This is a genomic window from Nocardioides koreensis, from assembly GCF_039531775.1.
Lineage (GTDB): Bacteria > Actinomycetota > Actinomycetes > Propionibacteriales > Nocardioidaceae > Nocardioides > Nocardioides koreensis.
Map to the genome: position 1 here is coordinate 785547 of NZ_BAAAQR010000001.1, position 50036 is coordinate 835582.

Consider the following 50036-nt stretch of genomic DNA (forward strand, 5'->3'; position numbering starts at 1 on the left):
GCGGCACCGGGCCAACCTGCAGCTGATCGGGGTGAACGACCCCGACAAGCGGTGGGTGCTCAAGAACCCCTCCCACCTGGTCGCCCTGGACGCGCTGATGGCGGTCTACCCCGACGCGCTCGTCGTCTGCACCCACCGCGACCCGGTCGCCTCGGTCGCCTCGGCCTGCTCGCTCTCGGCCGAGGCGACGGCCGGGCACTCCACGACGTTCGTCGGCGAGACCATCGGCCGGACCCAGCTCGCCATGCTGTCGCGCTCGTGGCGCGCCTTCGCCGACGCGAGGCCGGCGTACGACCCATCACAGTTCGTCGACGTGGACTACGCCGCGTTCGTCGCCGACCCGGTCGGCACGACCCGTGGGATCTACGAGGCCTTCGGCCTGGGCTGGACGCCCGAGGCAGCCGCCGCGGTCGAGGCGATCGACCGCGAGTCACGACGCGGCGCGCGCCGGCCGGCGCACACCTACTCGCTCGAGGACTACGGGCTCACCGAGGCCGAGGTGCGCGCCGCGTTCTGACCGGGGCACTACCCGGTTGTGCGTATCTCCGCGGACATCGCGTGACTTCCCGGCCTCGTTCGGGTGGACTCGTGGCCGTCCCTCCGAGGGGCATCGGCCCGCCTGGGGACCTAGGGGCCTCAGGCCGGGTCGATGCTCTCCCCCGCGAGCTGCCGGGCCCGCCGCTCGGCCACCGCGTGCGCGTCGGTGCGGGCGTCGTACGACCAGAAGTCGCGCAGCGCGAGGGCGGTCGCCCCCACCCCGGCCACGCACGCGAAGCCGCCGCTCACGATCGCGCCGCGGACCGTCCAGAGGTCCGCGGTCACACCGGCCCGGACCTGGCCGCCCAGCGGGCCGAGGGAGTAGGACAGCATCTCGATGCCGGCCAGCCGGCCGCGCATGTTCTCGGGGATCGTCTGGTTCCAGACGGTGCCGCGGAAGACCGCGGACACCATGTCGGCGGCACCCGAGAGCATCAGGAAGACACCCACCAGCCAGATGCTCGGCATCAGGCCCGCCATCCCGACGCAGGCGCCGTACGCCGCCGCGGCGACCACGATCGCGCGTCCGTGGTGGTGCACCCGGGAGGTCCAGCCGCTGAGCGCGGTCGCCAGCAGCGCGCCCACCGTCTCGGCGGAGTAGAGCAGGCCCAGCACCTCGGGGCGGCTGAACACCTCCTCGGCCAGGGCCGGGAACAGCACCACCGGCAGCGCGAGCAGCATCGCGGTGATGTCGACGAGGTAGGTGCCGAGCAGGTCGCGGCGGGAGAACGCGTAGCGCAGGCCCTGCCCGATGCCCGCCAGGCTGGGCGGGGTCGTCTCCTCGCGGTGCGGGTAGGGGCGCATCGCGACGTAGAGCAGGCTGGCGACCGACAGGCCGCAGATGTCCACCACGAAGCACCAGCCGATGCCGACGTAGGCCACGAGCAGGCCACCGATCGCCGGCCCGACGAGGACGCCGATCTGCATCCCGAGGCTGGTGAGGTTGTTGGCCGCGGTGATCTGGTCGTGGCGCACGGTGCGCGGCATCAGCGCCTCCCGCGAGGGCCGCTGCAGCGACGAGGACGACGCGAGGAAGCCCGACACCACGAAGATCACCCACACGCTGGGGGCGTCGCGGAACGCGTTGACCGCCAGCACGGCGATGAACGACGCCTGGGCGACACCGGTCCAGATCAGCAACCTGCGCCGGTCCACGTGATCGGCCAGCGCACCGCCGTACAGCCCGAACACCACGAGCGGGACCAGCTCGACCAGGCCGATGGCACCGACGGCGAAGTTGGAGCCGGTCAGCGTGTAGATCTGGTACGGGATGGCGACGTACGACACCATCCCGCCGAGGTAGAAGACGGTCCCGGCGAGGAACAGCAGCCGGAAGTCGCGCGACTCCCGCAGCGGGGTCACGTCCATCCGGAGGGCACGCAGCCGCTCGCGCCAGCTCATGGGTGGATCACAAGCGCCCATCGTGGCAGCGGGCACCGGCGGCCCGCACCGGATTTTGTCGCGGCCACTTTCCCCGGGCGGCCGAGGAAAGTGCCGGCCCGACTACCTGGTCACGCGGATCCGGGCCCCGCGCCGCGGCACGCTGGTGATGTTGCGGACCCGGGGCCGGTCGTCGCCGACGGCGGTGACGCCGTACGCCGTGAGGACCTCGCGCAGCACGGCCACCCCCTCCATCAGGGAGAACCCCGCGCCGATGCAGCGACGCACGCCGCCGCCGAAGGGGATCCAGGTGTTGGTGGGCGGGTTCTGGCCGCAGAAGCGCTCCGGCCGGAAGACCTCGGGGTCGGGATGGTTGTCCTCGCGGCCGTGGCTGATGATGATCGACGGCCCGACGGTGGCGCCGGCCGGCAGGTCCCAGCCACCGACGGTCGCGGGCTTCATCAGCGTCCGCACCACCATCGGGATGACCGGGTGCAGCCGCATCGACTCCTTGAGCACCGCCTCCAACCAGGCGTCGTCGCCGGTCCGGGCCGCCTCCCGGGAGCGGGCGAGCAGGTCCGGGTGGCGGCCGAGCTCGTGCAGCGCCCAGGCCAGGGCCGTCGCGGTGGTCTCGTGCCCGGCCAGCAGCAGGGTGACCAGCTGGTCGCGCAGCTCGGTGTCGTCGAGCGCGTCGGTGCCGTCCGCCCCGTCGCGGACCAGGATCAGCCGGGAGAGCACGTCGGTCCGCTCGGCGAGGTCGGGGGCCCGGCGCCGCTCGCGGATCTCGGCGTAGATCAGCCGGTCGAGCTCGTGCTGGTTCTGCACGGTCCGCTTCCAGGGACCGAACCGCTGCAGCTTCGGGTAGCCCCAGCCCAGCAGCACGGCCGGGCTGATGTCGACGGTCGCGTTGACCCGCGGCCGGAGCTCGGCCAGCCGGGCCTCGTCGGTGACGCCGAAGACCACCCGCAGGATCACCTCCAGGGTCAGCGCGTTCATCCGGTCCAGGGCCCGGAACTCCCGGCTCGGTGACCAGCGGCCGACCTCGTCGCGCGCCAGCCCGGTGACCAGCTCCTCGTACCCCCGCAGCGCATGCCCGTTGAACGCCGGCATCAGCAGCTTGCGGGCCCGCTTGTGCTCACCGGAGTCCTGCAGCAGCAGCGAGTGCTCGCCCATGATCGGGCCGAGGATCGCGTTGGCCTTGCCGGCATGGAACACCTCCGGGTCGCCGGCGAAGATCTCCTTCGCGTGCTCGGGGCGGGTGAAGAACACCAGCGGCCGGCCACCGGGGACCAGCCGCACCGTGAAGACGTCGCCGTACCTGCGGTGCAGGTAGGGGTGGAACCAGTGCCGGAACCGCAGCAGTCCGGCGCTCTGCACGAGCACCGGCCACCTCGGACCGGGCGGCAGGCCGGCCGTGTCCACCGGCGGCAGGGACCCGCCCCCGAGGAAGCTCATCCGCCGGAAGCGTTGCGCGGTCAGCTGGTCGACGTCCTGCTCGATCGTGGCCATGCTCACATACTACGAGTACGTCAAGCCGTTCGTCCCCCGTCGTGACCGCCCGCTCCTGTAGCGTCCCCGGCCATGGGCAGCTCGGTGTCGCTGGCGTCGCAGCGACGCCGTTTCGCGTTCGCCGTCCCCCTCGCCCTCGCCCTCGCCGCGACGTTCGCGCTACTCCTCGAACCCACCTTCTCCCTGGCCGTGCGGCAGTCCGTCAGCGGCCTCGGGCTGCTCCTCGCCGGCGTCCTTGCTGCCGTCAGCTGCGCCGTCCGGGCCGCCCAGACCCGCGGTCGGCGGCAGCGCTCGTGGCGGCTGCTCATGGCGGCCGGCCTGGTCGCGGTGGCCGGCAACATCTGGGTCACGGTCTCCGGCGCCGACCCGGTGGCCTCGCCCAGCTCGATCGGCAACGGCAGCATCGCGCTGGCGCTGATGCTCTCCATCGCCGGCCTGCTCAGCTTCCCGAGCGTGCGCCGGCGTGGCATCGACCAGCTGCTGATGTCGCTCGACGGGCTCGTCGCCGGCAGCGCGGTCCTCGTGATCGCCTCGGTCCTCGTCTACTCCGAGCTGCTCGACTCGGTGACCGACGACCTCGCCTCCCGCTCCACGGCCCTGCTGTTCCCGGTGCTCGACGTCGTGCTCGCCACCGTGGCCATCCTCCTGATCCTGCGTACGTCGGGCCCCGACCGGCCGGCGCTCGGCCTCGTCACCGGCGGCTTCCTCATGTACGCCGTCGCGGACCTCGCGTTCGCGGTGCTGGCCGCCCAGGACCGGTTCCACTTCGGCACCACCCTCGACCTGGGGTGGATCGCGGGCTACCTCCTCATCGGCCTCGCCGCGTGGTACCCCAGCGACCAGGCCGACGGGGCCGCCCCGCATCCCGAGGGCGGCGCGTCGGACGCCCGCGGCACCATCGTGGTCTTCGGCGTGCTCCTGACGGCCGGCGTCGTCCAGGTCGTCTTCGGCCCCGGCGGCCACCTCCCCGGCACCCAGTCCGCGCTCTGGCTGGTGCTGATCCTCGCGGCCGGCACCCGGCAGATGCTGCTCGCCGCCGACAACGCCACGCTGCGCCGCGGGCTCGAACGCCGGGTCCGGGAGCAGACCGCCGACCTGAGCCGGCTGGCCCGCCAGAACGAGGTCCTGCTCACCTCCGTCGGCGACGGCATCTACGGCGTCGACCACGACGGCCGGGTCACGTTCATCAACCCGTCGGGGGCCTCGGCGCTGGGGTACGACCCCGCGCAGCTGCACGGCCGCCGCGCCCACGACGCGTTCCACGCCCCCGACGACGACGGCATGCCGTTCCCGTGGTCGGGCTGCTACATCACCGACGCGATCCTCAGCGGCATGGTGGCCAGCGCCGAGGAGGACGTCTACGTCCGGGCCGACGGCGAGACCTTCCCGGTCGAGATCACCGCCTCCCCGCTGGTCGACGACGACGAGGTCCGCGGCGCGGTCGTCGTGTTCCGCGACGTCACCCAGCGGCGCGAGGTGGAGCGGATGAAGAACGAGTTCCTCTCCGTGGTCAGCCACGAGCTGCGCACCCCGCTCACCTCGATCCGCGGGTCGCTGGGCCTGCTGGCCGGCGGCAAGCTGGGCGAGCTGCCGCCGCGCGCGGACTCGCTGGTCGGGATCGCGCTGCAGAGCAGCGAGCGGCTCACCCGCCTGATCAACGACCTGCTCGACATCGAACGCATCGAGGCCGGGACCCGGCCGATGGAGATCGCGACCCTCGACGCCTGCGAGCTGCTGCACCAGGCGGCCACGTCCATCGAGGGCCTCGCGTCCCCGACGAGGGTCCGGGTCGAGGTCGGGGCCTGCTCGGGTCGTGTGCTGGCCGACGAGGACCGGATCATGCAGACGCTGACCAACCTGCTCGGCAACGCGATCAAGTACTCCCCGGCCGGGTCGGTCGTGGTCCTCGACGCCACCGAACGAGCGGACCACGTGCTGTTCCGGGTGGCCGACCGGGGCCGGGGCATCCCGCAGGACAAGCTCGAGACGGTCTTCGAGCGGTTCGAGCAGGTCGACTCCTCCGACGCCCGGGAGAAGGGCGGCACCGGCCTGGGCCTGGCCATCAGCCGCGGGATCGTCGAGCGCCACGGCGGGCGGATCTGGGCCGAGAGCGAGCTCGGCTCCGGGACCACCGTCCTGTTCACGCTGCCGAGCGCACCGGCGCTGACCGCGGGCGGACGGCAGGATGCCGGTCCCCGGGAGGGGTCGGTCCTGCTCGTCGAGGACGACGCGGACCTCGCGCGGGTCATCACCGCGCTGCTCGTCGAGTCCGGCCTGGACGTGCTCCATGCCGCCACCGCCGCCGAGGCCGTGGCCCGGGCCCGGGAGCGGCGCCCCCGGGCCCTGGTGCTCGACCTCGAGCTCCCGGACGGCGACGGCGCCGAGGTGGTCGCCGAGCTCCGCCGCGACCGCGACCTGCGGGAGATGCCGCTGGTCGTCTACAGCGCCGCCGACGTCGCCCCCGACCGGCGCGCCGCGCTCGAGCTGGGCCCCACCGCGTTCCTGACCAAGGGGCGGGTCAGCCCCGAGGAGCTGCGCGAGAGACTGGTGGGACTGATCGGCGCCACCGCCGGCTGGCAGCAGGGACACACGCGTGACTGACACTCGGGAGGCAGTAGCAGTGGAGGACCAGGCAGGACCGGACATCACGATCAGGACGGGCTCGGGGCAGGGACACACCAAGCTGTCCGCCTTCGACCACGCCCTGCTGACCGCGGGGGTCGCCAACTTCAACCTGGTCACGCTGTCGTCGGTGATCCCGCCGCGCAGCCGGATCCGGCTCGTGGACACCGTGCTGCCGGGCGGCCACGGCGACCGGCTCTACTGCGTCCTCGCCGCGGCGCACGCGGAGCACCCCGGCGAGACGGTGTGGGCGGGTCTCGGCTGGGTCTGTGACGAGACCGGGAAGGGGCTGTTCGTCGAGCACACCGCCGGCAGCGAGGAGTCGCTGCGAGAGCAGATCGAGCTCTCGCTCGACGACCTGACCAGGAACCGCGGCGGCGGCTACGGCCCGGTGCAGACCGTCACCGCCTCCGCGCACTACGTGGACCGGCCCGCCTGCGCACTGGCGATCGCCGCCTACGAGGTCTCCCCCTGGGGGCCCGGTGCTTGAGCAGTCCGTCGACACCGTCCCCATCTCGGTCGAGACCGAGGTCGACGCGGGCACCGCGGCGACGTACTACCGGCTCTACCGCGAGACCTTCGGCGCCCTGGAGACCAAGGCCGTGGCCCGCCAGCTGCTGCGCGAGGACGAGTTCCTGGAGGAGATGCGCGACCCGCGGGTCCACAAGTACGTCGCGTGGGACGACGCCGGCGAGGCGATCGGCATGTCCACGTTGACCGCCGACCTCGAGACGGTGCCCTGGATCAGCCCGGGCTACTTCGCCCACCACTACCCCGAGCACAGCGCACGCCGCGCGGTCTACTACCTCGGGTTCACGCTGGTCCACCGCCAGCGCCGCCAGACGCGGATCTTCCGGGCCATGGTCGAGCGGATCGTGGAGCTCCTGGTCGCCGAGCGCGCGGTGTGCGCGTGGGACATCTGCGCGTTCAACGACGAGGTGCTGGGGCTCAACGCCAACATCGAACGGATCCTGCACGGCTGCTCCGACGTCACCGTCGCCCCGATCGACCGGCAGACGTACTACGCCGGCACGTTCCACGGCTCCCGGGCGGGGCGAGGATGACCGTCCCCACCGTCCTGGTCGTCGACGACGACGACTCGGTCCGCGAGATCACCCAGCTGGCCCTGGAGGTCGTCGCCGGCTGGCAGGTGATCGCCGCCGACGGCGGCGTGGCCGCGCTCGAGCTGGCCCGGGCGCACCGGCCGGACGCCGTGCTGCTCGACGTGATGATGCCCGAGATGGACGGCCCCACGACGCTGCGGCACCTGAAGGGCGACGAGACGACCCGGGACATCCCGGTCATCCTGCTCACCGCCAAGGTGCTGGCCGGTGAGCGTCAGGAGTGGGACGAGCTCGCGATCAGCGGTGTCATCGCGAAGCCGTTCGACCCGATGGGGCTGCACGCGGAGGTCTCCCGGATGCTCGGCTGGACCAGCTGACGCCGTGACGACCCGGCGGGGCCTCCGCCGGGTCGTCATCGCGGAGGTCACTCCGTGGTCACCGCCTGGAGGACGTCGACCTTGGCGGCGGACCGCGCCGGCCCGATCGCGGCCACCACGCCGGCCGCCGCGGCCAGCACGACGTACATCGTGACCTGCAGGACCGGGATCGAGATCGCCTTGATCCCCTCGTCCTTGAGCGCCTGCGACAGGGCCAGCCCGATGCCGATGCCGAGCGCCGCCCCGCTGACGGCGCCGATCAGCGCGATCACCGCCGACTCCCACCGGACCATCGCGCGGACCTGGCCGCGGGTCATACCCACCGCCCGGAGCAGGCCCAGCTCGCGGGTGCGCTCGAAGACCGACAGGGCCAGCGTGTTCACGATGCCCAGCAGGGCGATCACGACGGCCAGCAGCAGCATCACGGTCACGAAGGTGAGCAGCTGGTCGATGAACCCGCTGGCCTCCTTCTCGAACCCGGCCTGGTCCACCACCTTGGCGTCCGGGTGGTCGCCCAGCGCGGCCGTGACCGCGTCCTGGACCTGCGCCTGGTCGGCGCCCGGCTCGAGGGTCAGGAAGGCCGCCGAGACCAGCTGGGGACCCGCGAACGCGTTCTGCTCGGCGATGCTCAGGACGTAGTCGTCGCCGATCCAGCCCTTCCCGTCGTACAGCCCGACGACGTGGAGGTTGTGCTCACCGCTCGCGGCGAAGTCCGCCGTGATCGTGTCGCCGACCTGCCAGCCGTGCTTCTTCGCGGCCGACTCGGCCACGACGATCCCGTCCTTGCCGAGGTCCGCGGCCGAGCCACGGGAGACGTCGATGCCCATGATCTGCGAGGCCGTGGCCGGGTCGACCGACGAGAAGCTCGAGCCGTGTCCGTCGAAGCGGGCCTCGCCCCAGCCGCTGGGCGACACCTTGTCCACGCCCGCCACCCCGTCGACCGCGCCGAGGACCGCGGGGCTGAAGCCCGGTGCCTGGGCACTCGAGGTGACGACGAAGAGGTCCGCGTTCACGTCGTCCGAGATGACGTCGCTGAACGACGCCTTCAGGGACGAGGCGAAGACCCCCATGCTCACGACCAGGGTGAGGCCGATCATCAGCGCCGCGGCCGTCGCCGAAGTACGCCGCGGGTTGCGGGTCGCGTTCTGCCGGGCCAGCTCGCCCGCCATGCCGCGCATCCGCAGCGGAGCCGCCACCACCGACGCGAGCGGCCGCACCACGCTCGGCAGCGCGAGCATCACGCCGACCATCGTCGCGAGCAGCCCGAGCCCGAAGACCTTGAAGCTGGCGCCGCCGTACAGGTTGGCCAGCATCCCGCCGGCACCGGCACCGAGCACGGCCACACCGAGGAGGGCACGGCGCCGGGACGGCTTCTCGGCACCCGGCGTCGACTCACGCAGCGCCTCGACCGGCAGCACCTTGGTGGCGCGCCGGGCCGGGACCAGGCTGGCGACCACGGTGACGACCGTGCCGACCAGGAACGAGAGCCAGATCGCGCTCGCCGGGACCTGCAGCGCGGTGAACGGCAGCGCGAGCCCCACCGCGTCCATCAGGGCCTTGAGGCCCTTCGCGACGGCGAGACCGAGGCCCAGGCCGATCGCGGAGGCCGCGACCCCGAGCACGAGGGCCTCCACCAGCAGGCTGGTCATGACCTGGCGACGGCGGGCGCCGATGGCCCGGAGCAGGGCGATCTCCCGGGACCGCTGGGAGACCGTCATCGTGAACGTGTTCCAGATGATGAACGAGCCCACGAACAGGGCGATGCCGGCGAAGGCCCCGAAGACGATGCCCACGATGGAGAAGTTCGCCTTGGTCGCGTCGGCGTTCTCCTGCGCGACGGTCGCACCGGTCACGGCCTCGGTGCCCTGGGGCAGCACGGCCGACAGCCGGCTGGCCAGCTCGGTCTGGGACACGCCCGGCTCGGCGCTGACGTCGATGGAGTCGAACGTCCCCGGGTTGCCGAGCACCTTCTGCGCGGTCGCGGTGTCGAAGTACGCCGACGTGGTGCCGCCGAGGTCCTTCACCCCGTCCCCGTAGCCGACGGTTCCGACGACGGTGAACGGACGCGTCGACTCCTGGAGCAGCACGTCGATCGTCGACCCGAGCGCGATGTCGTTCTTCTCGGCGCTGGTGGCGTCGATGGCGACCTCGTGCGCGTTGGTCGGCGCGCTGCCGGAGAGCAGCTCGACGTCGCCGCGGAGGTCCTCGTCGGCCGGCATGCTGTAGCCGTTGGTGGGGGCGCCGCCGTTGGTGGTGATGGCGTGGCCGTCGTTGTCGGTGAGCAGCGCGTAGCCGCTGACCGACCCCTCGGCCGCCCGGACGCCGTCGACCTGGCTGACCCGGTCGAGCACCGAGGCCTTGATCGGGCCCCGGGTGGTGCCGACGCCCTCGGTCGCGGAGTACGGCGCCTCGGTGCGGACCACCGCGTCGGTGCCGGACCCGATCTTGCCGAACAGCTGCTCGAAGGCCAGCCCCATGGTGTTGGTCAGGATGAGGGTCCCGGCCAGCAGGGCGACCCCGAGCGCGATCGACGCCGCGGTCAGGAGGAAGCGCAGCTTGTGCGCCACCACGCTGCGGAAAGTGGCAGTCAACATGACGATCAGGCTCCTAGGTGCTTCATGTGGTCGAGGACCTCGTCGGCGGTCGCCGCGTGCATCTCGTCGACGACCCGGCCGTCGGCGAGGAAGATGACCCGGTCTGCGTAGCTGGCCGCCGTGGGGTCGTGGGTGACCATGACGACGGTCTGCCCGAGGTCCGTCACGGCCGTGCGCAGGAAGCCGAGCAGCTCGGCGCCCGACGTCGAGTCCAGGGCGCCGGTCGGCTCGTCGGCGAAGACGATGTCGGGGCGGGAGGCGAGGGCCCGGGCCGCCGCGACCCGCTGCTGCTGACCGCCGGACAGCTCCGCCGGCCGGTGGGAGAGGCGGCCGCTCAGGCCCACCGTGGCGACGATCGAATCGACCCAGTCCGGGTCCGGCTTGCGGCCCGCGATCCGCAGCGGGAGGACGATGTTCTCCGCCGCGGTCATGGTCGGGAGCAGGTTGAAGGACTGGAAGATGAACCCGATCCGGTCCCGGCGCAGCATCGTCAGCCGCTTGTCGCCGAGCCCGGTGATCTCGGTGTCACCGAGGAAGACCTCGCCCGAGGACGGCCGGTCGAGGCCAGCGAGCACGTGCAGGAGCGTGGACTTGCCGGAGCCCGAGGGGCCCATGATGGCGGTGAAGTGACCCTGCCCGAGGCCGACGCTGACGTCGTCGAGGGCCACGACGGCGGCGTCGCCGCTGCCGTAGAGCTTGGTGACGCCCTCGACGCGCGCCGCCGTGGCGCTCGAGATGCGGGGGGTGCTGGTGATGACGGACATGAGCTGTTCTCCTGGGGGTCGGGGGCCCCGGACCGGGGCACGCCACCAGCACACGCGATCTCGGGGCCCGTGCCGATCGGGCTGGGCACACGTCCCGGGGCGCTGTCCGCCCGGAGTCGCCGGGCGATCGTGCGGCCGGCCCCACCCCGGGGGGTTCGGGCAGGCCCCTCCCACCCGGTGCCGGATGCGCGCACACTGCAGAGGTGACCTGGCTGCCACGATGGCGCCTCCGGAGGCGACGCGAGGTGGGGGCCGCGGCCCTCGAGCTGGCCGGCCTCACCGGGTTCGTGCTGCTCGTGTACGTCGCGGTCGTGCTCGGCGGCGGCGCGCTCGTCGGCCACACCTCCTCCCCCGACCTCACGCTCTCGGTGCTCGCCACGGCGGTGGTCGCGCTCGCGTTCGACCCGGTGCAGACCCGGCTGAAGCGGCTCGCGGCCCGGGCCGCGCACGACGGCACGCCGCCGGCGTACGACGTGCTGCGGGACTTCTCGACGACCGTGTCCGGCAGGTACCCCGCCGAGGAGCTGCCGGTCCGGATGTCGCAGGTGCTGGCCGAGGGCACCGGGGCCGAGTGGTCGCAGGTCTGGCTCGTGGTCGCGGACCGGCCGACGCTGGCGGCCACGTGGCCACCGGGAGCGACGCGGGCACCCGCTGCCGGGGATCCCGACCCCCAGGACGACGACGCTCCGGGGCGGCGTCAGCTGCCCGTGCGCCACGGCGGTGAGCTGCTCGGCGTCCTGGTGGTCCAGGAGCGTGAGCACGCGCCGCTGACCTCGGTCGAGCAACGCCTCTTCGCCGGCCTGGCCAGCCAGGCCGGACTCGTGCTGCGCAGCGTCCGGCTGCGCGCCGAGCTCGAGCGCCGCCTCGCCGAGCTGTCGTGGCGGGCCGAGGAGCTCCGGGCCTCGCGACAACGGCTGGTCGACGTCCAGGACGAGCGGCGCCGGGTGCTCGAGCGTGACATCCACGACGGCGCCCAGCAGCACCTCGTCGCCCTGGCCGTGAACCTCCGGCTCGCCCACACCCTCCTGGCCCGGTCCCCGGACCGGGCCCGTGAGCTGCTGGCCGACCAGGAGCGGGCCGCTGCGGAGGCCATCGACACGCTCGCCCGGCTCTCCCGCGGGATCTACCCACCGCGCCTGGTCGACGGGGGGCTCGTGGTGGCGCTGGACGCCGCGGTCACGACGAGCCCGATCCCGGTCCGGCTGACCACGCGGGGGGTCGGCAGGTACTCGTCCGGCGTCGAGTCGGCGGCGTACTTCTGCTGCCTGGAGGCCCTCCAGAACGCCGCCAAGCACTCGGGTGCCTCGGAGGTCCGGGTCGACCTGCTGGGCGAGCGGGACACGCTGACACTCACGGTCGCGGACGACGGGTCCGGCTTCGACCCGACGTCCACCCCGCCGGGTGCGGGCCTGGCGAACATCCGTGACCGCGCCGAGGCGGTCGGCGGGCGGGTGCGCACCGAGTCGGCTCCGGGGCGGGGCACGCGCACGACGGTGGTGCTCCCCGCGACAGGCCCGACGACGCCCCTCCCGTCGTCGCTCGTGGCCGCAGGGGACGGTGCCTGAGATGCTGCCCCGGATCGCCTGGGCCCTGGCCGGCGTCACCCTCGCCCTGGTGGCCGTCGACGCGCTCGTGGCCGCCCAGTCCGTGGCGCTGGCGTCGGAGACCGCCGTCGCCGTGCACGGCTTCCCGTTCGTCCACGGAGCGGTGCTGGGCTCGGCGGTGATGGGCGCCCTGATCATCTCCCGCTACGACCGGCACCCGATCGGATGGCTGCTCAACCTCGTCGGGGCGGCCGGCTCGGTCTCCCTGCTCACCGAGTCCTACGCGTACTGGGTGCAGGAGGCCGACGGCCCCGGCTCGGCGAGCCTCGGCGGGGTCTCCAGCTGGATCTCCGCACTGCTCGGCGGCCAGCTCGCGATCGCCGGCATGGCGCTGATGTTCCTGCTGGCCCCCGACGGCCACCTCGTCTCCCGTCGGTGGCGGTACGCCGCCTGGGTGACCGGGCTCGGGGCCCTGCTCTGCCTCACCGCCATCGCGTCGGCGAGCCCGGCCTCCTTCCGCCTGCAGGTGCAGTCGGAGGACATGGGCCCGGTCCGGGGACTCATGCTGACGCTCGGGTTCGTCGCGATCAGCGGCGGCCTCGTCGCCTCGGTCGTCTCCATGCTGCAGCGGCTGCGCCGGAGCCGGGGCGAGCAGCGCCAGCAGCTCCGGCTGATCGCCCTGTCCGCGGCGATGATCGCCATCGGTATCGCCTTCCTGCTCGTGGTGCAGCTGCTGAACGGCGGCCACCAGACCTGGCTGGCGGGCGTACCGCTGTTCGTCTCCTACTTCTTCCTGCCGATCCTCTTCGCGGTGGCGGTGCTCCGCTACCGGCTCTACGACCTCGACGTGATCATCAACCGGACCGTCGTGCTCGCCGCCGCGACGACGTTCGCGGCGATCGGCTACACCACCCTGGTCGTCGCGATCGGCAAGCTCGCCGACCGGCAGACGGACCGGTTCTGGGTCTCGCTGCTGGTCACGGCACTGGTCGCGGTCGCCTTCCAGCCGGTACGACGTCGCGTCGTAAGGCTGGCGAACCGGCTCGCCTACGGCTCGCGCGCCCAGCCCTACGAGGAGCTCTCGCAGTTCAGCCGGCGGATCTCCGAGACGCCGTCCGCCCGCACCCTGCTCCCCGCGGTCGCCGCGGCGGCCGGGGAGGCGCTCGCCGCCCGCCGGGCCGTCGTGACGCTGTCCCTCCCGGTCACCGGCGCGGTCGGCACGTGGGGGGAGGACGCCCCGGCGGCCACCGACACCTACGCGGTCGCGGTGGGCGGCGACGGGGACGGGCCCGCCCTGGGCACCATCGAGGTCGCCATCCCCCGGGGCCGCCGGCTCCGGCCGGCCGACGAGCGGATGCTCCGGGCGCTGGCCGACCAGACGTCGGTCGCCTTCCGCAACCTCGCGTTGGAGACCCAGCTGTCCGGGCACGTCGCCGAGCTGGACCGGACGACGCGGGAGCTGGCCGGGTCGAGGGCGCGAGTGGTGGAGGCTGACGACGCGGTGCGCCGCACCCTGGAGGCGGCGATCTCGCGGGACGTGCTGTCGCACCTCGTCGGGGTCGCCGAGGGCCTCTCCCGTGCCGGGTCCGCCGGAGACGTCTCGGCCGAGGCCGTCGAGGAGCTGATCACCTCGGTCAACGCCGCGCTCGAGTCCCTGCGCGAGCTGACGCGGGGGGTCTTCCCGGCCCAGCTCGCGAGGGCCGGCATCGAGCCGGCGCTCCGCTCCCACCTCACCCGCGGCGGGCAGCCGACGGCCCTCGTGGTCGACCCCGCGGTGGCCGGGGTGCGCTTCCCCGCGCGGGTGGAGGCGGCCGTGTACGCGTGCGCCACCCGGGCCGCGGCCGCGGCCCCGGCCCCGGACTCCGTCGAGCTCGGCGCCGACGGTCCCGACCTGGTCCTGACGGTGCGGGGAGCCACCGCGGAACGGGTCGACGTGCAGGACATCGTCGACCGGGTCGAGGCCGCCGGCGGCTCGCTGTCCGCGCGGGGCCGGGTGCTGGTGCTACGGGTCCCCGCGGGCGTCGAGCTCGCGCCGCACGAGCTGGTGGCGGGCGGCCGACCAGACCTCTGAGAGGCGGTCCGGGCCGAACGTGGCCTTGGCGAGGTACGACGCGGCGCCGGACCCGGACAGGTCGAACTGGTCCTCGTCGTAGGTCGAGAGCAGCACCACGACCGGCGGCTCCGCCGCGAGGCTCAACCGACGGCTCGCCTCGAGGCCGTCGATGCCGGGCAGGTGGACGTCCATCAGGACCAGCTGCGGCGCCAGCTCCGCCGCGGCCACCAGCGACTCCTCCCCCGACGCGGCCGAGCCGACGACGACGAACCCGTCGGTCTCCTCGACGACGGTCGCCATCGCCCGACGGAACGGCTCCTGGTCATCGACGACCAGGACGCGGATCTCCGGCACCCGGCACCTCCTCGGGGCCATCGTCTCCCGGGGACCGGGCGCACGGCAGGGTGCTGCCCGTACCGGTGCCGGGGGTTTCCCGCTCACCGCCCGGGTCACCGGCTCGTCGGGCCGCCGGTGGCCTCGAGGTAGGCCAGCACCGCCATCACCCGGCGGTTCACCTCGGACTCGTTGACCAGGCCGAGCTTCTGGAACACCGAGCCGACGTGCTTCTCCACGGCCCGCTCGCTCATGAAGAGGCTCTTGGCGGTCGCGGCGTTGCTGCGACCGGTCGCCAGCTCCTGGAGCACCTCCCGCTCGCGCCCGGTCAGCGCGGTCAGCGCCGAGCTCGACTCCCGGGCCCTGCGGTCGAGCAGCCCCTCGACGACCAACGGGTCGAGGGCCGAGCCGCCGCGCGCCACGTCGTACAGGGCCCGGACCAGGTCGTCGAGCTGGGAGACCCGCTCCTTGAGCAGGTAGCCGAGGCCGGCCACGCCGTCGGAGAGCAGCTCGAAGGCGTAGTCCTCCTCGACGTACTGCGAGAGCACCACGACGCCGGTCTCGGGGAACTCCGCCCGGATCCGCTTGGCGGCGTCGATGCCCTCGGTGGTGAAGGTCGGCGGCATCCGGATGTCGGTGAGGACGGCATCGGGCCGGTGCGTCGCCACGGCCTGGTGGAGGCTCTGGGGGTCGGCCGCGGTGGCGACCAGCTCGACCTCCGCAGCCTCGGTCAGCAGGCCCGCCACGCCCTCGCGCACCAGGTAGTTGTCGTCGGCGAAGACGACACGCACGCCCATGACCTCACTGTAGGCCTCCGGGTGCCGGGCCCCTCCCGGTCGGAACGCCCTGCTGGAGGCCGCTCAGCGTCGGTGGATCCCGAGCAGCTCGTGCCGCGGGACCGGGTTGTCGCGGCCGGCGCGGCAGGTGAGCCGCTCGACGTCGGGACCGCGGGTGGTGCGCACCCGCACGGCGTACGACGCACCGGCGACGTCGAAGACCGCCTCGGTGACGCCGTCTGCGGCCGAGCGGGCGGTGAGGGTGAGCGCGTCGAGACGGGTCTCGGCGAGCTCGCGGCGCAGCGCGAGCTCGGCGTGCTGCACCGGCATCGGGTGGCCGGACCGGCCGCGCAGGTGGTCGAGGTCGAGGTGCCCGGTCAGGTGGGACCCGGCGACGGCGAGCGCCGAGGGCGGGTCGAGGCGGCCGTAGTAGAGGCCGTGCGGCAGCACCAGGACGTTGCCCGCGAACCGGTCGCCGCCGATGTGCGAGACCTCCCAGGTCTCCTCGGGGTGGGCCTGCGCGAGCGCCCGGGCCACCGGCCGGCCGCGCTCGGCGCAGCAGGCGTCGTGCCGTCCGTGCGTGCACACGCACAGCACCGAGCCGTCGTACGCCGGCAGCCCGCTGGGGCGGCCGGCCCGCAGCCCGGCGAGGTCGAGGTCGAGCGCCTCGGCGAGGTCGGAGACCCGGCCCCCCTCCAGCCGGGGCCGGTGCGGGTCGGCGTGGGCCGCGAAGATCCACGGGTCGTCGCCGGTGGGCCGGGCACCGGACCGGCGCACCAGCAGGACCCGGACCCCGGCCTCCGCGGCGGCCGCGCGCAGCCGCGCCCCGAGCCCGTCGGGCAGCCGGGCGTCGAGGAGCGCGTCGACGCCCCAGGGGCCGGGGTGCTCGAGCAGCAGGAAGGCACGCACGGTCGAGGCGGTGCCGCCCACCGGCTCGTCGCGCAGCAGGCTGGCCGAGGCGCACCGGAAGCCCGGGTCGCCCGGCGCCGGGCCGGGGTGGCTCACGCCGGGCCTTCGGCCACGACCTCGAGCAGGCCCTCGCGGACGAGCCGCCGGCACAGCACGAGCCGGCTCTGCGGGTCGAGGTGCCCGGCGAGGTCGGCGGGGGTCAGCCGGGGCCGGGCGCGGACCTCGTCGAGGGCGGGCCGGAGCCGTCCCGGGACGTCCAGGGAGCGGTCGCCGAGCAGCACCTCCAGCCGGTCGCCGCGGTCGTGGAGCACGCACGGGTGCCCCGGCCGGCGGCGCAGCGGAGTGTCGTCGTCGAGGTCCCGGACGGCGAGGACGTCGCGGAGGCCACCGGGCAGGCGCGGACTGCGGCCGGTGAGGAACCGGCGTACCTCGTCCCGGACCGCGGTGCTGGCGTCGAGGTCGCGGATGCTCGCGGCGACCTCCTCCAACCGGCGGCCCAGCTCGTCGGCCAGCACGTCGGGCTCGTCGAGGTAGCCGGCAGGCAGGTGGACGTCGGGGACCCCGTCCAGCACGGCCCGGACACTGCGCTCGACGAGCCCGCGCCAGGTCAGCTGGTTGATCCCGAGCGTCACGTGCAGCGACACGGTCTCCTGGGCCCGGGCGGCGTGCGGCGTGCCGGTGGGCAGGTACATCGCCAGGCCCGGCTCCAGGACGACGTCCTCGACCCCGTCGGCGGTGTGCACCTCCCACTGCTTGGACCCGGCGGTCTGGAAGACGAAGACGTCGTGGGCGTCGGAGTGGACGTCGAACCCCTGCGCACCGGGCGGGGTCAGGTAGGCGTTGGCCTGGCACGGGTGGCCGAGTTCGAGCTCGAGCTCGGCGACCAGCCGGGTCAGCGGCGGCCAGTAGCGGTGCAGGCCCTGGAACACCACGGTCGCGCCGTCGTCGAAGAGGGCCAGCACCTTGCGGGCGTCGACCAGGCCGGTGAGCTGCTTGCCCGCCAGCGTCGCGCGCCGGGTGTACGACGACTCCGGCAGCACCGCGCCGTCCCGGGCCAGCCGGATGCTCGGGGCGCGGATCGCACTGGAGGTGAGGAGCTGGTCGGCGTCGTCGAGCGAGAGCAGCCCGACCAGGTCCTGCGGGTCGGTGCGGTGCAGGTGCACGCGTGACGCCCAGACCTTCGCGAGGAAGGTCTGGGCGTCGCCGCTGAGGAGGTCGAGTGCGCTCAGGACGCGTCCCCGTCGGTGGTGTCGGTCGCGTCGCCGTCCGTGCCGTCGGAGTCGGTGCCGTCCGAGTCCGTGCCGTCCGCGTCACCGTCGCTGGCGTCGCCGTCGGTGGTGTCGGTCGCGTCGCCGTCCGTGCCGTCGGAGTCCGTGCCGTCCGAGTCGCTGGCGTCGCCGTCGGTGCTGTCGGCGGCGTCACCGTCGGTGCCGTCCGCGTCGGTGCCGTCCGCGTCGCCGCCGCCCAGGCCGACCTGCGGGTCGCCGCCCGGGACGGTCGTCATGTCGTCGTCGTTGAGGGGTTCTTCGGGCGTGGTCGTCATGCGTCCTCCTGGGTCCGGGGTGGTGTCACTCGGCTCAGTTGTACCCATGACCGCACGTGGTACTCCCAGCCGGGCTTGGTCGACAGGTCCGCACAGCTCTGCCGCCGTAGCTCGGTCGGGGTGCGCCCGACCTCGACCGCCCAGACGTCGTCACCGGCGGTGAGCACCACCGTGTCGCCGTCCACCGAGCCCACCCGGACGGCGTCGAGCCGGTCCAGCCCCAGCTCGGCTCGGGCGTGCAGCTCGGCCACCTGGGCGACCGCCGGCCGACCGGCCCGGCCGCGCACGGTCTCGGTCGGCAACCGCCCGGCCTCGAGCTCCTTGCAGGCCGTCACCGCGGAGCCCGCGTCCAGCCGGCCCAGGGCGACGCCGGACGGCAGCGCGAGCAGGGTGCCCGCGAAGCGGTGCCCACCCAGGTGCGTGGTCTCCCACGTCTCCTCGGGCCAGCGCGCCGCGAGGGCCGCGGCGACCGGACGGCCGGTCTCCGCGCAGCAGCGGTCCCGGCGACCGTTGGTGCAGACCAGCCACAGCGGCCCGTCGTACGACGTGAGGTCGGGCGCGCCGTCGCGCAGCCCGGCGACGTCGAGCGCCGGCAGGTCACGCACGTCGTCGAGCACGGTCGTCCATACCCGCGGCGTCGGGGCGAGGTGGGCGGCGAAGACGCGGACACCGGGTCCGGAGACGCCGCCGTGCCGGCGGACCAGCTGCACGCGCACGTCCTCGATCCCGTCGAGCAACGCGCGGACGTCCTCGGGGAGCCGGCTCTCGGCGACGGCCTTGCGGCCCCACGGGCCGGGCTCCTCCACGAACAACCAGGTGCCGTCCTCCGGCGCCGTGCCCACCATCGGCTCGGCGTCGCGCAGGCTCGCGGCGGCGCAGCGGAACTCCTCGGTCACCCCGCGATTGTGCCTGCCCGCCCTCTCCGGACACACCTCTCCGGGTTGATCGAACGTTCGATCAACCCGGAGAGGTGTGTTCCGACCGCGAGGTTGCCGCCCGGCGCGGCGGTGGGCCGGAGGGCTAGACGAGGCCCCGGCGGCGGGCGATGGCGGCCGCCTCGGTGCGCCCGGCCGCGCCCAGCTTGCCGAGGATGTTGGAGACGTGGACGCTCACCGTCTTGGCGCTGATGAAGAGCTGCTTGCCGATCTCGCCGTTGGACCGCCCCTCGGCCACCAGCGCGAGGATCTCGCGCTCCCGCGCCGTCAGCGCGTCCGAGGCGGCGTCGCCGCGGGCCGGGGCGCTGCCGATTTCGCGGAGCTCGTCGAGGATCGGGCGGGCACCCAGCCGGTGCGCGGCCTCGCGGGCGGCGTCGGCCACCACGCGCGCGGCGGCCTGGTCCCCGGTCGCGCGCAGGATCGCGGCCAGCGCCACCCGCACCCGGGCCAGCTCGTGCACGTCCCCGAAGTCCTCGAAGAGGGTCTCCGCCTCGCGCCAGGTGCCGACCAGCGCCTCGAGCGGCGGGGCGTCCACGCCGGCCAGCCAGCGGGCCCGCAGCGTCTCGGCGTCCAGCCGCTTCGTCCACGCTCGCCCCTCGGGGCCCCAGAAGCCGGACGGGTCGCTGTAGCGGTCCAGCACGACGTGACCCTCGGCGTGCAGGCGGTCCACGTGACCGGCGTACGCCGTCCGCTCGGCGGCGGAGAGGTGCGGCATCGCCTGGGCCACCGCCCCGACGGCGACCGCGGCCAGCCGGATGCGGGCGCTGAACCAGGGGTGCCAGATCTCGCCGAGGACCCCGACGACGTCGTCGTAGATCCGGACCGCGGCGGCCGCGTCGTCCCGGCGGCCGGCCTGGAGCATCTCCACGGCGGCGGAGTGGATCGCGATCGCGCCCTCCTTGCGCCAGAACCGGCGCAGGGCGGCGGCCTCGGCGGCCACGTCCGCGCCGCGCCCGTCCTCGGCGTACAGCCGCACGCTGTCGAGCAGGGCCCGCGAGATCGCCGGCGGCGACTGACCGGTGACGTCGGCGAGCGCCAGCAGCTCGTCCCACTCGCCGCGCACCAGCTTCACCCAGGAGAGCTGCCAGCGGGACTCGAACGCGAACGGCGCCCACGGCACACCGGCGTCCACCGCGCGGTCCATCGCGCTGCGGAACCAGCGCTCGGTCTCGTCGAACTCCGCCCAGTCCTCGTAGGAGCGGCCGAGCAGCCAGCGCCCGCGCAGCTCGGCGTGCAGGGCGCCGGCGCGCTGCGCCTGGGCGACAGCGTCCTCCAGGGCGGAGCGGAGCGTCTCCTTGGGCCCGGCCTTCTTCAGGACGCTGAGCGTGGTGATCGCCTCGGAGGCCAGCTCGGGCAGGTCGAGCCGCTCGGCGAGGCCGAGGGCCTCCAGCCCATAGGCCTGGGCCTCCTCGAAGCGGCCGTGGTTCGACAGGATCCGCGCGTGCACGGCCAGGACCTTCGCCCGCAGGCCGCTCGCGCCCTCGGGGGCGAGGTCGACGGCCTCGCGCGAGATCGCGACCGCGTCCTCGTCGGTCTCCATGGCCACGAGGGCGGTGGCCCGCGCGGAGAGCATCCGGGACCGGTACGCCGGCGGCGCGTCGGCCGGGAGCCGCTCGAGCTGCTCGCCGACCAGGGCGGCGGCCCGGATCGGGTGCCCGCTGGCCATCAGCGCGTCGGCGGCCTTGGCGACCAGCTTGGACAGGTCCCCGTCCCACTCCTCGCCGCGCCGGGGGTCGGCCAGCAGCTCGAGCGCCTGCTCGTAGTGCTGCGCGGCCTCGTCCGGGCCGCCCACCGCGGTGGCCTCGTCGCCGGCGCGGACCGACGCGGCCAGCGCGGTCGGCAGGTCCATGGCCAGCCGGGCGTGCCGGGCCAGCTCGGCCGCCGTCCCGCGGGCGGCGCCGCTGCGCAGGGACTCGGTGTACGCCGCGTGGAGACGGACCCGCTCGCCCGGCAGCAGGTCGTCGTACACCGCCTCGCCGAGCAGGGCGTGCCGGAAGGAGTAGTGGCCCTGGCCGGCGACCAGGACGTTCATCTCGACGGCCCGGCGCAGGCCGTCGTCGAGCGCGGTGGCCGGCAGCCCGGAGGCGGCGGTCAGCATCTCGTGGGAGACCTTGCGGCCGGCCACGCTGGCGACCCGGACCACCTGCCGGGCGGCGTCGTCGAGGCGGTCCAGCCGGACCAGGAGGACGTCGGCGAGGTCGTCGGGCACCCAACGGCCCGGCCCCGAGGCGGCGCCGACGAGCTCCTCCACGAAGAACGCGTTGCCCTCGGCGCGGTCGACGATGTCGGCGATCTCGCACTCGTCGAGGGCGTCCGCGTGGAGCTCGGAGATGAGGATCCGGACGTCCGGCGCGGTCAGCGGCGACAGCTGGACCCGCTCGACGCCGCGGATGCGGGACCACTCGGCGACCTGGCGGCGCAGCGGGTGCCGGCGGTGCAGGTCGTCGGAGCGGTACGACGCGACCAGGCCGACCGGGCCGAGGAACGGCCGGGAGAAGAGGAAGCTGAGCATGTCGCGCGTCGACTGGTCGGCCCAGTGCGCGTCCTCGATGACCAGCAGCAGCGGCGCCTTGGCCGAGGCGGCCTCGAGCAGGACGTGCACGGCCTCGAACAGGTCGGCGCGGTCGAGGGCGGCGGCCTCGGTGCCGGTGGAGCCGTCGGGGGCGCCGAGCACGCGTCGGCCGGGCTGGAGGCGGGCCAGCGAGGGGTGCGCGGCGGCGACGGTGTCGACCACGTCGGGCAGGTCCGCGGCGAGCCGGCCGAGGACCTCGGAGAAGGGCAGGTACGGCAGCGCGCTGTCGCCGAAGTCGAGGCAGTGGCCGGCGAAGACCTGCCAGCCCTCGGTGAACGCGAGGTCGCGCAGCTCGGTGAGCAGCCGGGTCTTGCCGACGCCGGCGTCACCGGAGAGCAGCACCGCCGACGGCCCCTGCCCGGAGACAGGACGGACGCCGAGCAGCGAAGCGATCTCCGCAAGCTCGGCGTCTCGTCCGACCAGGACCTGGCTCGTGTGGGTCGCCACGCCGTCCATGATCTCGTGCGCGTCCACCGGATTCACCATGGTTTCGTCGATCCGGGTGGATCAGCGGTGGCTGTCGCCGGACCCGGCCCCCCGTCGTACCCAGGAGACGCGGTGCCGGCGCTTGCCACCGGCCGCGGCCTTGAGGCGTGCGGTGCGGTACTCGAGCTCGGACTGCAGGAAGGGAAGGGTGGACTCGTGCATGGTGTGGGCTCCTCAGCTCCTCGTTGGTGAGACGAGAATCGCCGTCTGAGGTAGCCGCCCACATCGGGCAACTGCCTTATCTCCACCTGAGGTGGCGCCGCAGGTGCCTTAGCCGCCGGCCCGCCCGGGACTCGCTCAGAGCGGCCGGCCGGCCAGCCAGACCCCGCGCACGAGGGGTACGCCGGGGCGGTAGGCGAGGTGCACGTGGGTGGGGGCGTCGAGGATCATCAGGTCCGCCCGGCGACCCGGGACCAGCACCCCGACGTCCTCCCGGTCGAGGGCCCGGGCCCCCATGGAGGTCGCGGCGTGCACGGCCTCGGCGGGGGTCATCCCCATCTCCCGCACCGCCAGCGCGATGCACAGCGGCAGCGAGCTGGTGAAGCACGAGCCGGGGTTGCAGTCGCTGGCCAGCGCGACCCGCACGCCGGCGTCGAGGAGCCGGCGCGCGTCCGGGTACGGCTGCCGGGTGGAGAACTCCACGCCCGGCAGCAGCGTCGCGATCGTGCCGGACTCGCGCAGCGCGTCGACGTCCGCGTCCTCGAGGTAGGTGCAGTGGTCCACCGCGACCAGGCCGAGCTCCGCGGCCAGGCGTACGCCGGGTCCCGGGCCGAGCTGGTTGGCGTGCAGCCGCCCGCGCAGCCCGCGGGCCGCGCCCGCCTCGAGCACCGCGCGCGCCTGGTCGGCGTCGAAGGCACCGCGCTCGCAGAAGGCGTCGACCCAGCGCGCGTACGGCGCCGCGGCCTCCAGCATCGGGCCGGTGACCAGCGCGACGTACTCCTCCGGCGTGACGCCCTCCGGCACCACGTGGGCGCCGAGGAACGTGGTCTCCTCGGTGAACTGGCGGGCCACCGCGAGGCTGCGCGCCTCGTCCCGCACGCTGAGCCCGTAGCCGCTCTTGATCTCGACCGTGGTCGTCCCCTGGGCCCGCATCTCCGCGACGAGGCGGGCCACGTGGCTGGTCAGCTGCTCGTCGGTGGCGGCCCGGGTCGCGGCGACCGTGGTGCGGATGCCGCCGGCGGCGTAGCTCTCCCCCGCCATCCGGGCGGCGAACTCCTGGGCCCGGTCGCCGGCGAAGACGAGGTGGCTGTGGCTGTCGACGAAGCCCGGCAGCACCGCCCGGCCGCCGACGTCCACCCGCTCGTCCGCGGCCGGCGCGTCGGCCGCGCGGCCCACCCAGGCCACCGCGCTGCCCTCCACGACCAGCGCGGCGTCCTCGACCACGCCGAGCAGGTCCGCGGCCCCGGGGTCGTTGGTGACCAGCTCGCCGATGTTCGTGATCAGCGTGCTGAACCCCTCGCTGATCGAGCGTCCGCCTTCGGTGGTCGAGCTTGTCGAGACCACTACCTCTCCCTCCAGATCGCATCCATCGCGTCGTCGAGCTCGCGGCCGATCGCGGCCCGGTCCTCGCGTCGTACGACGACCCGCCCGTCGACCATCACCTGGCTCACGTCCTCGGCGGAGGCGGCGAAGACGGCGGTGTTCTCGTCGGCGCCGGTGCCGGCGGTGCGCGGCGTCGTCGTGTCGAGCGTGACCAGGTCGGCGCGGCTGCCCACCGCGATCCGCCCCGCGTCCCAGAAGCCGAGGCTGTCGTGGCCGGTGGCGGTCGCGGCCTCGAGCAGCTCGGCGGCCGTCCAGTGCCCGCGCGCCCGGGTGGCGAGCCGCTCGTCGAGCTCCACGGCCCGCATCTCCTCGAACAGGTCGATCACGGCGTGGCTGTCGCTGCCCAGCGTGAGCGGGCTGCCGGCGTCGTGGAGGTCGCGGCTGGGGCCGATGCCGTCGCCGAGGTCCCGCTCGGTGGTCGGGCAGAAGCAGGAGCGGGTGCAGGTCTCCCCCAGCAGCCGGACGTCGTCACCGCTCAGGTGGGTCGCGTGCACCGCGGACGTGCGGGGACCGAGGACCCCGGCGTCGGCGAGGAGCCGGGTCGGGGTGACGCCGTACGCCGCGAGGCACGCGTCGTTCTCGGCGACCTGCTCGGACAGGTGGACGTGCAGCGGCCGCCCGTGGGCGGCCCGGGCGACGGTGCCGAGCTGGTCGCGCGGCACGGCCCGCACCGAGTGGACCGCGGCACCGACCACGACGCCGTCCTCGCGTCCTCCGAGCTTGTCCAGCTCTGCCGTCCGCTCCGCCCAGGCGTCCGCGTCCCGGTCGGCGTACCGGACCTGCACGCCCTCGACGGGCCGGCCGAAACCGGAGCTGAGGTAGCAGGTGTCGAGCAGCGTGATCCGGATCCCGGCCTCGCGAGCGGCCTCGACGAGGGCGTGGCCCATCGCGTTGGGTTCGCCGTACGGCGCGCCGTCGGGCTGGTGGTGCAGGTAGTGGAACTCGCCGACCCCGGTGATCCCGGCGGCGGCCATCTCCCGGTAGGTCGCCCGCGCCAGAAGGAAGTAGCTGTCCGGGTCGAGCCGCCCCGCCACGGCGTACATCTGCTCGCGCCAGGTCCAGAACGTCCCCCGCTCCCGCTGGGTCCGCCCCCGCAGCGCCCGGTGGAAGGCGTGGCTGTGGCAGTTGGCCAGCCCGGGGAGGGAGAGGCCGGCGATGCGGACACTTTCCCCGGCTGGCCGGGGAAAGTGGGACTTGTCAGGTGGCGTACTCCCTGACAAGTCCCCGTTTCCCCGGCCAGCAGGGGAAACAGCCGAGAACACGCCGTCCTCGACCGTGACCAGCACGTCGTCGCGCACGGCGCCGTCGACCCACGCACGCTCGAGGAGGTACGTCGTGCCGCTCACCGCGCCAGCCTCTCGAGCGTGTCCGCGAGCGCCGAGACGCCGACGAGGCAGTCGGGGATCTCGGCGTGCTCGTCGGGTGAGTGGGAGATCCCGGTGGGGTTGCGGACGAACAGCATCGCCGTCGGCACCCCGGCCGCCGACAGGATCCCCGCGTCGTGGCCGGCCTGGGTCGGGATGACCGGCCAGTCACCCTCCTCGTGGTCGGCCGCGAGCGACCGGGCCAGCGCGGGATCGAACGCGACCGACGACGACACCGACTCCGCGGTCACCTCGAGCAGCGTCCCGTCGCGGTCGGCCCGGTCCTGCGCCTGCCCGGAGATCGTGTCCACCAGCGCCTCGAGCGCCGACTCGCTCGAGCAGCGAGCGTCCAGCCACGCGGTCACCCGCGACGGGATCGCGTTGGTCCCGTTGGGCACGACCTCGAGCCGCCCGAAGGTGGCGCGCTGCTCGACCAGCCGCGCCTGCTTGTTCGCGGCCAGGGCGGTCATCGCGTAGGTCAGCATCGGGTCCGCGCGGTCCTCCATCCGGGTGGTCCCGGCGTGGTTCGCGGACCCGGTGAAGTCGAACCGGTAGCGCCCGTGCGGCCAGATCTCGCTCGCCACCCCGACCGCCGCGCCCCGGTCGACCAGGTCGCGTCCCTGCTCGACGTGCAGCTCGACGAAGCAGCCGACGGTCGAGGCCAGGTCCCACGGCTCGTACGCCGCGGCGCCGAGGCCGGCGCCCGACAGCGCGTCCTCGAACGAGACACCGTCCCGGTCGCGGAGCGCGAGCGCGTCCGACCAGGCCACCGCCCCCGCGGCGAGCCGGGAGCCCAGGCAGGCCAGCCCGAAGCGCGACCCCTCCTCCTCGACGAACACCGACACCCCGATCGGCCGCGCCGGCACGAACCCGCGCGACCGGAGCACGTCCACCGCCGCGAGCGCCGAGACCACGCCGAGCGGCCCGTCGTACGCCCCGCCCTCGAGGACCGAGTCCAGGTGCGAGCCGGTCAGCACGCCCGGCCCGGTGACCCCGGACGGGGCCCACCAGGCCACCACGTTGCCGACCGGGTCGGACTCGACGCGCAGCCCCCGGGCGTGCGCCTGCGCGACGAACCACGCGCGCAGCTCGGTCTCGGCCGAGAGGTAGGGCTGGCGGAAGTAGCCGCCGGAGGCGGCGGAGCGGCCCACCGGCGCGAGGTCCGCCCACATGCGTTCGAAGTCGTCAGGCATGCTGCGCTCCATGGAGTTCCAGGACGTCGTCCGCCGCCGTCGGATGATCCGCAACTACGCCGAGACGCCGGTCGACCCGCGGATCGTCGACCGCGCGCTCGCCAACGCCACCCGCGCGCCGAGCGCGGGCTTCAGCCAGGGCTGGGCGTTCCTGCTGCTCGACACCCCCGAGGACGTCCGCCGCTGGTGGCGGGCCACCTCCGACGACGTCGAGCGTCCGGACAGCTGGCTGGCCGGCATGATGCGCGCGCCGGTGGTGATCGTGCCGTGCTCCAGCAAGGCGGCCTACCTGCAGCGGTACGCCGAGTCCGACAAGGGCTGGACGGACCGGGACGAGGCCCGGTGGCCGATGCCCTTCTGGCACATGGACGCGGCGATGGCGAGCCTGCTCATCCTCCAGACCGCGGTCGACGAGGGCCTCGGCTCCTGCTTCTTCGGCATCCCGCCCGACCGCGAGACGGCGGTCCGGGCGGAGTTCGGGATCCCGGACGCCTTCGACCCGGTCGGCGTGATCACGCTGGGCCATCGCGTCGACGACTCCGGCGCCGCCGGCTCGCCGTCGCGGCGCCGGCGCAAGCCGCTGGAGGAGGTCGTCCATCGCGGTCAGTGGGGGCACCCCACCAGTCCATCGGCGTAGGCGGCGCCGGTCAACGACCGGCCCCGCGTGGCGATCTCACATCCGAGACAAGCGGCTCCGGGTCGGCGTTCCGGGCGGCGACTATCCTCGGTGGCCTGGGGGTGAGGGACGTGCCCGAGAAGTGGACGCAGGAGCGGCCCGACGAGGAGCCGCAGAAGCACGACCGGCCGGCGGAGCTGGACGAACGCACCGGCCGGAGCGCCGCCGCGGCCCGGATGCAGCACCAGGCGAGCTGGGTCGACCAGCAGATCCGGGTGGCCATGGCCAAGGGCGAGTTCGACGACCTGCCCGGCGCCGGCAAGCCGATCAAGGACCTCGGCGGCCAGCACGACCCGGACTGGTGGCTCAAGAAGCTCGTCGAGCGCGAGCAGATCACCGGGGTGCTGCCGCCGTCGGTGCAGCTGCGCAAGGAGGACGCCGAGCTCGACGCCCGGCTCGACACGCTGAACGTCGAGGCCGAGGTGCGCCGCGAGCTCGAGGACTTCAACGCCCGGGTCATCGCCGCCCGCTACCGCCCGCCCGAGGGCCCGCCGCTGATCACCATGCCGCGCGACGTCGACGCCGAGCTCGCGGCATGGCGCGAACGGCGTACGGCGCGCAGGGCCGCGCAGGCCGAGGCCGTGCGCAGGACGCGGGACGCCGAGCCGCCCCGGCGGCGCCGGTGGTGGCGGCGCTGATTCTTCGTCGCCTCCGCTGTTGAATCGGTCATACCGGCGGGTAACCACCCGCTGCTAGTTTCCGCAGCATGCGAAGCGCCAAGGACTTCTTCCGCCCCCTCGCGGTGGGCGCCCCGACCCCCCTCACGGAGATCCCGGCCCGCCCCAGCCGGGCCATCCACTTCTTCGACCCGAGCAACGAGAAGATGGCGGCCAAGGTGCCGCAGATGGTCGGCACCGTCGACGTGCTGCTCGGCAACCTCGAGGACGCGATCAAGGCCGACAACAAGGTCGCCGCCCGCGAGGGCCTGGTGACGATCGCCCAGGGCACCGACGGCCTCGGCGGCCCGCAGGCGAAGACCCAGCTCTGGACCCGGATCAACGCGCTCGACAGCCCCTGGGCGCTCGACGACCTGACCACGCTGGTCCCCGCCATCGGCGACAGGCTCGACGTGATCATGGTGCCCAAGGTGCAGGGCGCCGAGGACATCCAGTACGTCGACCGGCTGCTCGCCCAGCTCGAGGCCAAGGCCGGGCTGGACCGGCCGATCCTCGTGCACGCGATCCTCGAGACCGCCCGGGGCATGGTCAACATCGAGGAGATCTGCGGCGCCTCGCCGCGCATGCAGGGGCTCAGCCTCGGCCCGGCCGACCTGGCCGCGGACCGGCGGATGAAGACCACCCGGGTCGGCGGTGGGCACCCCGGCTACCTGGTCCGCCAGGACCCGCCGGTCAACGACCTCGGCATCAGCGAGGTCGACGCCAACCGCACCACCTACCAGCAGGACCTGTGGCACTACACCATCGCGCGCATGGTCGACGCGTGTGCGATGCACGGGATCTACCCCTACTACGGGCCGTTCGGCGACATCGCCGACGTGGTGGCCTGCGAGGACCAGTTCCGCAACGCCTTCCTGCTCGGCTGCGTCGGCACCTGGAGCCTGCACCCCAAGCAGATCGCGATCGCCAACCGGGTGTTCAGCCCGAGCGTCGAGGACATCAGGCACGCGCGCCGCGTGGTCGCGGCCATGGGGGACGGCACCGGCGCGGTGATGCTCGACGGGAAGATGGAGGACGACGCCTCGCTCAAGCAGTGCCTGGTCCTCGTCGAGCTGGCCGAGCAGCTCGCTGCGATCGACCCCGAGCTGAAGAAGCAGTACGACGCCCTCGACGGCGAGGAGGCCTGACATGGACGCGACGTTCCGCCCCCGCCGCTCGGTCCTCTACATGCCGAGCTCCAACGACCGCGCCCTGGAGAAGGCCAGGTCGATCCCGTGCGACGGCCTGATCCTCGACCTCGAGGACGCGGTCGCGCCCGACGCCAAGCCGGAGGCCCGGGAGAAGGCCTGCGCCGCGGTGCGCTCGGGCGAGTACGGCGCGCGCGAGCTGACGATCCGCATCAACGGCGCCGACACCGAGTGGCACGCCGACGACCTCGCGGCCGCGTGCGCCGCCGGGCCCGACGCGATCGTCGTACCCAAGGTGAACAGCGCCGACGCGGTGCTGCAGCTCGTCGAGGCGATGGCCGGCCACGGCGCCCCCGAGCACACCAAGCTCTGGGCGATGGTCGAGACGCCGTACGCCATGCTCCACGCCGAGGAGATCGCCGGCGCCTCCGAGCGGCTGACGGTCCTGGTGATGGGCACCAACGACCTGGTCAAGGAGCTGTACGCCGAGCACGTGCCGGGCCGTCAGCCGGTGCTGGCCGGGCTCGGCCTGGCGCTGCTCGCCGCGCGGGCCACCGGCAAGGTGATCCTCGACGGCGTCTACAACGACGTGAAGAACTCCGACGGCTTCCTGGCCGAGTGCCGGCAGGGACGCGAGATGGGCTTCGACGGCAAGACGCTGATCCACCCGGGTCAGGTCGACGGCGCCAACGAGGCCTTCGCGCCCGGCGAGCAGGCCGTCGAGGACGCCCGCGGGATCCTGCAGGCCTGGGAGGACAGGAGCTCGGGCGTGGTCACCTACAACGGCCGGATGATCGAGAACCTCCACGTCGAGTCCGCGCAGCGCACCCTGACCATCCACGAGGCCATCCGCGCGCTGGCCGGCTGAGGCCCGGTCCTGACCTCTCGAAGAGGCTGTCGAAATTGTTACCGACGGAGGAAGTTTGAACTCCTTCCAGGAGTGGTACTAGTCGGTCACGAACCAGACCTTGGGAGGAGGTTGACATGGTTATTCTGGGTTTGATTCTGCTCATCATCGGCCTCGTGGCGAGCATCCCTGTGCTCACCACGATCGGCGCGATTCTGCTCATCGTCGGTCTCATCCTGAACTTCGTTCCGATCGGTGGCACCCGACGAAGGTTCTACTAGCACTGGACCCAGCTCCAGCGCAGCACGGCACGACCCCCGGACCACGCCAGGTCCGGGGGTCGTCGCATTTCCGCGACCGGGCACCTTCCGGCACTCTGGAGGCCGCGGCAGCACGACCCAAAGCCGATCAGGAGTCGTCGCGGCGCAGCACGTCGTCGAGCCAGAGCTTGGCGCTGCCGAGCCACCCGGCCGCGTCGTGCACGAGCTTGCCGACCGCGTCCTGGCTCTGCTTGAACGTCTCCGAGTAGCTGCGGGCGGCGGCCGCGGCGGCCTCGCTGACCCGGGCGTCGTCGTCGGTGTCGCGTCGGGGATAGCCACCGACGAGGTGCCGGGTGTACTCACCCGAGTCGACCCAGCGCCGCAGCTCGTTCGCCCGGACCACCGCGAACGGGTGGGTCCGGTTCTCGATCAGCAGCAGCTTCAGCACGGAGTCGCGCAGGTCGCCGGAGTCGTCGTACTCCTGGCCCTGCGCGAAGAACGAGGTGGCGTCGAGGTCGTCGAGGTGTCCGCCGCTGGCGAGCTTCATGTGGGTGCGGAACGCGGTGGCCGGGTCCTGGGTGGCCAGCAGGCCGGCCCGGTCCGCGGAGAGCTCGGCCTTGCGCGACCACTCGTAGAGCGCGGCCATGATCGCGCGCACGCCGAGGCCACCGACGGGGACCACGGAGAGCACGCCGCTGAGCTGGATCAGCCGCTGGAGCAGGGTCTGGTAGACCGCGTGCCCGCTGACCGCGTGCCCCAGCTCGTGACCGAGGACGAAGCGCATCTCCTCGTCGTCGAGCAGGTCCACCATCGCCGAGTTGACCACGATGATGGGCTTGTTCATGCCGATCGTCATCGCGTTCAGCAGCGGGTTCGCCGCGACGTAGAGCTCGGGCAGCTCCGGGGCGTCGAGGGTCCGGGCCACCTCACCGAGGAGACGGTGCATCGTGGGGAACTGCCGCTCGTCGACCCGGATCGCCGAGCCGAGGAAGACCAGCCGCACGGCTCGCTCGTTGAAGAGTCCCGAGGTCGCCTTGAGGACGGTGTCGAAGCCCTTGAGCCGGCGCAAGGCCACGAGCGCACCCCGGTCCGCGGGGTGCTCCCAGGCGCGGGAGCTGATGCCGGTCAAGGTGACCCGGGCGCGGGTCGGCTGCGTCGTCACCGGGTCACTCTCGCACGACGCCGGCCACGCTCTGCCTCGGATCGCCCGGTCATGGCCTCGAAAGCTCCTCCGAGTGCCCGGTCAGCGGCGCGCTCAGCGCGTGCGCAGTGCCCAGCGGCTGGCGGGCACCAACAGGAGGCCGGCACCGAGCACGAGCCCGCCCATCACCCACCACCCCGGGCGACCCCACTCGATGCACAGCAGCGCGATCAGCGTCGGCGCCACGACGTTGGAGATCGAGAAGCCCAGCCCGGCGAACCCCTGGTACTGCCCCTGGCGGTCGTCGGGGGCCAGTCCCATCGAGATCCCCCACTGCCCACCGCTGGAGACCATCTCCCCCACGACGTGAATGGCAGCGCCGAGGACCAGCAGCACGACGGCGACGGCAGCGGAGGTGCCGCTGCTGAACGACATCACCACGAAACCCGCCGCGATCCAGCCGCAGCCGATCACCATCGCCCGCGCCGAGGACATCACGTCGTCGGCGCCCCGGGTGAGCCGGACCTGGAAGACCGCGACGGCCACTGTGTTGAGAACGAGCAGGACGGCGACCATGGACGTCGGCGCCTCGGTGTGCGCCGCGATCCACAGCGGGATGGCGAGGGTCATCACGACGAAGTGCATGGCGACCACGCCGTTGAGCAGGGTCACCACCACGAACGGGCGGTCGCGCAGCACCGCCAGCCGCGGCTCCCCGGCGGCCCGGGCGGGCGCCGGCGCGAGGTGCGGCAACCGCGAGCAGAGCAGGCCGGTCGCGATGCCGGAGACCCCGTCGAGCGCGAAGACCGCCAGGTAGGCCCAGGTCTGGTCCAGGAGCAGCGCGAGGCCGCCGAGCGCCGCGCCGAGGCTCATCGCGACGTTCGTGACGGCCCGCAGGTAGGCCTTGAACATCACGCCCCGCCCGCCCGTTGCCACCCGGGCTATGTAGCCGTTGCGCACGGCGCTGTTGCCAGACATCAGCACGGTCGCCAGTGACATCACGACCATGACCGCCCACAGCGACCGTGCGACGAGCAGCCCCAGGAGGACCGCGCCGGCGGCGACGGTCAGGGCCCGCATGGTCTCGCGCGGGCCGCGGGTGTCGCCGAGGTGGCCCAGCGGCACCTGGGCCAGCATCGCGAGCACGGCGCCGACCGAGAGGACCAGGCCCACGTCGGTGGCGGCGAGCCCGGCCTTCTGGGTGAAGAAGAGCGCGAAGGTGGTCGTCGAGGCGCCGGTGCCGGCCCGGTTGACGAAGGTCGCCAGCGCGAGCACCCGCAGCGTCGGGTCGGTGGGGATCCCGCGCCTCGTCAGACGGGGTGGGAGGACCGCCGGCGGTCTGATCTGGTCCGTCTCAACCGCCCCGTCAGTCACAGCGGCATTCTGGACCACCGTCCGGCGGCGCGACCACCGGGATTCCTCGCGGCGGCCGCTCCCGGCGGCGAGGTCAGCCCTCGGTCATCGGGATGCGTACGCCGCGCTCGGCCGCCACCTCGACGGCGCGGTCGTAGCCGGCGTCGACGTGGCGGATCACGCCCATGCCCGGGTCGTTGGTGAGCACGCGCTCGATCTTCTGCGCGGCCAGATCGGTGCCGTCGGCGACGCACACCTGTCCGGCGTGCAGCGACCGGCCCATGCCCACGCCCCCGCCGTGGTGGAACGACACCCACGACGCGCCCGACGCGGTGTTGACCAGCGCGTTCAGGATCGCCCAGTCGGCGATCGCGTCGGAGCCGTCGAGCATGCCCTCGGTCTCGCGGTACGGCGAGGCGACCGAGCCGCAGTCGAGGTGGTCGCGGCCGATCACGATCGGCGCCTTGAGCTCACCGGAGGCGACCATCTCGTTGAACTTCAGGCCGGCGAGGTGCCGCTCGCCGTACCCCAGCCAGCAGATCCGGGCAGGCAGGCCCTGGTAGTGGACGCGCTCGCCGGCCATGGTGATCCACTTGCGGAGCCGCTCGTTGTCGGGGAAGAGCTCGAGGATCGCGCGGTCGGTGGCGGCGATGTCGGCCGGGTCGCCGGACAGCGCGGCCCAGCGGAACGGCCCCTTCCCCTCGCAGAACAGCGGCCGGATGTAGGCCGGCACGAAGCCGGGGAACTCGAAGGCCCGGTCGTAGCCGCCCTTGCGGGCCTCGTCGCGGATCGAGTTGCCGTAGTCGAAGACCTCGGCCCCGCGGTCCTGGAACTCGACCATCGCCCGCACGTGCGCGGCCATCGACTCCCGGGCGCGCTTGGTGAACCCGACCGGATCCTCGGTGCGCTCGCGCTCCCAGTCCTCGAACGCCGTACCGACCGGCAGGTAGAACAGCGGGTCGTGGGCGGAGGTCTGGTCGGTCACGACGTCGATCGGCGCCTCCATCTCGAGCAGCGCAGGCACCATCTCGGCGGCGTTGCCGAGCACGCCGATCGAGAGCGGGCGGCGCTCGTCGCGGGCGGCGACGGCCATCTGCACCGCCTCCTCCAGCGAGCCCGCCTGGACGTCGAGGTAGCGGTGGTCGATCCGGCGCTGGATCCGCGACTGGTCGCACTCGATGCAGATCACGACGCCGTCGTTCATGGTGACCGCGAGCGGCTGCGCGCCGCCCATGCCGCCGAGCCCGGCGGTGAGGGTGATCGTCCCGGCGAGCGTCCCCTCGAACTTCTTGTCGGCCACGGCCGCGAAGGTCTCGAACGTGCCCTGCAGGATCCCCTGGGTGCCGATGTAGATCCAGGAGCCGGCCGTCATCTGGCCGTACATCGTCAGGCCGAGCTCCTCGAGCCGCCGGAACTCCTCCCAGTTGGCCCAGTCACCGACCAGGTTGGAGTTGGCGATGAGCACCCGTGGGGCCCACTCGTGGGTCTTCATCACCCCGACCGGCTTGCCGGACTGCACCAGCATCGTCTCGTCGTCCTCGAGCGTGCGCAGCGTCCGGACCAGCGCGTCGTACGCCTCCCAGCTGCGGGCCGCCCGGCCGGTGCCGCCGTAGACCACGAGGTCCTCGGGGCGCTCGGCGACCTCGGGGTCGAGGTTGTTCATCAGCATCCGCAGCGGCGCCTCGGTCTGCCACGACTTCGCGGACAGCTCGGTGCCGGTGGCCGCGTGGATGGGCGGTCTCGACACGCCGGCTCGTTCCTCGGCGGCCACTCGACCCCCGGCAGCTTCCTGGTTCATGACAGCTCTCCGATCACTTCTTCGACGGCGGTGAGGACGGCGCCCGACCGGACCAGCTCCACGGCGGTCTCGATCTCGGGCGAGAGGTGGCGGTCCGGTCCGGGACCTTCGATCCCGGCGGACCGCAGCAGGCGTACGACGGCGCCGGTGGCCGGCGAGGGCTCGAGCGGTCGTCGCAGGTCGAGGGCGCGGGCCGCGGTGAGCACCTCGATCGCCACGACCCGGGTGAGCCCGTCGACCGAGCGGCGCAGCTTGCGGGCCGCGGACCAGCCCATCGAGACGTGGTCCTCCTGCATCGCGCTGGAGGGGATCGAGTCGACCGACGCGGGGGCCGCGAGCCGCTTCATCTCCGAGACGATCGCGGCCTGGGTGTACTGCGCGATCATGTGCCCGCTGTCCACGCCGGGGTCGTCGGCGAGGAACGGCGGCAGCCCGTGGTTGCGGGCCTTGTCGAGGAACCGGTCGGTGCGGCGCTCGCTGATCGAGGCGACGTCGGCCGCGACGATCGCGAGGAAGTCGAGCACGTAGGCCACCGGCGCCCCGTGGAAGTTGCCGTTGGACTCGACGCGCCCCTGGTCGGCGAGGACCACCGGGTTGTCGACCGCCGAGGCCAGCTCGCGGCCGGCGACCTGCGCGGCGTGCTCGACGGTGTCCCGGGCGCCGCCGTGGACCTGGGGTGAGCAGCGCAGCGAGTAGGCGTCCTGGACCCGGTTGCAGTCCGGTCCGCGGTGCGAGGCAACCACCCCGGAGTCGGCCAGCACCCGGGTCAGGTTGGCGGCCGAGAGCGCTTGGCCGGGGTGCGGCCGGATCGCCTGGAGCTCGGCGGCGAAGACCCGGTCGGTGCCGAGCTGGCCCTCCACCGACATGGCGGCGGCGACGTCGGCGGTCCGCAGCAGCATCCGCAGGTCGGCGATCGCCATGACCAGCATGCCTAGCATCCCGTCGGTGCCGTTGATCAGGGCGAGCCCCTCCTTGGCCGCGAGCTCGACGGGCACCAGGCCGGCGGCGGCGAGCGCCTCCGCGGCCGGCATCAGCGTGCCGGTCGCGTCGCGGACCTCGCCCTCCCCCATCAGCGCCAGGGCGCAGTGCGCCAGCGGGGCGAGGTCGCCGGAGCAGCCCAGCGAGCCGTACTCCCGCACCACCGGCGTGATCCCGTGGCTCAGCATCGACGCCATCAGCTGCGCCGTCTCGAGGCGTACGCCGGTGTGCCCCGTCGCGAGCGTCGAGAGCCGCAGCAGCATCAGGCCCCGGACCACCTCGCGCTCGACCTCGGGGCCCGAGCCGGCCGCGTGCGACCGGACCAGCGAGCGCTGCAGCTGGGCCCGCATCTCGCCGGGGATGTGCCGGGTCGCGAGCGCGCCGAAGCCGGTCGAGATGCCGTAGGCGGGCGTGGTGGCGGACGCCAGGTCCTCCACCACCGCGCGCGCGGCCGCGACCGCCTTGGCGGCGTCGGGGGCCAGCTCGACGGGGGCCCCGTCACGGGCGACGGCAAGGAGCTCCTCGGGGGAGACGGGACCGGTTCCGACGGCAACTGGTGAGGACTGCATGCGTCAATCCAACGCGCCGCGGGGAGCGCGGCCAAGCGTCCGGGAACACCTCATGTCTCGGATCCCAGACCCCTGTGACACGGAGCACGTCCGGACCGCATCAGAAAGCGCGAGACGGCACGTCTGAAACATGTGACCGATGGGTAACGTCACGGCGACCGGCGTACATGGGGTGGCCGTGTCACGTCATCCGCAGCAACGAAACGCCCGGGCGCCCAGCATGCTCTCGGGCTCTCGAGGGGTTAAGAGAGAGAGCTCATGCGAAGACTGATTGCCACCACCACCATGCTTGCGCTGGCCACCGCCGGCGGGACCGTCCTCACGTCCGGCGCGGGGGTAGCCTCGACGCCCGACACGGCCCGGAAGGTGCCGACCTCGTTCGCGTTCAAGGCCTACGCCTTCGGCAGCCGTGTCCACGGCGGGCAGGTGCCGGCCGGTTCCGGCAGCACCGCCTTCCAGGTGATCGGCTGCACCAACGACGCCGGCGTCGACAAGCGCAACCACACCCTCTCGGAGCAGATCCCGGGCATCGGCACCGCCTCCGAGATCACGACCCGCGCCTGGACCACCAAGAGCAGGTCGGGCGTCGTCGCGTCCCACTCGCGCAACGCGATCGCGAAGATCACGCTCGCCGACACCCCCGCCGGCTCGTTGTCGCTCACAGGCATCCAGTCGACCGCCGTGGCCTCCCACGACGACACGGGCTTCCACGCCCGCACGACGAGCGACATCGCCAAGATCGTGCTGACGCCGCCGGCCGGCCCCGCCCAGGAGTTCCCGGTCCCGGACCCCGGCCAGACGCTCGACATCCCGGGCGTCGCCACCATCGACATGGGCACCCCGAAGACGTCCGCCGGCAAGGAGCTCGCCCGCGCCCGCGCCGAGGTCGTGACGATCACCTCGGCCGCGACCGGCAGCAAGGTGCACGTGGCCCAGGCCTTCGCCCAGCTCACCCGCGGCATCAAGTCGGGCCTGTTCGGGGGGTACGCCACCGGGACGCGCGCCCGTGCGGCCGACGGACACGTGACCGTCGGTCGCACGCCGTACCAGCCGATGCCCTGCCAGGGCACCCACGGCGAGGTCCGGAAGAACGCCACCGCCAGCGTCGACCTCGGCGGCCAGCTCATCGCCAGCGGGGTCGAGGCCCAGGGCAAGGGCACCCAGCGCAAGGACCGCGCCTGGGGCTACGAGCAGGGCCGCATCGCCAACGTGAACCTGGGCAACGGCCAGCTCGTCATCGACGGGATCGTCGGCCGGGTCAACGTGACCCGCAAGGGTGCGGATCTCCAGAAGCTCGTCCGCCACGCCAAGACCACCATCGGGACGATCACGGCGAACGGCGAGCCCCAGAGCTTCCCGGACACCGACGTCCTGGAGATCCCGGGCGTCGCACGGCTCGAGCGCAACATCGTGAAGAAGGTCAGCAGCGGCCTCGCGGTGACGGCGCTGCGGATCACGCTGCTCGACGACTCCGGCGCCCCGGAGTCGGTGGTCAACCTCGGTGAGGCCAAGCTCTACATCAAGCGGGCCGATCGCTGACCCAGCAGACCCCAGCACCACACCGACGCCGGACGCGCACCTCGCGTCCGGCGTCGGTGCGTCCGATGGCCTTTCTCACAGGTCACGAGGCAAGAAACACCGGCGCCGTCCGGCCACGCGGGCGTTGACTGGAGCACATGCCCGCGACCGCCGTGACCGCAGACCCCGGGACCCTGCGCCGCTGGTCGATGCTCGGCGCCAGCACCCTCGCCCAGGCCGCGGCGGCGATCATGATGCACGGGCCGGCGTTCCTCATCCCCGCGCTGCACGCGGACGGGTTCAGCCTCGCTGAGGCGGGCCTCGTCGCGGCCGCCCCGACCGTCGGCGTGATGCTGGCGCTGGTCGCCTGGGGAGCGGTGTCGGACCGGTACGGCGAGCGGTTCGCGCTGCTGTGGGGCCTGGCCGCGACGACCGCGCTCGGGGCCCTGGCCGCCCTGGGCGGTGGCACCGGGGTGCTGGTCGTGACGCTCCTGCTGGCCGGCGCCGCCGCGGCGAGCACCAACGCCGCCAGCGGCCGGGTGGTCGTCGGCTGGTTCCCGCCGGCCCGGCGCGGGCTGGCCATGGGGATCCGGCAGATGGCGCAGCCGGTGGGTGTCGGCGTCGCGGCGGTGAGCATCGCCGTCCTCGCCGACCGGTACGGCGTGCACGCGGCGCTGTGGGTCCCGACGCTCGCCTGCGCGCTCGCCCTCGTGGTGGTGGCCCTGGTGGTCCTCGACCCGCCCCGCCCGGACCCGCGGACCGGCGGGTCCGCGAACCCCTACCGCCGGGACCGTTTCCTGGTGCGCGTGCACGGCGTCTCGGTGCTGCTGGTCGTGCCGCAGTTCCTGGTCTGGACCTTCGCGCTGGTCTGGCTGGTCCAGGCCCGGTCCTGGTCCCCGGCCGCGGCGGGCTCGCTGGTCGCGGCGGCCCAGCTCGCCGGCGCGCTCGGCCGGATCGCGGCCGGCCACCTCTCCGACGTCGTCGGCAGCCGGATGCGCCCGCTGCGCTGGGTCGCGGTCGCGGCGGCCGCGGTGATGGCCCTGCTCGGGCTGGCCGCCGGCCGCGGGTGGGCCCTGGCGGTGGCGCTGCTGGTGGTCGCCACGGTGCTCACCGTCGCCGACAACGGCCTGGCCTTCACGGCCGTGGCCGAGCGTGCCGGCGCCACCTGGTCGGGCCGGGCGCTCGGGGTGCAGAACACCGCCCAGTTCCTGGCCGCCTCGGCGGTGCCACCGCTCGCCGGCCTGGCGGTCGCGCACCTGGGGTACGCCGCGACGTTCGCGCTCGGCGCACTGTTCCCGGTGCTCGCCGCTCCCCTGGTGCCGGTCGAGGGCGAGCGCGAGCTGTCCTGACCGGTCGAAGGCTTGAAACGGTGCCGGGCGGGGTACCACTGGTCCAAGATCCCCGGCACCGGCCGGGACCGACCGTTGGAGGGAACATGTCCGGAGGAGCCATCGTCTGGATCGTCGTCCTGGTGGTCATCCTGGTGGTGCTCGGCGTCGTCGTCGCACTCATGATGAACAAGAGGAAGAACGAGCAGCGGCGCGCCCACGCGACCGAGCTGCGCACGGAGGCGGCCGCCCAGTCCGACTCGATCGCCCACGCCGAGCGCGAGGCCAAGCGGGCCGAGGCCGAGGCGGAGGCGAAGCGGCTCGAGGCCGAGCGCGCCGAGCACCAGGCCGCGGAGGCGCGCCAGGGCGTCCACATGGACCAGGCCTACCAGGAGGACCGGATCCGCGAGGCCCAGCGGGTCGACCCCGACGACAAGCGCGTCTGACGACGCACTCCGGAGCACTAGTCTCCGGAGCATGAGCCAGGTCCCGGCAGCGACACGTGCGCTCCGGGTCCTGCGCTTCCTGGCCAGCCAGCCCGACCCGGTCCCGCTGGACCGGATCATGCGCGCCTGCGACCTGCCGCGCAGCACGGCGTACCACCTGCTGCGCGCGATGGTCGACGAGGGCTTCGTGGTGCACCTCGCCGACGAGCACCGCTACGGGCTGGGGGTCGCGGCGTTCGAGGTCGGCAGCGGCTACTCCCGCCAGGAGCCGCTGCAGCGCATCGCCCGGCGCCCGCTCGCCGCGCTGGTCGACCGGGTCGGGCACAGCGCGCACCTGGCGGTGCTGCACGGGCGCGACGTGCTCTACGTGCTCGAGGAGCGCGCCCCCGGGCGGCCACCCCTGGTCACCGACGTCGGCGTGCGGCTCCCGGCCCACCTGACCGCGAGCGGCCGGGCGATCCTGGCGGGGCTCCCCGCGGCCCAGGTCCGCGCGCTCTACCCCGGACCGAGCGCCTTCGTCGACCGCCACGGCACCGGACCGCGCACGCTGAGCGCGCTGCGGACGGTGCTCTCGGAGACCCGGCAGCGGGGCTACGCGACCGAGGAGGGGGAGGTGACGCCGGGCCTGGCCAGCGTGGCCGCCGCCGTGCTCGACCACAACGCCCACCCGGTCGCCGGCGTCGCAGTGACCTACGCGGAGGGCGATCCGGCCGTGCTGGCCGAGCAGGTACGCCGCGCCGCGGACGGCCTCAGCCGCCGCATCGGCGGCCGCTCCTAGCCAGGGCACGTCTCTCAAGTCGATGCGCCTGCTGCGCGGCTTGAGACACGCACCCTAGTCCGCGGTCTCGCCGCCGGCGCGGTAGCCCACCCACAAGCGGCCGCCGCACCGGGCGAGCACCTCGTCGGCCACCTGCGTCAGCGGGCCCGGGTCCCCGTCGAGCGCGGCCCTGAGCCCGGCGTCCAGCCGCGAGGCGTACGCCGACCCCGCCTCCGCGTCGTACGCCGCCAGCTCGCGCACCAGCCACTTGCCGGTGCCCGACCACCGACCCTCCGCGGCCAGCAGCAGCTCGCCCGCCGCCTGCCACGTGTGCACCGCGACCGCCGTCCGGGCCGGCGGGTCGCCACCCCCGGCCAGGTCGTCGAGGAGGTCGGTCAGCCCGTAGCGCAGCGCGTCGCGCTCGGCGGCCGCGAGCGGCCCGGGCCCGGCCGCCACGGCCGCCGCGCACTCGGCGGCCAGCGCCGCGCCGGAGCCGTCGCGGTCGAGGAGGACCACCGCGGCGGACACCAGCCGGGCCATCGTCGGCCGGCGCCGCTCGAGGTCCTTCCCGACGTAGTGGCGCACCGACGCCGGCGTGTGCACGAACAGCTCCACCGGCCAGCCGGCGTACGTAAGCGACTCGCGGTACGCCGCGCCCTCGGCCCGCACCACCGTCACGTCCAGGTCCGAGGTCGCGGTGGCGCCGCCGAGCACGACGCTGCCGCCCAGGAACGCGGCCCGCGCGTCCGGGAACCGCTCCTCGACCAGCCGTCGCGCGGCGGTCACCGCGTCGCCCCGGTCCTCGTCTCCGATCACGGCGCCCAGTCTGGGCGTCCCACCACAGTGACGTCGCGCCGCCACGCTCGTTGAACGCACCGAGCCGATGCCCGGGAGAGGAACCCACGTGACCCATCGCAACCGAGGTCCGATCCGTCGCCTGCTGTGGACGGGCGCGCTCGGCGCAGCCCTGGTCGCCACCGCGGTGGCGATGCCCTCCTACGGCAGCCGGGACGGCAACCTGCTGAAGCGCTACGACGCCACCAAGGCGGCGGTGCTCGAGGCCCGCCCGCACGTCGACCCGCCGGGCACCCCGCCGCACGACCACAACGACCCGGCCACCAAGAACTCCCTCTCCCGGGCCGGCGAGACCGGCGCCGAGACTCAGGACCCGACGACCGCGGCCCAGAAGCGCACCGCCGCGGCGTACGTCGCCGCCGAGCGCCGCACCCCGGACCCGCGGCTGACGACGGTGCCGGTCACCGGTCCCCGGCTGGAGCACCCGCAGGACCGGTACGCGATGGCCAACGGGTGCTACACCCTCACCGCGCGGAGCGAGCCGCTCTTCTTCAAGCCCACGAAGCTGGGCACCTACCTGCTCTACGACGCCTCGCGGCGCTTCGTGAGCGCCTCGGGTGACAAGGCCGCCGAGCCCGGGCCGGACACCGAGTGGACCGCGCGGATGCGGGACGGGCGGATCTCCTTCCGCAACGGCGACACCCCCCTGCGCAGCGGCGGGACCACCCGCTTCCTGCCGACCCGGGCCTCGGGCTGCACGGCGTACCCCGAGTCCCAGATCGACATCTCCGGGGACCCGCACGCCGGCGTGACGCCGTACCAGGAGGTGCGCGGCTACGTCGACGCGCACACCCACGGGATGGCCTTCGAGTTCCTCGGCGGCGACGTCCACTGCGGCAAGCCCTGGGACCGGTACGGCGCGCCGTACGCGCTGGTCGACTGCCCCGACCACGCGGCCGGCACCAGCCCGCTCGAGGCCGCGCTCTCCGGGCGGCCCCACCACGACCCGGTCGGCTGGCCGACGTTCAAGGACTGGCCGGCACCGGACTCGCTGACCCACGAGGGCACCTACTACCGGTGGCTGGAGCGCTCCTGGCGCGGTGGTCAGCGGATCTTCGTGAACCTGCTGGTCGAGAACAACCAGCTGTGCCAGCTCTACCCGATCAAGCACAACTCCTGCGACGACATGGACTCCATCCGCCTCCAGGCGAGGGACATGTACAAGATGCAGGACTACGTCGACGCCCAGTTCGGGGGCCCGGGCAAGGGCTTCTACCGGATCGTGACGAACCCGTTCCAGGCCCGGAAGGTGATCAACGCCGGGAAGATGGCGGTGATCATGGGCATCGAGACCAGCGTGCCGTTCGGCTGCACCTTCAAGGCCCTGCCCGGCGGCGACCAGCCGGCGGCGGAGTGCACGCCGGAGAACATCGACCGGCAGCTCGACCAGGTGCACCGCATGGGCGTGCGCCAGATGGAGCTGGTCAACAAGTTCGACAACGCCCTGTCCGGCATCGCCGGCGACGCGGGCGAGACCGGCGTCGCGGTCAACAGCGCGAACTTCCTCGAGACCGGCACCTTCTGGGACATGCGGCACTGCGAGCCGGCCGACCCCGCGGCCCACGACCACAACCAGCTGGCGGCGCCCGAGATCTCCGCCGAGCAGCAGGACGCGCTGTTCGGCGCGATCGGGCAGCTCTACGACACCGCCGAGCTCCCGGCCCTGCCCCTCTACCCGCCGCCGGACCACTGCAACGCGCGCGGCCTGACCACGCTCGGCGAGCACACCATCAACGCGCTGGCGGACCGGCACATGATCTTCGACCCCGACCACATGAGCGTCGAGGCCCGCGACTCCGCGCTCGACCAGGTCGAGGCGATGCACTACCCCGGCGTGGTCTCCAGCCACTCCTGGTCGACCCCGGACGCCTACCCCCGGATCTACAAGTTGGGCGGCTTCATCACGCCATACGCCGGGGACTCGACCGGGTTCGTCGAGAAGTGGCGCGCGCACCTCGGCTGGGCCGACCGGCGCTACTACTGGGGCCTCGGGTACGGCGCGGACATGAACGGCCTCGGCGCGCAGGGCGACCCGCGCGGCACCGACGTGCCCAACCCGGTCACCTATCCCTTCACCGGGCTGAACGGTGTGACGGTGCGCAAGCAGCACGCCGGCAAGCGCGTCTACGACATCAACGCCGACGGGGTCGCGCAGTACGGCCTCTACCCGGACTGGATCGAGGACCTCCGCAAGGTGGCCGACAGCGAGCACGCCGGTGACGGGGCCGCGATCACCGAGGACATGGCCCGCGGCGCGGAGGCCTACCTGCAGATGTGGGAGCGGGCCGAGGGCATCGCCCCCGACTCCTGCCGCAACCCCGAGCTGCGGCAGTCCGTGGCGCGGGTGCGTGAGCTGGTCACCCCCGGCATGACCACGAGGGGGGTCATGCGGGCGGTCGGCCAGCCGTACCTGCGCGACGGGGACCACTACACGCTGTGCGCGCGGACCGCCTCGGACCCGGAGGTGCGGATGAAGGTCGGCTTCGGCCGGGGCGGGATCGTGACCGGGGTGCGCCGGCTCGGCTGAGCCGATGGCGTCGTGTGCCACTCACCCGTTCGGGTCATGTGCAGGTTCGTGCAATTCACATTTCTGCAGGACGAATCATCTTGTGGGGGCGGCGGGAGCGGGATGGAATCCGCTCACCGCTTCGCCCGACCGGACGGAACGGGTTACCCACCCAACCCCCTCAGGAGCTCGTGCATGAAGCCCACCCTGGCTTCTGCCCTCGCGCTGGGCTGCGTCACCGCAGCCATGGTCGCCACGGCAGGCAACTCTCAGGCAGCCCCCACCCAGCAGAACCGGACCGCGGCCAGCATCAGCGACGCCCGGGCCAACGCCCAGGCGCACGCCGGCGTCGGCAGCGGCCAGGGCCTCGTCGTCCGGGACACGGTGCTGGACGCGAACGGCGCCAGCCACGTCCGCTTCGACCGGACCTACAAGGGCCTCGAGGTCGTCGGCGGCGACTTCGTCGTCCACCAGGGCAAGGGCGGCTCGTTCCGCTCGGTGTCCGGCCGCACCCTGACGCCGTTCCAGCTGCCGACCACCGCGTCGGTCACGGCCAGGGCCGCCACCACCAAGGCCGCCGCGGTCGTCGACTTCGCGAAGACTCGGGCGACCCACGACCTGGTCGTCCTCGCGGCGCACCGGGCGCCCACGCTGGCCTGGCAGGTGGACGTCACCGGCCGCAACGCCGACGGCTCGCCCGCCGGTGAGTACGTCTTCGTCGGTGCCCGCAGCGGCAAGGTCCTCGACCACTGGGCCTCGGTCCTCGAGGACACCGGCTCCGGCGACGGCCTGTTCAGCGGGACCGTCTCGCTGGACACCACCAAGTCCGGCGCGAGCTACCAGATGGTCGACCCGGTCCGCGGCGGCAACGCGACGTACAACGGCCCCTACGGCAGCAGCACCCCGCTCTTCACCGACGCCGACAACGTCTGGGGCAACGGCTCCACCAGCGACCCCGCCACGGCCGCGGTGGACGCGCACTACGGCATCGCGAAGACCTGGGACTACTACAAGTCCACCTTCGGCCGGAACGGCATCGCCAACGACGGCAAGGGCGCCCGCTCCTACGTCCACGACGGCGCCTACGTCAACGCGTCCTGGAGCGACTCCTGCTTCTGCATGCGGTACGGCGACGGCGACGCGACGACGTACCTCCCGCTGGTGGAGCTCGACGTGGCCGGTCACGAGATGAGCCACGGCGTCACCAGCCGCACGGCCGGCCTGACCTACCGTGGGGAGAGCGGCGGCCTGAACGAGGCCACCTCGGACATCATGGGCACCAACGTGGAGTGGTACGCCAACAACTCCAACGACGTCGCCGACTACGTGATCGGCGAGGAGATCTTCCGCAGCTACAACCCGGCGACCAACTTCATCCGCCGCATGGACAAGCCGTCCCTCGACGGGGCCAGCCAGGACTGCTGGAGCAAGGCCACCCGGCGCGTCGACGTCCACTACTCCTCGGGTCCCGCCAACCACTTCTTCTACCTGCTGTCCGAGGGCAGCGGCGCGAAGTCGATCAACGGCATCGCCTACAACAGCCCGACCTGCAACGGCTCCACGGTGAGCGGCATCGGCCGCACCGCTGCCGCGGCGATCTGGTACCGCGCGCTGACGGTCTACATGACCTCCAGCACCGACTACGCCGGTGCCCGCGTGGCCACGGTGAACGCGGCGACCGACCTGTACGGCGCCTCCTCGACCCAGGTGGCCGGCGTCAAGGCCGCCTGGTCGGCGGTGTCGGTGAACTGATCCCCCCGAGCTCGCCTCACGCAGGTCGAGCTCAACCGTCGAGCTCGCTGGTCGAACTACCCGTTCGTCGGCCTAGCTCGTCGAGGCCACGGCGGCCGGTCCTCGGGGACCGGCCGCCGTCGTCGTTCCCGGGCACGGCGCCCGGTCGGCGTACACCCGTCCAGCGCGAAGTTACCTGCGGGTAGGATCCGTCTCACAAGGTTCGGGCACTGACGCGGACGAGCCCACCGCTCTAGGCTCACCACGCGTCCTGAACCGACGACGCGCCGCCGCCCCGACGAGGAGCAGTAGTCCATGCAGATCTTCGCCATCGTTGTCTCACTCGCGATCGCCGCCGTCGGCATCGCCCTCTTCGTGAGGGCGATCCGCCAGATCATCGCGGTGATGAAGGTGGGGCAGCCGGCAGCGCGCAGCAACGACCCCGGCAAGCGCACGGTGACGATGCTCAAGGAGTCGCTCGGCCACACCCGGATGCTGCAGTGGCACTGGGTCGGCGCGGGCCACTGGTTCATCTTCATCGGGTTCGGGCTGCTGTTCTTCACCCTCGTGACGGCGTTCGGCCAGCTCTTCCACGCCGAGTTCGCGCTCCCCCTGATCGGCCACTTCTTCCTGTGGGAGTGGCTGACCGAGATCGTCACCTTCGCGATGCTCGTGGCGATCATCGCATTCATCGGCTACCGCGTGAGCCGCCCCGACGAGCGCGTCCGCGGCACCCGCGGCCGGTTCTTCGGCTCGACCATGTGGCAGGCCTACTTCGTCGAGCTCGTCATCCTCGGCGTCGGCCTGTGCATCGTCACCCTGCGAGGTCTGGAGTACGCGCTCGAGGACGGCTCGACCGCGTTCCACTACCCGCTGACCTTCTGGCTCGGCGAGTCCTTCTCGGGGATGTCGGACTCCTCGCTGAAGAACGCCATCTACTTCGTGAGCATGCTCAAGATCCTGATCTCGTTCATCTGGATGATCACGATCTCGGTCAACCTGACCATGGGTGTCGCCTGGCACCGGTTCCTGGCCTTCTTCAACATCTGGTTCAAGCGCGAGTCCTCCGGCCGCACCGCACTGGGCGCCGTCAAGCCGCTCACCTCGGCGGGCAAGGCGATCACGCTCGACGACATCGACGACCTCGACGAGGACTCGGTGCTGGGCGCGGGGTCGATCGAGGACTTCAGCTGGAAGGGCATCCTCGACTTCACCTCCTGCACCGAGTGCGGTCGCTGCCAGTCCCAGTGCCCTGCCTGGAACACCGACAAGCCGCTCTCCCCCAAGCTCCTGATCACCGCGCTGCGCGACCACGCCTACGCGAAGGCGCCGTACCTCCAGGCCGCCGAGGGTGACCGCGCCGGGCTGCTCGAGGGCAACGACACCCTGACCCTGGAGGCCGAGCGCCCGCTGGTCGGCGAGACCGGGGACGACTGGTTCTACATGCCGGAGAACGGCTCGGCGGTGATCGACCCCGACGTGCTGTGGTCCTGCACCTCGTGCGGTGCCTGCGTGCAGCAGTGCCCGGTCGACATCGAGCACGTCGACCACATCGTCGACATGCGCCGCTACGCGATCCTGGTCGAGTCCAACTTCCCGGCCGAGCTCAACGGGCTCTTCAAGGGCCTCGAGAACAAGGGCAACCCCTGGAACATGTCGCCGAACGCGCGCATGGACTGGGCCAAGGGCCTCGACTTCGACGTGAAGGTCGTGGGCGAGACGATCGAGTCGCTCGACGAGGTCGACTGGCTGTTCTGGGTCGGCTGCGCCGGCGCCTACGAGGACCGCGCCAAGAAGACCACCCGCGCCGTGGCCGAGCTGCTCGACATGGCCGGCGTCAGCTTCGGCGTCCTCGGCAACGGCGAGACCTGCACCGGCGACCCGGCCCGCCGCGCGGGCAACGAGTTCGTGTTCCAGGGCCTGGCCCAGCAGAACGTCGAGACGTTCCAGGAGTACAAGGTCAAGAAGGTCGTCTCGACCTGCGCCCACTGCTTCAACACGCTCAAGAACGAGTACAAGGAGTTCGGCGTCGAGCTCGAGGTCGTGCACCACACGCAGCTGCTCAACCGGCTGGTGCGCGAGGGGAGGCTGACGCCGGTCACGGACGGCGCCGGCGCCTCGAAGCGGTCGATCACCTACCACGACCCCTGCTACATCGGTCGCCACAACGGCGTCTACACCCCGCCGCGCGAGCTGCTCCAGGTGCTCCCCGGCGCGGAGTTCGTGGAGATGGAGCGCAACTCGGAGCGGTCCTTCTGCTGCGGCGCCGGTGGCGCCCGCATGTGGATGGAGGAGAACCTCGGCGAGCGGATCAACGTCAACCGCACCAAGGAGGCCGTCGGCACCGGTGCGGACCAGATCGCGGTCGGCTGCCCGTTCTGCCGCGTGATGCTCTCCGACGGGCTCACCGCCCAGCAGGCCAAGGGCGAGGCACGCGAGGAGGTCGAGGTCCTCGACGTGGCCCAGATGCTGCTGGCCTCGGTCAAGGGCGAGAGCGCCACCAAGCTGCAGCCCGGTGCGGGCGCCGCGGCCAAGGCGGCCGCTCCTGCCGCTTCGGCCCCTTCGGCCGCTCCCGCGGCGAAGGCCGCCACGGCGGTCGAGACCAAGGCCGAGCCCGAGGCCGGCGACGAGACGCAGACCCAGGAGACCGTCACCGAGACCGAGGACGTCGGGCCGGCCGCCAAGGCCTCCGGCGGGTCCTCTCTCTTCGACGAGCCCGAGGCCAAGGAGGAGCCCGCGAAGACGGCCGACTCCGACGCCACCGTCGAGCAGGAGGCCAAGGCTGCTCCGTCGTCCGGCGGCTCCCTCTTCGACCTCGGGGGCGACGAGCCCGAGGCGAAGGCCGAGCCGGCGGCGAAGGCCCAGCCCGAGACCGAGTCGAAGCCCGCCCCCGCGAAGGCCGAGGCCGACCTCGGCGCGGGTGGGTCGCTCTTCGACCTGGGCGGCGAGGAGCCCGAGACCAAGGCCGAGCCCGCGAAGGCCGAGTCGACCGAGCCGGCCGGGGCCGAAGCCGCGCCTGCTGCATCCGGCACCGCGGCGGAGCCCGCGAACGAGATCCCCTCGAGCGGCTCGCTGTTCGACCTCGAGGCTCCCGAGCCCGCGGCGAAGGCAGAGCCGGCCGCGACCGAGGAGAAGGCCCCGGAGCCGGAGCCCGCCCCCGAGACCGAGGCGGAGCCGGAGGCCGAGAAGGCGGAGGCCAAGCCGGCCCCCGCGAAGCCCACGGCCACGACGGCGAGCGAGATCCCCGAGGGCGGCTCCCTGTTCGACCTCGAGGCACCCGAGCCCGCGGAACCCGCCCAGGCGGAGGAGAAGGCCCCGGAGCCCGAGCCCGAGGCTCAGCCGGAACCCTCGACCGAGGCTGAGCCGGAGCCGGAGCCGGAGCCGGAGACCGAGGAGGCGAAGACCTCGACGGCACCGGCAAAGCCCGCGGCAGCGCCGTCGAGCGAGATCCCCGAGGGCGGCTCGCTGTTCGACATCGCGGCCCCTGAAGCCGCCGAGTCGGCGGAGTCCACCGAGCCGGCGGCAGAGCCCGAGGTCGCTGCAGGGTCCGAGACCACGGCGGAGGCCACCGAGTCCGAGCCGGCCGGGGCCGAGGACGAGTCCACCGCGACCGAGGGGCTGAGCGGGGGTGCGGCGGTCAGCGCCGCCGCCACCGCTGCGGCCAGCTCCGCGGAGGAGGAGCCCACCGAGTCTCCGGCGGAGGCAGCAGAATCGGCCGAGGCGGCGAGCACCGAGACCGAGTCTTCTGCGGACGAGGCCGACGACACCGAGGCACCCGCCGAGGAGAAGAAGCCGACGCCGTCGAGCAACGGTGCGTCTCACCAGCCGAAGACCGACGTCGACATCAACGAGACGGGCTCGCTCTTCGATCTCTGAGCGACTCCCACCCGCTGCCGGCGGTGGTCCCAGGTCATGCACGTGGACCGGGGTCACCGCCGTCGCGTCTTGTCGGTCGGGACCAGCCAGCGCCCTCGCCCATGGCGAGAACTCACTTGCGTGAGGTCGGCGCGACGGCCACGCTCACCCGGGTGATCTTCGAACTCAGCGAAGCCGAGGCACGCGCCGCCCTGGATGTCATTCCGGGACTGACCTGGGAGCCCATCGATCGGGACCGGCTCCCGGCCGTCGCTGCGTTCTACGCGGAGTGCGAGGCGTACGACGACAACCCGGAGCGCAAGTCGCTCGCCGGTCTCCAGGAGTTCTGGGACTCGCCCCGGTCCCGGCCCGAGGAGGACACGCTCGTCGGTTCAGATGCGGAGGGTCGGATCGTTGCAGTCGGATGGTCTGGCTGCAATCGGGTGGTCACCGAGAAACGGGGCGTCCGCCTCGGCGGAGCGGTCCGACCGGATTCCAGGAACCAAGGGATCGGCCGCGCAGTGCTGCGCTGGGAGATGGCGCATGGCCTGGAGTGGGACCGTGCTACCCGACGCGACGGGTACGGGCCCCTGGTGATGAGCCTGTTCGCGCCGGTGGGACAGGCCGATGTCCGGGACCTGGCCGAACGCCACGGACTGACGGTCGAGCGCTACTTCTTCGAGATGGCCCTCACGCTGAGGGACCCACTGCCGGTCCCGAACGTCGCGGGCGTGCGCCTCGTCGACTGGGACGAGGAACGCGGCGAGGAGGTCCATGCCACCGTGGATGCGGCATTCCGGGATCACTGGGGTCATGTGGATCGCACGCCGGAGATGTGGGCGGAAGCCGTGACGGCGCAGGCGTTCCGGCCCGAGTGGTCGGTCCTCGCTGTCGAGGAAGACACCGGAGCCGTTGTCGGGGCAGCCTTGAACTGCGCCTACGAGCAGGACTGGGAGGCGACCGGCGTGCGGGAGGGCTACACCGACGAGCTGGCCGTCGCCTCGACCCATCGGGGAAGAGGCATCGCCAGCGCTCTCCTGCGGGAGTCCATGCGCCGTTTCGCGACGTCCGGCATGGAGATGGCGACGCTGGGCGTGGATGCGGCGAATCCATCGGGGGCGCTCCGGCTCTACACGGGGCTCGGGTACGAGCCCAGAGCCGAGACCTGCGTTCATCAGCTCACGCGTGCGGGGAACCAGTAGCGGTCAGCACGGGCTCGCTGCTGGCTCGCGGGTCGGCGGTGGTTTCGGTCTTTGGCTGGCTACGGCGGGAGTTTGCTCGAGGGTACGGCCGGCTCCCGGCTTGCGGGTGCGCCGTGCTTGGGGTCTTGGCAGCTACAGGGAAGGGTCCGCTCGGGGTTGCGGGCGGCTCCCGGCTCACGGCTGACTTTTGTCATGTGGCAGGACATCGGTGACAGTTCTGCATCAAGACATCGGTAACACTTTGAATCATCTTGGTGGTGACACTTCTGCCCCGAGGCTTCGGCGGTGGCTGTCAGTGAACCCATCGATCCCCGT

40 protein-coding genes (1 of these 40 only partly in view) are annotated in these 50036 nt (G+C 73.1%); 20 read left to right on the forward strand and 20 right to left on the reverse strand.

The genetic code is table 11. From position 1 onward, the window contains the following. Window positions 1-517, forward strand: partial view of a sulfotransferase family protein gene (locus ABD268_RS03815; protein ID WP_344147803.1) — the 3' end only. 620 nt of this gene lie to the left of the window's left edge; only the last 517 of its 1137 coding nucleotides appear in the window; the start codon falls outside the window, past its left edge; the stop codon is at window positions 515-517. A gap of 119 nt (window positions 518-636) precedes the next feature. Here ABD268_RS03815 and ABD268_RS03820 read toward each other — a convergent pair whose 3' ends face one another. Together ABD268_RS03820 and ABD268_RS03825 are read right to left on the reverse strand one after the other, a co-directional pair. Further along, window positions 637-1938, reverse strand: coding sequence for an MFS transporter (locus ABD268_RS03820; protein ID WP_344147806.1), 1302 nt, complete (start codon window positions 1936-1938; stop codon window positions 637-639). A 102-nt stretch (window positions 1939-2040) separates the two neighbouring features. After that, the gene (locus ABD268_RS03825) at window positions 2041-3426 is read right to left on the reverse strand and encodes a cytochrome P450 (RefSeq protein ID WP_344147809.1); all 1386 of its coding nucleotides are present in this window, start codon (window positions 3424-3426) and stop codon (window positions 2041-2043) included. A 72-nt stretch (window positions 3427-3498) separates the two neighbouring features. Here ABD268_RS03825 and ABD268_RS03830 point away from each other — a divergent pair, with 72 nt between their 5' ends. Genes ABD268_RS03830 through ABD268_RS03845 form a run of 4 tightly spaced genes read left to right on the forward strand, consistent with a single transcriptional unit; the run spans window position 3499 to window position 7489 of the window. After that, entirely contained in the window at window positions 3499-6027 is a 2529-nt protein-coding gene (locus tag ABD268_RS03830) for an ATP-binding protein (protein ID WP_344147812.1), read from the forward strand. Then, window positions 6020-6538, forward strand: coding sequence for a pyruvoyl-dependent arginine decarboxylase (locus tag ABD268_RS03835; protein WP_344147815.1), 519 nt, complete (start codon window positions 6020-6022; stop codon window positions 6536-6538). The genes ABD268_RS03830 and ABD268_RS03835 overlap by 8 nt, the downstream gene beginning before the upstream one ends. Next, window positions 6531-7112: a hypothetical protein gene (locus tag ABD268_RS03840; protein WP_344147818.1), complete on the forward strand. Its 582-nt coding sequence runs from the start codon at window positions 6531-6533 to the stop codon at window positions 7110-7112. The genes ABD268_RS03835 and ABD268_RS03840 overlap by 8 nt, the downstream gene beginning before the upstream one ends. After that, window positions 7109-7489 (forward strand): response regulator, encoded by a 381-nt coding sequence (locus ABD268_RS03845; RefSeq protein WP_344147821.1) that lies wholly within the window; start codon window positions 7109-7111, stop codon window positions 7487-7489. Before ABD268_RS03840 ends, ABD268_RS03845 begins: the two co-directional genes overlap by 4 nt. 47 nt (window positions 7490-7536) lie before the next feature. Here the strand turns inward: ABD268_RS03845 and ABD268_RS03850 are convergent, their stop codons facing one another. Together ABD268_RS03850 and ABD268_RS03855 are read right to left on the reverse strand one after the other, a co-directional pair. Continuing rightward, entirely contained in the window at window positions 7537-10083 is a 2547-nt protein-coding gene (locus tag ABD268_RS03850; RefSeq protein WP_344147824.1) for an ABC transporter permease, read from the reverse strand. Window positions 10084-10088: 5 nt separating this feature from the next. Further along, entirely contained in the window at window positions 10089-10847 is a 759-nt protein-coding gene (locus ABD268_RS03855) for an ABC transporter ATP-binding protein (RefSeq protein ID WP_344147827.1), read from the reverse strand. A 245-nt stretch (window positions 10848-11092) separates the two neighbouring features. Between ABD268_RS03855 and ABD268_RS03860 the strand changes: the two genes are divergently transcribed. Both ABD268_RS03860 and ABD268_RS03865 read left to right on the forward strand, forming a co-directional pair. Continuing rightward, window positions 11093-12412: a GAF domain-containing sensor histidine kinase gene (locus tag ABD268_RS03860; protein WP_344147831.1), complete on the forward strand. Its 1320-nt coding sequence runs from the start codon at window positions 11093-11095 to the stop codon at window positions 12410-12412. 1 nt (window position 12413) lies between these two features. Then, on the forward strand, window positions 12414-14462 hold the full coding sequence (locus ABD268_RS03865) for a hypothetical protein (RefSeq protein WP_344147834.1): 2049 nt from the start codon (window positions 12414-12416) through the stop codon (window positions 14460-14462). Here the strand turns inward: ABD268_RS03865 and ABD268_RS03870 are convergent. From ABD268_RS03870 to ABD268_RS03920, 11 genes are all read right to left on the reverse strand, one after another. Then, a complete protein-coding gene (locus ABD268_RS03870; protein ID WP_344147837.1) occupies window positions 14394-14798 on the reverse strand; it encodes a response regulator in 405 nt (134 codons plus the stop codon). The two genes, ABD268_RS03865 and ABD268_RS03870, sit on opposite strands and share 69 nt — an antisense overlap. 95 nt (window positions 14799-14893) lie before the next feature. Next, the gene (locus tag ABD268_RS03875; protein ID WP_425573666.1) at window positions 14894-15574 is read right to left on the reverse strand and encodes a response regulator; all 681 of its coding nucleotides are present in this window, start codon (window positions 15572-15574) and stop codon (window positions 14894-14896) included. Between the two features lie 63 nt (window positions 15575-15637). Next, window positions 15638-16558 (reverse strand): ferredoxin family protein, encoded by a 921-nt coding sequence (locus tag ABD268_RS03880; protein ID WP_344147840.1) that lies wholly within the window; start codon window positions 16556-16558, stop codon window positions 15638-15640. Further along, complete coding sequence (locus ABD268_RS03885; RefSeq protein WP_344147843.1) at window positions 16555-17625, reverse strand: cupin domain-containing protein; 1071 nt, start codon at window positions 17623-17625, stop codon at window positions 16555-16557. The genes ABD268_RS03880 and ABD268_RS03885 overlap by 4 nt, the downstream gene beginning before the upstream one ends. Before the next feature lie 62 nt (window positions 17626-17687). After that, on the reverse strand, window positions 17688-18005 hold the full coding sequence (locus ABD268_RS03890) for a hypothetical protein (RefSeq protein ID WP_344147846.1): 318 nt from the start codon (window positions 18003-18005) through the stop codon (window positions 17688-17690). Beyond that, window positions 18002-18901: a ferredoxin family protein gene (locus tag ABD268_RS03895; protein WP_344147849.1), complete on the reverse strand. Its 900-nt coding sequence runs from the start codon at window positions 18899-18901 to the stop codon at window positions 18002-18004. Before ABD268_RS03895 ends, ABD268_RS03890 begins: the two co-directional genes overlap by 4 nt. Window positions 18902-19025: 124 nt before the next feature. Then, on the reverse strand, window positions 19026-21986 hold the full coding sequence (locus ABD268_RS03900) for a helix-turn-helix transcriptional regulator (RefSeq protein WP_344147852.1): 2961 nt from the start codon (window positions 21984-21986) through the stop codon (window positions 19026-19028). Between the two features lie 33 nt (window positions 21987-22019). After that, on the reverse strand, window positions 22020-22160 hold the full coding sequence (locus ABD268_RS03905) for a hypothetical protein (RefSeq protein WP_344147855.1): 141 nt from the start codon (window positions 22158-22160) through the stop codon (window positions 22020-22022). Between the two features lie 135 nt (window positions 22161-22295). Then, window positions 22296-23462: an imidazolonepropionase gene (gene hutI, locus ABD268_RS03910; protein ID WP_344147956.1), complete on the reverse strand. Its 1167-nt coding sequence runs from the start codon at window positions 23460-23462 to the stop codon at window positions 22296-22298. Window positions 23463-23500: 38 nt separating this feature from the next. Further along, complete coding sequence (locus ABD268_RS03915; RefSeq protein WP_344147857.1) at window positions 23501-24886, reverse strand: formimidoylglutamate deiminase; 1386 nt, start codon at window positions 24884-24886, stop codon at window positions 23501-23503. Continuing rightward, the gene (locus ABD268_RS03920; RefSeq protein ID WP_344147859.1) at window positions 24883-26097 is read right to left on the reverse strand and encodes an allantoate amidohydrolase; all 1215 of its coding nucleotides are present in this window, start codon (window positions 26095-26097) and stop codon (window positions 24883-24885) included. Before ABD268_RS03920 ends, ABD268_RS03915 begins: the two co-directional genes overlap by 4 nt. 10 nt (window positions 26098-26107) lie before the next feature. On the opposite strand from ABD268_RS03920, the gene ABD268_RS03925 reads away from it, so the two are divergent. The 5 genes from ABD268_RS03925 (at window position 26108) to ABD268_RS03945 (ending at window position 29705) form a co-directional block, all read left to right on the forward strand. Next, a complete protein-coding gene (locus ABD268_RS03925; RefSeq protein WP_344147861.1) occupies window positions 26108-26734 on the forward strand; it encodes a nitroreductase family protein in 627 nt (208 codons plus the stop codon). Between the two features lie 101 nt (window positions 26735-26835). Next, window positions 26836-27411, forward strand: coding sequence for a DnaJ family domain-containing protein (locus ABD268_RS03930; RefSeq protein ID WP_344147864.1), 576 nt, complete (start codon window positions 26836-26838; stop codon window positions 27409-27411). A 68-nt stretch (window positions 27412-27479) separates the two neighbouring features. Beyond that, entirely contained in the window at window positions 27480-28577 is a 1098-nt protein-coding gene (locus ABD268_RS03935) for an HpcH/HpaI aldolase/citrate lyase family protein (protein WP_344147867.1), read from the forward strand. A gap of 1 nt (window position 28578) precedes the next feature. Continuing rightward, the gene (locus ABD268_RS03940; RefSeq protein WP_344147870.1) at window positions 28579-29445 is read left to right on the forward strand and encodes an HpcH/HpaI aldolase/citrate lyase family protein; all 867 of its coding nucleotides are present in this window, start codon (window positions 28579-28581) and stop codon (window positions 29443-29445) included. Window positions 29446-29561: 116 nt separating this feature from the next. Then, window positions 29562-29705: a hypothetical protein gene (locus tag ABD268_RS03945; protein ID WP_344147873.1), complete on the forward strand. Its 144-nt coding sequence runs from the start codon at window positions 29562-29564 to the stop codon at window positions 29703-29705. A 127-nt stretch (window positions 29706-29832) separates the two neighbouring features. Here the strand turns inward: ABD268_RS03945 and ABD268_RS03950 are convergent, their stop codons facing one another. The 4 genes from ABD268_RS03950 to hutH all read right to left on the reverse strand — a co-directional run bounded on the left by ABD268_RS03950 (window position 29833) and on the right by hutH (window position 35523). After that, window positions 29833-30846 (reverse strand): M48 family metallopeptidase, encoded by a 1014-nt coding sequence (locus ABD268_RS03950; RefSeq protein WP_344147876.1) that lies wholly within the window; start codon window positions 30844-30846, stop codon window positions 29833-29835. A gap of 93 nt (window positions 30847-30939) precedes the next feature. After that, window positions 30940-32199 (reverse strand): MFS transporter, encoded by a 1260-nt coding sequence (locus ABD268_RS03955; protein ID WP_344147878.1) that lies wholly within the window; start codon window positions 32197-32199, stop codon window positions 30940-30942. A 73-nt stretch (window positions 32200-32272) separates the two neighbouring features. Beyond that, on the reverse strand, window positions 32273-33925 hold the full coding sequence (gene hutU, locus ABD268_RS03960; protein WP_344147881.1) for a urocanate hydratase: 1653 nt from the start codon (window positions 33923-33925) through the stop codon (window positions 32273-32275). A gap of 47 nt (window positions 33926-33972) precedes the next feature. Further along, window positions 33973-35523, reverse strand: a complete 1551-nt coding sequence (gene hutH / locus ABD268_RS03965; RefSeq protein WP_344147884.1) for a histidine ammonia-lyase — start codon at window positions 35521-35523, stop codon at window positions 33973-33975. Window positions 35524-35781: 258 nt separating this feature from the next. Between hutH and ABD268_RS03970 the strand changes: the two genes are divergently transcribed. The 4 genes from ABD268_RS03970 (at window position 35782) to ABD268_RS03985 (ending at window position 39593) form a co-directional block, all read left to right on the forward strand. Continuing rightward, a complete protein-coding gene (locus ABD268_RS03970; protein WP_344147887.1) occupies window positions 35782-37062 on the forward strand; it encodes a choice-of-anchor P family protein in 1281 nt (426 codons plus the stop codon). Window positions 37063-37199: 137 nt separating this feature from the next. Further along, complete coding sequence (locus tag ABD268_RS03975; RefSeq protein WP_344147890.1) at window positions 37200-38390, forward strand: MFS transporter; 1191 nt, start codon at window positions 37200-37202, stop codon at window positions 38388-38390. An 86-nt stretch (window positions 38391-38476) separates the two neighbouring features. Then, window positions 38477-38815, forward strand: coding sequence for a hypothetical protein (locus ABD268_RS03980; protein WP_344147893.1), 339 nt, complete (start codon window positions 38477-38479; stop codon window positions 38813-38815). Window positions 38816-38846: 31 nt separating this feature from the next. Further along, complete coding sequence (locus ABD268_RS03985; protein WP_344147896.1) at window positions 38847-39593, forward strand: IclR family transcriptional regulator; 747 nt, start codon at window positions 38847-38849, stop codon at window positions 39591-39593. Window positions 39594-39647: 54 nt separating this feature from the next. Here the strand turns inward: ABD268_RS03985 and ABD268_RS03990 are convergent, their stop codons facing one another. After that, complete coding sequence (locus ABD268_RS03990; protein ID WP_344147899.1) at window positions 39648-40388, reverse strand: nucleotidyltransferase domain-containing protein; 741 nt, start codon at window positions 40386-40388, stop codon at window positions 39648-39650. Between the two features lie 88 nt (window positions 40389-40476). On the opposite strand from ABD268_RS03990, the gene ABD268_RS03995 reads away from it, so the two are divergent. From ABD268_RS03995 to ABD268_RS04010, 4 genes are all read left to right on the forward strand, one after another. Next, window positions 40477-42954, forward strand: a complete 2478-nt coding sequence (locus ABD268_RS03995; protein ID WP_344147902.1) for a hypothetical protein — start codon at window positions 40477-40479, stop codon at window positions 42952-42954. Window positions 42955-43128: 174 nt separating this feature from the next. Then, the gene (locus ABD268_RS04000; protein ID WP_344147905.1) at window positions 43129-44685 is read left to right on the forward strand and encodes a M4 family metallopeptidase; all 1557 of its coding nucleotides are present in this window, start codon (window positions 43129-43131) and stop codon (window positions 44683-44685) included. A 294-nt stretch (window positions 44686-44979) separates the two neighbouring features. After that, complete coding sequence (locus ABD268_RS04005) at window positions 44980-48540, forward strand: (Fe-S)-binding protein (RefSeq protein ID WP_344147908.1); 3561 nt, start codon at window positions 44980-44982, stop codon at window positions 48538-48540. Between the two features lie 152 nt (window positions 48541-48692). Continuing rightward, window positions 48693-49721 (forward strand): GNAT family N-acetyltransferase, encoded by a 1029-nt coding sequence (locus tag ABD268_RS04010; protein WP_344147910.1) that lies wholly within the window; start codon window positions 48693-48695, stop codon window positions 49719-49721. Window positions 49722-50036 lie beyond the last annotated feature (315 nt).

Bases quoted from the DNA above. Each gene is read 5' to 3' on its own strand.
- ABD268_RS03820 (WP_344147806.1), bottom strand. From the start codon at position 1,938: ATGAGCTGGCGCGAGCGGCTGCGTGCCCTCCGGATGGACGTGACCCCG.
- ABD268_RS03825 (WP_344147809.1), bottom strand. From the start codon at position 3,426: ATGGCCACGATCGAGCAGGACGTCGACCAGCTGACCGCGCAACGCTTC.
- ABD268_RS03830 (WP_344147812.1), top strand. From the start codon at position 3,499: ATGGGCAGCTCGGTGTCGCTGGCGTCGCAGCGACGCCGTTTCGCGTTC.
- ABD268_RS03845 (WP_344147821.1), top strand. From the start codon at position 7,109: ATGACCGTCCCCACCGTCCTGGTCGTCGACGACGACGACTCGGTCCGC.
- ABD268_RS03850 (WP_344147824.1), bottom strand. From the start codon at position 10,083: ATGTTGACTGCCACTTTCCGCAGCGTGGTGGCGCACAAGCTGCGCTTC.
- ABD268_RS03855 (WP_344147827.1), bottom strand. From the start codon at position 10,847: ATGTCCGTCATCACCAGCACCCCCCGCATCTCGAGCGCCACGGCGGCG.
- ABD268_RS03865 (WP_344147834.1), top strand. From the start codon at position 12,414: ATGCTGCCCCGGATCGCCTGGGCCCTGGCCGGCGTCACCCTCGCCCTG.
- ABD268_RS03875 (WP_425573666.1), bottom strand. From the start codon at position 15,574: ATGGGCGTGCGTGTCGTCTTCGCCGACGACAACTACCTGGTGCGCGAG.
- ABD268_RS03890 (WP_344147846.1), bottom strand. From the start codon at position 18,005: ATGACGACCACGCCCGAAGAACCCCTCAACGACGACGACATGACGACC.
- ABD268_RS03905 (WP_344147855.1), bottom strand. From the start codon at position 22,160: ATGCACGAGTCCACCCTTCCCTTCCTGCAGTCCGAGCTCGAGTACCGC.
- ABD268_RS03920 (WP_344147859.1), bottom strand. From the start codon at position 26,097: ATGCCTGACGACTTCGAACGCATGTGGGCGGACCTCGCGCCGGTGGGC.
- ABD268_RS03925 (WP_344147861.1), top strand. From the start codon at position 26,108: ATGGAGTTCCAGGACGTCGTCCGCCGCCGTCGGATGATCCGCAACTAC.
- ABD268_RS03935 (WP_344147867.1), top strand. From the start codon at position 27,480: ATGCGAAGCGCCAAGGACTTCTTCCGCCCCCTCGCGGTGGGCGCCCCG.
- ABD268_RS03940 (WP_344147870.1), top strand. From the start codon at position 28,579: ATGGACGCGACGTTCCGCCCCCGCCGCTCGGTCCTCTACATGCCGAGC.
- ABD268_RS03945 (WP_344147873.1), top strand. From the start codon at position 29,562: ATGGTTATTCTGGGTTTGATTCTGCTCATCATCGGCCTCGTGGCGAGC.
- hutH (WP_344147884.1), bottom strand. From the start codon at position 35,523: ATGCAGTCCTCACCAGTTGCCGTCGGAACCGGTCCCGTCTCCCCCGAG.
- ABD268_RS03970 (WP_344147887.1), top strand. From the start codon at position 35,782: ATGCGAAGACTGATTGCCACCACCACCATGCTTGCGCTGGCCACCGCC.
- ABD268_RS03975 (WP_344147890.1), top strand. From the start codon at position 37,200: ATGCCCGCGACCGCCGTGACCGCAGACCCCGGGACCCTGCGCCGCTGG.
- ABD268_RS03980 (WP_344147893.1), top strand. From the start codon at position 38,477: ATGTCCGGAGGAGCCATCGTCTGGATCGTCGTCCTGGTGGTCATCCTG.
- ABD268_RS03985 (WP_344147896.1), top strand. From the start codon at position 38,847: ATGAGCCAGGTCCCGGCAGCGACACGTGCGCTCCGGGTCCTGCGCTTC.
- ABD268_RS04000 (WP_344147905.1), top strand. From the start codon at position 43,129: ATGAAGCCCACCCTGGCTTCTGCCCTCGCGCTGGGCTGCGTCACCGCA.
- ABD268_RS04005 (WP_344147908.1), top strand. From the start codon at position 44,980: ATGCAGATCTTCGCCATCGTTGTCTCACTCGCGATCGCCGCCGTCGGC.